Source organism: Thalassospira sp. CH_XMU1458 (assembly GCF_037027205.1).
GTDB lineage: Bacteria > Pseudomonadota > Alphaproteobacteria > Rhodospirillales > Thalassospiraceae > Thalassospira > Thalassospira tepidiphila.
In genome coordinates, this window is the sequence record NZ_JAYMDW010000001.1 from 1494195 (window position 1) to 1551217 (window position 57023).

The 57023-nt window shown below is 55.2% G+C and carries 57 protein-coding genes and 1 tRNA gene (2 of these 58 cut by a window edge); 24 read left to right on the forward strand and 34 right to left on the reverse strand.

Annotated features, from left to right (window positions below; genetic code table 11):
• The 3 genes in view from hisD to WBY09_RS06675 are tightly spaced (at most 43 nt apart) and all read left to right on the forward strand, a layout consistent with a single transcriptional unit that may run on beyond the window.
• Positions 1-351: the 3' portion of a histidinol dehydrogenase gene (hisD, locus tag WBY09_RS06665; RefSeq protein ID WP_336232299.1), read on the forward strand. The gene continues 945 nt to the left of window position 1, outside the view; the window shows 351 of its 1296 coding nt (coding positions 946-1296); its start codon lies off the left edge, out of view; its stop codon occupies positions 349-351.
• A gap of 43 nt (positions 352-394) precedes the next feature.
• On the forward strand, positions 395-871 hold the full coding sequence (locus tag WBY09_RS06670; RefSeq protein WP_008891761.1) for a UPF0262 family protein: 477 nt from the start codon (positions 395-397) through the stop codon (positions 869-871).
• 6 nt (positions 872-877) lie between these two features.
• Positions 878-1324, forward strand: a complete 447-nt coding sequence (locus WBY09_RS06675; RefSeq protein WP_008891760.1) for an arsenate reductase ArsC — start codon at positions 878-880, stop codon at positions 1322-1324.
• Positions 1325-1333: 9 nt separating this feature from the next.
• Here WBY09_RS06675 and WBY09_RS06680 read toward each other — a convergent pair whose 3' ends face one another.
• Positions 1334-1828 carry a GNAT family N-acetyltransferase gene (locus WBY09_RS06680; RefSeq protein ID WP_197145543.1) on the reverse strand — a complete coding sequence of 165 codons (495 nt, stop codon included), beginning with the start codon at positions 1826-1828 and terminating at the stop codon, positions 1334-1336.
• A 254-nt stretch (positions 1829-2082) separates the two neighbouring features.
• On the opposite strand from WBY09_RS06680, the gene infA reads away from it, so the two are divergent.
• From infA to WBY09_RS06705, 5 genes are all read left to right on the forward strand, one after another.
• Positions 2083-2301, forward strand: a complete 219-nt coding sequence (gene infA, locus WBY09_RS06685; RefSeq protein WP_007092059.1) for a translation initiation factor IF-1 — start codon at positions 2083-2085, stop codon at positions 2299-2301.
• Positions 2302-2450: 149 nt separating this feature from the next.
• Positions 2451-3032, forward strand: a complete 582-nt coding sequence (locus WBY09_RS06690) for a Maf family protein (protein WP_197145542.1) — start codon at positions 2451-2453, stop codon at positions 3030-3032.
• A 2-nt stretch (positions 3033-3034) separates the two neighbouring features.
• Positions 3035-4444 carry a ribonuclease E/G gene (locus WBY09_RS06695; protein ID WP_197145541.1) on the forward strand — a complete coding sequence of 470 codons (1410 nt, stop codon included), beginning with the start codon at positions 3035-3037 and terminating at the stop codon, positions 4442-4444.
• Positions 4437-4637 carry a DNA gyrase inhibitor YacG gene (locus tag WBY09_RS06700; RefSeq protein WP_008891756.1) on the forward strand — a complete coding sequence of 67 codons (201 nt, stop codon included), beginning with the start codon at positions 4437-4439 and terminating at the stop codon, positions 4635-4637. Before WBY09_RS06695 ends, WBY09_RS06700 begins: the two co-directional genes overlap by 8 nt.
• 117 nt (positions 4638-4754) lie before the next feature.
• A tRNA-Phe gene (locus WBY09_RS06705) sits at positions 4755-4830 on the forward strand.
• Between the two features lie 70 nt (positions 4831-4900).
• On the opposite strand, the gene WBY09_RS06710 is transcribed toward WBY09_RS06705, so the two are convergent.
• Positions 4901-5356 (reverse strand): hypothetical protein, encoded by a 456-nt coding sequence (locus tag WBY09_RS06710; protein ID WP_197145540.1) that lies wholly within the window; start codon positions 5354-5356, stop codon positions 4901-4903.
• A 419-nt stretch (positions 5357-5775) separates the two neighbouring features.
• Here WBY09_RS06710 and WBY09_RS06715 point away from each other — a divergent pair, with 419 nt between their 5' ends.
• Positions 5776-7323 (forward strand): CYTH and CHAD domain-containing protein, encoded by a 1548-nt coding sequence (locus WBY09_RS06715; RefSeq protein WP_336232300.1) that lies wholly within the window; start codon positions 5776-5778, stop codon positions 7321-7323.
• Positions 7324-7360: 37 nt separating this feature from the next.
• On the opposite strand, the gene WBY09_RS06720 is transcribed toward WBY09_RS06715, so the two are convergent.
• Positions 7361-8839 carry a cryptochrome/photolyase family protein gene (locus tag WBY09_RS06720; protein WP_336232301.1) on the reverse strand — a complete coding sequence of 493 codons (1479 nt, stop codon included), beginning with the start codon at positions 8837-8839 and terminating at the stop codon, positions 7361-7363.
• Positions 8840-8957: 118 nt separating this feature from the next.
• Positions 8958-10508: a MocR-like pyridoxine biosynthesis transcription factor PdxR gene (gene pdxR, locus WBY09_RS06725; RefSeq protein ID WP_336232302.1), complete on the reverse strand. Its 1551-nt coding sequence runs from the start codon at positions 10506-10508 to the stop codon at positions 8958-8960.
• 89 nt (positions 10509-10597) lie between these two features.
• Between pdxR and WBY09_RS06730 the strand changes: the two genes are divergently transcribed.
• Positions 10598-11242: a pyridoxamine 5'-phosphate oxidase family protein gene (locus WBY09_RS06730; RefSeq protein WP_336232303.1), complete on the forward strand. Its 645-nt coding sequence runs from the start codon at positions 10598-10600 to the stop codon at positions 11240-11242.
• A gap of 65 nt (positions 11243-11307) precedes the next feature.
• Here the strand turns inward: WBY09_RS06730 and WBY09_RS06735 are convergent, their stop codons facing one another.
• A complete protein-coding gene (locus WBY09_RS06735) occupies positions 11308-12216 on the reverse strand; it encodes a pseudouridine-5'-phosphate glycosidase (RefSeq protein ID WP_336232304.1) in 909 nt (302 codons plus the stop codon).
• 222 nt (positions 12217-12438) lie between these two features.
• On the opposite strand from WBY09_RS06735, the gene WBY09_RS06740 reads away from it, so the two are divergent.
• Positions 12439-13632 carry an MFS transporter gene (locus tag WBY09_RS06740; protein ID WP_336232305.1) on the forward strand — a complete coding sequence of 398 codons (1194 nt, stop codon included), beginning with the start codon at positions 12439-12441 and terminating at the stop codon, positions 13630-13632.
• A gap of 78 nt (positions 13633-13710) precedes the next feature.
• On the opposite strand, the gene ilvC is transcribed toward WBY09_RS06740, so the two are convergent.
• The 4 genes from ilvC to miaA all read right to left on the reverse strand — a co-directional run bounded on the left by ilvC (position 13711) and on the right by miaA (position 18343).
• Positions 13711-14730 (reverse strand): ketol-acid reductoisomerase, encoded by a 1020-nt coding sequence (ilvC, locus tag WBY09_RS06745; protein WP_008891746.1) that lies wholly within the window; start codon positions 14728-14730, stop codon positions 13711-13713.
• Positions 14731-14846: 116 nt separating this feature from the next.
• On the reverse strand, positions 14847-15356 hold the full coding sequence (gene ilvN, locus WBY09_RS06750) for an acetolactate synthase small subunit (RefSeq protein WP_008891745.1): 510 nt from the start codon (positions 15354-15356) through the stop codon (positions 14847-14849).
• Between the two features lie 102 nt (positions 15357-15458).
• Positions 15459-17222, reverse strand: coding sequence for an acetolactate synthase 3 large subunit (locus tag WBY09_RS06755; RefSeq protein WP_008891744.1), 1764 nt, complete (start codon positions 17220-17222; stop codon positions 15459-15461).
• Positions 17223-17374: 152 nt separating this feature from the next.
• Positions 17375-18343, reverse strand: coding sequence for a tRNA (adenosine(37)-N6)-dimethylallyltransferase MiaA (gene miaA / locus WBY09_RS06760; RefSeq protein WP_336232306.1), 969 nt, complete (start codon positions 18341-18343; stop codon positions 17375-17377).
• 206 nt (positions 18344-18549) lie between these two features.
• On the opposite strand from miaA, the gene serB reads away from it, so the two are divergent.
• Positions 18550-19440 (forward strand): phosphoserine phosphatase SerB, encoded by an 891-nt coding sequence (serB, locus tag WBY09_RS06765; protein ID WP_336232308.1) that lies wholly within the window; start codon positions 18550-18552, stop codon positions 19438-19440.
• 77 nt (positions 19441-19517) lie between these two features.
• On the opposite strand, the gene WBY09_RS06770 is transcribed toward serB, so the two are convergent.
• From WBY09_RS06770 to hflK, 4 genes are all read right to left on the reverse strand, one after another.
• The gene (locus tag WBY09_RS06770; protein ID WP_336232309.1) at positions 19518-21011 is read right to left on the reverse strand and encodes a DegQ family serine endoprotease; all 1494 of its coding nucleotides are present in this window, start codon (positions 21009-21011) and stop codon (positions 19518-19520) included.
• A gap of 214 nt (positions 21012-21225) precedes the next feature.
• A complete protein-coding gene (locus WBY09_RS06775) occupies positions 21226-21417 on the reverse strand; it encodes a DUF2065 domain-containing protein (RefSeq protein WP_062956136.1) in 192 nt (63 codons plus the stop codon).
• 115 nt (positions 21418-21532) lie between these two features.
• A complete protein-coding gene (gene hflC, locus WBY09_RS06780; protein ID WP_008891736.1) occupies positions 21533-22405 on the reverse strand; it encodes a protease modulator HflC in 873 nt (290 codons plus the stop codon).
• Positions 22405-23532: an FtsH protease activity modulator HflK gene (hflK, locus tag WBY09_RS06785; RefSeq protein ID WP_008891735.1), complete on the reverse strand. Its 1128-nt coding sequence runs from the start codon at positions 23530-23532 to the stop codon at positions 22405-22407. The genes hflC and hflK overlap by 1 nt, the downstream gene beginning before the upstream one ends.
• 332 nt (positions 23533-23864) lie before the next feature.
• On the opposite strand from hflK, the gene WBY09_RS06790 reads away from it, so the two are divergent.
• The gene (locus tag WBY09_RS06790) at positions 23865-25049 is read left to right on the forward strand and encodes an Mrp/NBP35 family ATP-binding protein (protein WP_064779517.1); all 1185 of its coding nucleotides are present in this window, start codon (positions 23865-23867) and stop codon (positions 25047-25049) included.
• Between the two features lie 77 nt (positions 25050-25126).
• Here the strand turns inward: WBY09_RS06790 and purL are convergent, their stop codons facing one another.
• The 5 genes from purL to WBY09_RS06815 form a co-directional block, all read right to left on the reverse strand.
• Positions 25127-27337: a phosphoribosylformylglycinamidine synthase subunit PurL gene (gene purL, locus WBY09_RS06795; RefSeq protein ID WP_336232310.1), complete on the reverse strand. Its 2211-nt coding sequence runs from the start codon at positions 27335-27337 to the stop codon at positions 25127-25129.
• Complete coding sequence (purQ, locus tag WBY09_RS06800; RefSeq protein ID WP_336232311.1) at positions 27334-28023, reverse strand: phosphoribosylformylglycinamidine synthase subunit PurQ; 690 nt, start codon at positions 28021-28023, stop codon at positions 27334-27336. Before purQ ends, purL begins: the two co-directional genes overlap by 4 nt.
• A gap of 86 nt (positions 28024-28109) precedes the next feature.
• Positions 28110-28349 carry a phosphoribosylformylglycinamidine synthase subunit PurS gene (gene purS, locus WBY09_RS06805; RefSeq protein ID WP_008891731.1) on the reverse strand — a complete coding sequence of 80 codons (240 nt, stop codon included), beginning with the start codon at positions 28347-28349 and terminating at the stop codon, positions 28110-28112.
• Between the two features lie 124 nt (positions 28350-28473).
• The gene (gene purC / locus WBY09_RS06810) at positions 28474-29238 is read right to left on the reverse strand and encodes a phosphoribosylaminoimidazolesuccinocarboxamide synthase (RefSeq protein WP_008891730.1); all 765 of its coding nucleotides are present in this window, start codon (positions 29236-29238) and stop codon (positions 28474-28476) included.
• 222 nt (positions 29239-29460) lie between these two features.
• Complete coding sequence (locus tag WBY09_RS06815; protein WP_336232312.1) at positions 29461-30240, reverse strand: NRDE family protein; 780 nt, start codon at positions 30238-30240, stop codon at positions 29461-29463.
• Between the two features lie 164 nt (positions 30241-30404).
• Here WBY09_RS06815 and WBY09_RS06820 point away from each other — a divergent pair, with 164 nt between their 5' ends.
• From WBY09_RS06820 to WBY09_RS06830, 3 genes are all read left to right on the forward strand, one after another.
• On the forward strand, positions 30405-30722 hold the full coding sequence (locus tag WBY09_RS06820; protein ID WP_008891728.1) for a DUF1476 domain-containing protein: 318 nt from the start codon (positions 30405-30407) through the stop codon (positions 30720-30722).
• Between the two features lie 165 nt (positions 30723-30887).
• Positions 30888-31565, forward strand: a complete 678-nt coding sequence (locus WBY09_RS06825; protein WP_008891727.1) for a response regulator — start codon at positions 30888-30890, stop codon at positions 31563-31565.
• A gap of 122 nt (positions 31566-31687) precedes the next feature.
• Complete coding sequence (locus WBY09_RS06830) at positions 31688-32383, forward strand: CTP synthase C-terminal region-related (seleno)protein (RefSeq protein ID WP_336232313.1); 696 nt, start codon at positions 31688-31690, stop codon at positions 32381-32383.
• Positions 32384-32436: 53 nt separating this feature from the next.
• Here the strand turns inward: WBY09_RS06830 and WBY09_RS06835 are convergent, their stop codons facing one another.
• The gene (locus WBY09_RS06835; RefSeq protein ID WP_336232314.1) at positions 32437-33360 is read right to left on the reverse strand and encodes a DMT family transporter; all 924 of its coding nucleotides are present in this window, start codon (positions 33358-33360) and stop codon (positions 32437-32439) included.
• 99 nt (positions 33361-33459) lie between these two features.
• Here WBY09_RS06835 and WBY09_RS06840 point away from each other — a divergent pair, with 99 nt between their 5' ends.
• Positions 33460-34359, forward strand: coding sequence for a LysR substrate-binding domain-containing protein (locus tag WBY09_RS06840; protein WP_336232315.1), 900 nt, complete (start codon positions 33460-33462; stop codon positions 34357-34359).
• A 53-nt stretch (positions 34360-34412) separates the two neighbouring features.
• Here the strand turns inward: WBY09_RS06840 and WBY09_RS06845 are convergent, their stop codons facing one another.
• Both WBY09_RS06845 and purB read right to left on the reverse strand, forming a co-directional pair.
• Positions 34413-35033: a YbhB/YbcL family Raf kinase inhibitor-like protein gene (locus WBY09_RS06845; protein ID WP_336232316.1), complete on the reverse strand. Its 621-nt coding sequence runs from the start codon at positions 35031-35033 to the stop codon at positions 34413-34415.
• Positions 35034-35195: 162 nt separating this feature from the next.
• A complete protein-coding gene (gene purB, locus WBY09_RS06850; RefSeq protein ID WP_008891722.1) occupies positions 35196-36506 on the reverse strand; it encodes an adenylosuccinate lyase in 1311 nt (436 codons plus the stop codon).
• A 291-nt stretch (positions 36507-36797) separates the two neighbouring features.
• Here purB and WBY09_RS06855 point away from each other — a divergent pair, with 291 nt between their 5' ends.
• Complete coding sequence (locus WBY09_RS06855; RefSeq protein WP_336232317.1) at positions 36798-38558, forward strand: HD domain-containing phosphohydrolase; 1761 nt, start codon at positions 36798-36800, stop codon at positions 38556-38558.
• A gap of 88 nt (positions 38559-38646) precedes the next feature.
• Here WBY09_RS06855 and WBY09_RS06860 read toward each other — a convergent pair whose 3' ends face one another.
• From WBY09_RS06860 to WBY09_RS06880, 5 genes are all read right to left on the reverse strand, one after another.
• A complete protein-coding gene (locus tag WBY09_RS06860) occupies positions 38647-39660 on the reverse strand; it encodes an ABC transporter ATP-binding protein (protein ID WP_197145521.1) in 1014 nt (337 codons plus the stop codon).
• On the reverse strand, positions 39657-40631 hold the full coding sequence (locus tag WBY09_RS06865) for an ABC transporter ATP-binding protein (protein WP_197145520.1): 975 nt from the start codon (positions 40629-40631) through the stop codon (positions 39657-39659). The genes WBY09_RS06860 and WBY09_RS06865 overlap by 4 nt, the downstream gene beginning before the upstream one ends.
• 19 nt (positions 40632-40650) lie before the next feature.
• The gene (oppC, locus tag WBY09_RS06870; RefSeq protein WP_197145519.1) at positions 40651-41556 is read right to left on the reverse strand and encodes an oligopeptide ABC transporter permease OppC; all 906 of its coding nucleotides are present in this window, start codon (positions 41554-41556) and stop codon (positions 40651-40653) included.
• Positions 41557-41558: 2 nt separating this feature from the next.
• Entirely contained in the window at positions 41559-42482 is a 924-nt protein-coding gene (oppB, locus tag WBY09_RS06875) for an oligopeptide ABC transporter permease OppB (RefSeq protein ID WP_197145518.1), read from the reverse strand.
• 78 nt (positions 42483-42560) lie between these two features.
• A complete protein-coding gene (locus tag WBY09_RS06880; RefSeq protein WP_197145517.1) occupies positions 42561-44195 on the reverse strand; it encodes a peptide ABC transporter substrate-binding protein in 1635 nt (544 codons plus the stop codon).
• A gap of 690 nt (positions 44196-44885) precedes the next feature.
• Here WBY09_RS06880 and WBY09_RS06885 point away from each other — a divergent pair.
• Entirely contained in the window at positions 44886-46100 is a 1215-nt protein-coding gene (locus WBY09_RS06885) for an AraC family transcriptional regulator (RefSeq protein WP_197145516.1), read from the forward strand.
• 129 nt (positions 46101-46229) lie between these two features.
• Complete coding sequence (locus WBY09_RS06890) at positions 46230-47093, forward strand: MipA/OmpV family protein (protein WP_252723959.1); 864 nt, start codon at positions 46230-46232, stop codon at positions 47091-47093.
• A 170-nt stretch (positions 47094-47263) separates the two neighbouring features.
• Here WBY09_RS06890 and WBY09_RS06895 read toward each other — a convergent pair whose 3' ends face one another.
• The 4 genes from WBY09_RS06895 to sfsA form a co-directional block, all read right to left on the reverse strand.
• Entirely contained in the window at positions 47264-47659 is a 396-nt protein-coding gene (locus WBY09_RS06895; RefSeq protein WP_197145515.1) for a VOC family protein, read from the reverse strand.
• Positions 47660-47696: 37 nt separating this feature from the next.
• Positions 47697-48539 (reverse strand): RadC family protein, encoded by an 843-nt coding sequence (gene radC / locus WBY09_RS06900; protein WP_336232318.1) that lies wholly within the window; start codon positions 48537-48539, stop codon positions 47697-47699.
• A 26-nt stretch (positions 48540-48565) separates the two neighbouring features.
• Complete coding sequence (gene map, locus WBY09_RS06905; RefSeq protein WP_336232319.1) at positions 48566-49372, reverse strand: type I methionyl aminopeptidase; 807 nt, start codon at positions 49370-49372, stop codon at positions 48566-48568.
• A 122-nt stretch (positions 49373-49494) separates the two neighbouring features.
• Positions 49495-50208 (reverse strand): DNA/RNA nuclease SfsA, encoded by a 714-nt coding sequence (gene sfsA, locus WBY09_RS06910; RefSeq protein ID WP_336232320.1) that lies wholly within the window; start codon positions 50206-50208, stop codon positions 49495-49497.
• Positions 50209-50334: 126 nt separating this feature from the next.
• Between sfsA and WBY09_RS06915 the strand changes: the two genes are divergently transcribed.
• Positions 50335-50553: a DUF6500 family protein gene (locus WBY09_RS06915; protein ID WP_336232321.1), complete on the forward strand. Its 219-nt coding sequence runs from the start codon at positions 50335-50337 to the stop codon at positions 50551-50553.
• An 18-nt stretch (positions 50554-50571) separates the two neighbouring features.
• Here WBY09_RS06915 and WBY09_RS06920 read toward each other — a convergent pair whose 3' ends face one another.
• From WBY09_RS06920 to WBY09_RS06930, 3 genes are all read right to left on the reverse strand, one after another.
• On the reverse strand, positions 50572-51471 hold the full coding sequence (locus tag WBY09_RS06920) for a methyltransferase domain-containing protein (RefSeq protein WP_336232322.1): 900 nt from the start codon (positions 51469-51471) through the stop codon (positions 50572-50574).
• Between the two features lie 97 nt (positions 51472-51568).
• Positions 51569-53674, reverse strand: a complete 2106-nt coding sequence (locus WBY09_RS06925) for a pyridoxamine 5'-phosphate oxidase family protein (RefSeq protein ID WP_336232323.1) — start codon at positions 53672-53674, stop codon at positions 51569-51571.
• A 111-nt stretch (positions 53675-53785) separates the two neighbouring features.
• On the reverse strand, positions 53786-54403 hold the full coding sequence (locus WBY09_RS06930; protein WP_336232324.1) for a glutathione S-transferase family protein: 618 nt from the start codon (positions 54401-54403) through the stop codon (positions 53786-53788).
• Between the two features lie 131 nt (positions 54404-54534).
• On the opposite strand from WBY09_RS06930, the gene WBY09_RS06935 reads away from it, so the two are divergent.
• The 3 genes from WBY09_RS06935 (at position 54535) to grxC (ending at position 56657) form a co-directional block, all read left to right on the forward strand.
• Complete coding sequence (locus WBY09_RS06935) at positions 54535-55446, forward strand: LysR substrate-binding domain-containing protein (protein WP_336232326.1); 912 nt, start codon at positions 54535-54537, stop codon at positions 55444-55446.
• Positions 55447-55506: 60 nt separating this feature from the next.
• Positions 55507-56274, forward strand: a complete 768-nt coding sequence (locus tag WBY09_RS06940; RefSeq protein WP_336232327.1) for a ComF family protein — start codon at positions 55507-55509, stop codon at positions 56272-56274.
• A gap of 125 nt (positions 56275-56399) precedes the next feature.
• Positions 56400-56657 (forward strand): glutaredoxin 3, encoded by a 258-nt coding sequence (gene grxC / locus WBY09_RS06945; protein WP_008891709.1) that lies wholly within the window; start codon positions 56400-56402, stop codon positions 56655-56657.
• Positions 56658-56742: 85 nt separating this feature from the next.
• Here the strand turns inward: grxC and WBY09_RS06950 are convergent, their stop codons facing one another.
• Positions 56743-57023 carry the final stretch of an NAD(P)H-dependent oxidoreductase gene (locus WBY09_RS06950; protein WP_336232329.1) on the reverse strand. 1057 nt of this gene lie beyond the right edge of the window, so only the last 281 of its 1338 coding nucleotides appear in the window; its start codon lies off the right edge, out of view; it ends in the stop codon at positions 56743-56745.

Here is a 57023-nt window from a genome sequence, read left to right on the forward strand (position 1 = left end):
CAGGCTCCGGCCCTTGTGGATCGGATCGCACCGGAACATCTTGAATTGGCGGTGGACGACCCGGACGCACTGGCAGAAGACATTCACCATGCCGGTGCGATTTTCCTGGGCCGTTATACCCCTGAGGCCATCGGCGATTATGTTGCTGGCCCGAACCATGTCCTGCCGACGGCCCGCTCGGCGCGTTTCTCGTCCGGCCTTGGGGTTCTGGACTTCATCAAGCGTTCGTCGCTGATCAAGTGCACCCCCGAAAGTCTGGCAAAAATCGGCCCGGCGGCAATCGCCCTTGCAGAAAGCGAAGGTCTGCAGGCACATGGACTTTCGGTAGCGATCCGTTCAAACCAGATGTAAGCTGTTGCAATGCAGCGTGTGAAGGGACCGGAGCGAGAGAGCCATGGCAGAAAACCAGTGTATTGCCGGTATCTATCTTGACGAGAAATACAAGGTAAGACGCCGTCCTGAGGTCGAACATGAGCAGGCGGTGGCGATCTATGACCTTCTCGAAGAAAACCATTTCGAACCGGCTGGCGGTTTCGAAGGTCCGTATTCGGTGCATATGCGCATCGAAGAAAACCGCATCTATATGGATGTGCGCGGCGACGATGATACCGAGAACCTGACGACCATTCCCGTGCCGCTGTCGCCGTTCCGCCGGATCGTCAAAGACTATTTCATGATCTGCGAAAGCTATTACGACGCCATCAAAAAGGCCAGTGCCGCCCAGATTGAGACCATCGATATGGCGAGGCGCGGCCTTCACAACGAGGGCTCCGAGCAATTGCGAGAGCTTTTGGCCGACAAGGTGACGATTGATGAAAATACCGCGCGTCGCCTGTTTACGTTGATTTGTGTCCTTCACATCCGGGGTTAAGGCACGGTGGCAGAAGAACTCCCCGGCTCGGTTCTTTTTGCCTGCAGCTATAATGCCGTGCGTTCGGTGATGGCTGCTGCCTTGATGCGTCACTATCACGGAACCCGCATCTATGTTGAAAGTTGCGGGGTGCGTGCCGGTGAGCTTGATGGCTTCGCCGTCGCGGTGATGGAGGAAATCGGTCTTGATATTTCCTCATACAATTCCAAAACCTTTGATCAGCTTGAAGACGGCTTCTTTGATCTGATCATCACCATGTCCCCTGAGGCCCAGCACCGGGCGGTCGAGATGACCCGCACCATGGCGTGCGACGTGGAATTCTGGAATACGTTTGATGCCACGATTGTCGAAGGTTCACGTGAAATCCGCCTTGAGGCCTACCGACAGGTGCGCGACCAGATCAAGAAACGCATCCTTGATCGCTTCCCGGTCGGCCCTGCGCCCACCATGTGATCGCGTGGTTTAGTCCGCGTTGCTGAGGGCTTCGAACGCAGCGCCATCAAGCACATAGATCTTCTCATCCTCGGCATGGCGCATGCCAAGCTTTTCGTAAAACCGCTGGCCGATCATGTTTTCCGCATCGACCGACAACCGGATATAGGATTTGCCGTTTACACGGGCATGTTTGGCGACCGCAGCCACCAGACGTTTGGCAAAGCCGCCACCACGATGGCCTGGCGCGACATAAAGATCCTGAATATAAAGCCCGGGCCGTCCTCGAAATGTTGAATAGCTTGGGAAAAACAGGCACATGGCCACCGGCGTGTCATCGGCAATCGCAATCAGCGCGTCAAACGCACGGTCCTTGCCAAAGCCATCCCGCGCCAGATCTTCGGGCGTGCTTGCAATTTTATCCGCACATCCCGTTGCCTGGCCGATTTCGCAAATCATGGCATGGAGTGCCGGTGCGTCATCACGTTCTGCAAGGCGTATTTCAATGGTATGAGGATTGGTCATGCGGGGACTTTCATGAAAGGCCGGAAAGATAGCGGCATCTTAGGGCGCATACCGGCATTCGAAAAGGGCTCACCCGGTTCTTTTCGCGCAATCCTTATTCCGCACGATTTGGCAGTACAGAGACTTCGCCATTCGTTTAACGCAGTGCTGTAACGCCACGCCTGACACGTGAAAGGACTTGACCTTTTGCCCGGTTCAGAGCAGTTTGCCGCCCACCGGTATTTTGATATTGCAATACGAAAGCTAGGAGTCACATGGCTAAAGAAGACGTTATCGAGTTTCAGGGCACTGTCGTTGAACTTCTGCCCAATGCGATGTTTCGCGTGAAGCTGGACAATGACCACGAAATCCTTGCTCACACCTCGGGCAAAATGCGCAAGAACCGTATCCGCGTTCTCGCAGGTGACCGTGTCAGCGTCGAAATGACCCCTTATGACCTGACCAAAGGTCGTATTACCTTCCGTTTCAAGTAATCTGAAACCACGACCAAGCGCAAATTGACCTTGTCTGGCGGGGCGTTTACCCTTGCCGTCAGGGCGCATTTTGTTGCCTGCATCGAAATGTGAGTATTTATCACATTTTTGGTCGGAATGGTCTGGGACGGATATCCGGGAGCCACATCTTGTCGAAACTGATATTGGCATCTGCATCGCCGCGCCGTCTTGAGCTGCTTGCGCAGATCGGAATTGTGCCAGATCAGGTCGTTCCCGCAGATATCGATGAAACACCCATGCGCGATGAAAGTCCGCGTCGGCTGGCGCTGCGTCTTGCCGAGGAAAAGGCACGTTTTGTTGCCAAATCCAACGGCGGGGCCTTTGTGCTTGCCGCGGATACTGTTGTTGCGTGTGGCCGGCGTGCGCTGGGCAAGGCCGAAGACGCGGCAGAGGCACGCAAGTTCCTTGAACTCCTGTCCGGGCGTCGCCACCGTGTTTACGGGGGGATGTGCGTGATCGCCCCGGACGGAACTGAACGATCGCGCGTGATCGAGACACAGGTAAAATTCCGAACCCTTGGTTCTGATGACCTGAAACGTTATCTTTCCCATGACGAGTGGCAGGGCAAGGCGGGAGCATACGCCATTCAGGGCTTTGCCGCGACCTTTGTGAAGGCGATCTCGGGATCGTACTCCAACGTTGTCGGGCTGTCGCTGTGCGAGGTGGACGGTCTTTTGCGCGGCCTTGGCTATCACCCCAAAGAGGTTTGATCATGGCAGTTGGCGGCATCCATAACTCCCGCCTGCTGATTGATGCCGTTGCGCTTGAGCGCAGGGTGGCTCTGATCGAAAATGACCGCCTGACGCGTCTGTGGATTGATCGTGGCGGTCCCGCAAGATTTGATATCCATCTTGGCCGTATTTCCAAAATGATGCCTGAAATGGCCGCCGCCATGGTTGCGCTTGACGGGCTGCCTGACGGGCTTTTGCCGTTTGATCGCTATAACGGCCCGCTGCATGAAGGGCAGTGGGTTCTGGTGCAGATCTCCCGCCTTGGTTTTGACGACAAGGGGGTCAAGCTTACCGGGCGGATCGCGATTGAAGGAGTCGGCATGATCCTTCGACCGGGGGCCAACCATATCGAGTTGCCGCGCAAGCTTAAGGATGGCGATCGGCGCACCGAACTTCATGAATTGCTAAGCTCTCTTCAGGCCGGACAGGACGGGATCATGCTGCGTTCCGTGGCACTCGACTGGACGCGTGATGCCATCACTGCCGAATACAAACTTCTGAAATCGCAATTGCAAAAGGCCGAAAAGGCCCTGTCCGAGGCATCGAAGCCGCAACTGGTCAGCGAGGCACAATCAGAAACCGATCAGGTGATCGAACGGCATCTGATGGCGGGTGGGCAATGCGTTGTCGATGGCACAAACGAATTCGTGCGGTTGCGTGGATTGCTGACGATGCTTGGCAAGTCGGATGACAATCTTGCGCGCCATGCGGGCAGCCGACTGTTATTCAATGATCAGGATATCGAAGACGAAATTGCTGCTGCCTTGGCGCCGCGTGTCGAGTTGCAGGGTGGGGGCTGGATTGCGATTGACCCGGCAACCGCGCTTTGTGCCATTGACGTCAATGCCGCCGGGGCAGATGCCGGGCGTGATAGCGAAACCCGTGCGGTCGAGGTCAACCTTCGGGCCGCAGCCGAAATCGTGCATCAAATCCGACTGCGCAACATCGGTGGTCTTGTGGTGATTGATCCGCTTCGCATGAAATCACGGGCAGGGCGCGACAAGTTTGATGCCGCAATCCGTGATGCCTTTGGCAGCGAGCTTGACGGTGCGGTTCAGATCGGTGGCTTCACGCGATTGGGGCTTTATGAATTCAGTCGACAACGTGCGGGCGAATCGCTTCGTGCCACCTTGTTTGCCAAACAGGAACACACCCCTCTTTTGCGAGATGCTGCGCTGAATGCCGTTGTGCGCGCCGTTGTTGCCGAAAGCCGAAACGGGGTGACCGGGATGGTAAATCTGTCTGTAAACCCCGGTGTGGCGAAGGCACTTGCGGATCAGGCCGATGCGATCCAGATCCTGACAAATGCATTTGGGGGTGCGCCGCAAATTGTCGCGGACCCGACACTTGAAGACGATGCCTATCGGTTGGAGAAAAACCACCATGAATGAAAAAAAGATAACGAAAACAGCCAGCTCCGACTGCGTGGTTTGCGGCAAACCGGCTGATGAAAAATACACGCCGTTTTGCTCCAAACGCTGTGCGGATCTCGACCTTGGCAAATGGATGAATGAAAGCTATGCCATCCCCGCCGCCGAGCCACCCGAGTATCTCGAAGACCTTGAAGATGAAGAAGAATTTTAATCCGACGCGTGATCGCAAAAAAAATGCGATTTGAGGCTGGACAAGCCCCAAAGGAGTTTGTATAACCCCGCTCGTTCCGCAGGGAACACTCCGGAAACGGAGACGAAAGTCGGATTTGCCCAGGTAGCTCAGTTGGTAGAGCAGTGGACTGAAAATCCGCGTGTCGGTGGTTCGAGTCCGCCCCTGGGCACCATCTTTCGGTAGCCAAAAAAGCCCGGCCTTCTGGCCGGGTTTTTTGTTTTTCAGCTCATCTACCGGTCGATTTAATTCGGGATCGGCAGGTCAAACCCGACCTTTTCCCCATTGATCGCATTGCCGATGCCCAGAATGTTTCCCTGTTGGCTCAGCTGGAATTTCCCAGCAGCGTAGCTGTCATCCTGGCAGATCAGTTCCCACCAGCCATGGGCGGGGGCCAGTCGATCATCGCGGACAAATTTGCCAAGGCAGGTCTGCGCGCCATAAACATCAAACATTCCGCCAAAGGCATTGGCCCGAACCCAGGTGTCATAGCGCGAAAACGGCCCGATGCGCGACCAGTTCAGATTGATTTTGACCATGGTGTTGGTGCTGTAGGGCACGGTCGATGCAGATTGTTTGGCCTGCCAAGCGTCATAGCTGATTTCAGGGGCGGTTGTGGTGGTTGTTGTTTTGCAGCCGCTGATCAGCATGGCAATCCCCATGATCAGGGCGGTCTTGAAAGTGTGGTTACGGCTAAGCATCTTCGCCCTCTGGCAGATTGAATTTGAACAGACTGTAACTGACAAAACGCAATTCGCAAACGGTGCGAAACTGTTATCAATATATGACGGTGCAACCATTCAGAATCGCCCTTGCATCAACGACTTGATGGGGCCTGTGTCAGGGGTGAATGCGCAAGGTATGTGCAAGCAATCTGTATCAAATGAACCTGATTGCCCCTATTTGTTTTCAAATGAAAACAGAGGGTTGTGCAAAATGCTGATCGGTCTTTTAAGGCTTGATTTTGGGGGCGTTTCTGCCTTTTGTTGCGAAAATCTTACATTCCGCTACCATCATTCCCGCTTCTTGTTTCAACCCGCTGAAACATAAAATTGGTTACTACTTGGTGGCGGAACAGCGCGACGTCGCGCTGTGACAATAACTCGCTTAGGGGAACCAGATGGCCGAGAAGCAGATCGAGATCGAACTTAAACTTCGCATCGATCCGAAACATGTCGCGCGTCTTAAAAACGCGCCGGTCCTGCGCGAGGTCAAGGAAGGTCGTCGTCTGGTGACCACGCACCTTGTCTCCATCTATCACGACACGCCGAAACTCTCGCTGGCTGAAAAGGGCCTGGCGGTCCGTCTGCGCAAAAAGGGCGCGAATGGTTGGGAGCAGACCATCAAGGCGACCAACGGCCTGCGTGAAGCCTTGCCCGAGCGTAATGAATGGACGGTCGAGCTTGAAGAAGGTGTTCTTGATCTTGACCGGTTTACAGACAAGGACGTCAAAAAGCTTCTTAAGAAGTTTGTGAAGAAAAAGAAGATCGACCGCATTTTCGAAAGCGACCTTAAGCGCGGGGCGGTGGATCTGACCTATCGCGATGCGGTGATTGAACTCGCCATTGATCAGGGTGTTGTCCGATCTGGCGAGAAGGAAGTGCCGATCTCCGAGGTCGAGTTCGAGCTCAAGGAAGGCCATCCGGCAGCCCTGTTTGACCTTGCACTTGAGCTGCAACGTACCGTGCCGCTGTTGCTGAGCATGCGGTCCAAGGCATCGCGCGGACGTGACCTGTATCTTGGCAATGGGCCGGGTGCATATCGGGCGGCGGCGGTACAACTGACCCCGGATATGTCGGCGGAAACCGCGTTTCGTGCCGTGATCGCGCAAGGGCTTCGCATGATCCTCAGCAACGAGGTCTGCGTGCGTCAGGACCTTGATATCGAAGGGTGCCATCAGATGCGGGTTGGCATGCGCCGCCTGCGTGTTGCCCTGAACCTGTTTAAGAAAAACCTGCCTGCGGGCGAGGCCGTATTGCTCCGCCGGTTGCTGAAACTGTGCAGCAAGGGGCTTGATGGGCTGCGCGACTGGGATGTGTTCCTGACCGAGACGCTTCCAATGATCGAGGAACGCTTCCCGGATCACGCAGGTGTGGCGGAGCTGCGCAAGGCCGCCGAAAAGCAACGCGAAGCCGCCCTTGCCAACGCACGGCACATGCTCGATCAGCCGGAATACGGGCAGTTGCTTTTGCTGCTTGGCGCGTGGGCAAGCTATTCGCGCTGGGCATCAGGTGCAACTGCCGCGCAAATGAAGGCGATGGCCGCACCGGTGTCGGAAATGGCCGAACCGCTTTTGGAGCAGGCCTATAAACGGGTCACCAAACGCGGTGACCATGTTGCGGGTTTGACGACGCTGCAGCTTCATGCGCTTCGTCTTGATGTCAAGCAGATGCGCTATGGGACCGAGTTCTTCGGGGCCATTTACGGTTCGAAAAAGGTCAAGAAGTTCCGCAGTAAATTGACGACGATGCAGGAAATCCTGGGCCAGCTTCAGGACGCCGCCGTTGCCGAGGCCCGATTGATGGCACTCGCACCACAACTTTCAAAAGACGGGATGATTGCGGTCGGTCTGATATCGGGCTGGTTCGGCGCACGTGCCGATCATCGTCTTGAGGGCATCGAAGACGCCATGCATGATTTCATTGATCAGAAGGTTTTCTGGAAATAGGCACTGGGCGCACCGGTAACGTGAAAGGCTGTCGGGATCACCCGGCAGCCTTTTTCATGTCCTGGTAGGCTTCAAGAGCCCGCTCACGGCCTTCCTTGAGCCCTATCAGGGGCTCGGGATAGGTTTTCCCCAACGTCACGTCAGCGGCCTTGAGGATGAGCGGGGAGGCTTCCCACGGTTTGTGGATATATTGTTCGGGCATGTCACGCAGTTCCGGCACCCATTGGCGGACATACTCGCCCTTGGGATCAAACTTTTCGCCCTGAAGCACCGGATTGAAAATGCGGAAATAGGGGGCGGCATCGGCCCCGCAACCGCCGATCCATTGCCATGAAAACGGGTTGTTGGCCGGGCAGGCATCAACCAGCGTGTCGTCAAACCAGTCCAGACCGTCGCGCCAATGGATCAAAAGGTGCTTTACCAGGATCGACCCCACAATCATCCGAACCCGGTTATGCATATAGCCCGTATGCCAAAGTTCGCGCATGCCGGCATCGACAATCGGAAAGCCCGTCTGGCCCTTTTGCCAGGCGCGAAGGCCTTTTGCGTCATCTGACCACGGGAAATGCTTGAACTGGCCCTGAAGCGGGACAGAACGCAGATCGGTTGCGTGATACAGGATGTGATGGGAGAATTCCCGCCAGCCAAGCTCGGCGATGAATTTCGAGGCGGTCTTGCCCTTGCCCGGGTTGGCATCGGCGTAGTGGTTGGCGGCATGCCAGACCTGATAGGGGCTGATTTCGCCAAAGCGCAGATGTGGCGAGAGTTCTGACGTTACCCGACGGTCCGGGCGGTCGCGCAGATCGGCATAATCGGTAAGACGATCGTCAATAAAGTTAAACAGCTGGTCTTTCGCGCCCTGTTCGCCGGGGGTGAAACGCTCCTCAAGGCCGCCGGCCCAATTCACCGGCTTTGGCGACAGGTCAAAGTCGGTGATGTTGAATTGTCCATCAACTTCACCCTTGAATAACGCAAGGCTTTCGGGGGCGGACTTTGGTTCGCGCGGGGTGGGGAGCTTCTGACAGGCGCGCCAGAACGGGCTATAGACCTTGAAATCTGTGCCTGATCCGGTTTTGACGTCCCACGGTTCAAACAAAAGATTGGCCTTGTGGCTTTCGCAGGTCAGTCCGTGGTCCTGAAGGGCTGCCTTGATATCTGTATCGCGCTTGGTCGATGGTTTGTCATAAAGGCGGTTCCAAAACACCGCCTTGACCGGTTTGTCATTGGCAAGGATTTCCAGAACGGTTTTTGCATCCCCCTTAAACAGGCGAAGGGCGCGATCAGACTTTGTGTCGCCAAGACCGGCGATATTGCTGTTCAGCGCCGTCAGGCTTTTTTCCAGCCACCATTTCGTAGCACCACCCAATTGATCTGAAATCACGTCATCGAGGATGAAAACCGGAAGGACAGCGCCGTCATTTTCCTTGGCCCATTTGACGGCTGCCAGAAGGGCCGGATTGTCCGCCAGTCGCAGGTCGTTTCGAAACCACATCACGGCGATCGGGCGTTCGGTCATCTGTCTTCCTGTGTTTTACGGCGTATTTCGGGGGGATTGTAAGCCGGAGGGGAGAGAGCGTCACGACTGTGACAGCATCTAGAGGGAAGTCGTGCCGCTCTCTCTGGCTCGGGGTACATCAAGACTTACGTCTGATGGTTCTGACCAGTTCACTGAAACTTTCCGAAAGCACATCTTTTTTCCATCCGGCGAAACCAAGCACAAGACCGCGCACGGGTTCCGGCCCACTTTTTGACCGGGGATCGTGGAAATACGAAGACAGTGCACGACAATCAAGATCCGCCTTTACCAAGGCTTCCTGCATTTTAATGTCGTCCTGATCGCCGATCAAACGGGCACAAAGATGTAATCCCCCGTCCGAAGGCATCACCGACAGAATATCGGATGCATCCGCCGTGATCAGGTTTTTAAGGTGCGAACGCCGTTCGCCGTAGCGCAGGCGCATTTTCCGGACGTGGCTGCCAAAATGCCCCTCGGCGAAGAAGGCGCCAAGGGCGGCCTGTGTTGTCGGCGCCGGGACGCCATCAGCAAAGCCACGAATGCCGCGAAAGGCCGGAACCAGTGCCGGTGGCAAAACAAGGTAGCCAAGTCGGATACCGGGGAACAGAACGCGCGAAAACGTGCCGACATAGATCACCCGATTGTCGGTATCCAGTCCTTGCAACGATGACAGCGGCGGCCCGTCATAGCGATACTCGCTGTCATAGTCATCCTCGACAATCCAGGCATCATTATCCTGCGCCCATTGCAAGAGGGCGAGCCGCCGGGCAAGCGAGAGCGTTGTGCCCAACGGATAGTTCCGTGATGGCGTGGTGACCACAATTCGGGCCGGGGAGGGTGTTTGCGCAAGGCCTTCGATGTCGAGCCCATCCTCATCAACCGTAATCGGTTGAACCACAGCACCACTTGCCGCCAGAACGCCCCGAATGCCTTCATAGCCCGGGTCCTCTGTGGCGATAATGTCGCCGGGATCGACAAGGGCACGGGCGGCAAGGTCAAGCGCCTGCTGCGCGCCCGAAACGATCATCACCTGATCGGCATTGCAATTCACTCCGCGTGATTGCCGAAGCCATTTGGCAATTTCAGAACGCAGCAGCGGCAATCCAAGCGGATCATCAGGAATGGTCAGATCAATATCCGGCGCCCGCCACGACCGGCGCAACAACCGCGCCCAAAGATCAAACGGAAAACCGTCAAGATCGGGTGTCGCCGGGTTAAACGGGCGGGCAATGCGAAAGCGCGGAAAGCGTCGCTGATAGGTCAGCATGCGCGTGGCACTTTGACTAAGCCGTATGGGGCGGTCATTTGCCGTCTGGGATTTCTTGCATGAACTGTGGTCGCCTGTCTGCATATCCCGGTCAGGCAGGGTGCTGGCGACAAAGCTTCCGGCGCCGACACGGGTTTCAAGATAGCCTTCCGAGGTTAGCAGATCGAAACTGGTCACCACCGTGTTGCGTGAAATGCCAAGTGATTTGGCCAAATCCCGACTGGCCGGCAGGCGTTCGCCCGGATGCAACCGGCCGTCCAGAATGGCCGATCTGATCCCGTGATACAGGCGGCGATAGGCGGTGGTGCCGCCATCATCGGCGGTATTGTCCGACTGGCTTGGATAAATCCAGCTGTAATCACTGCGTACCATCGCGACCCCGGTGAAAATTGGTTCTGTCACTTTTATTATAATGGACCTTTTGAAAAGTCCAATTTGGTCCATGATCGGGCCAAATTCGACGCCTGATTTTTTGACAAAAAGGTCCCGCCATGTCTGATCAATACGAAATCCATCCCCACACCAAAGTCGTCCGGGGGCCCAACCGCGCCAGTTATGACCGCGATCAGGTGCATGGCATTATTGATGATGCCCTGATTTGCCATGTCGGAACCGTGGTCAATGGGCGCCCCGCCATGATCCCGACAGCCCATTGGCGGGTAGGGGAGCGGATCTATATCCATGGCGCGTCAAAGAACCGCATTCTGGCAGCAATCGCAGACGGGGCAGAAGCCTGTCTGTGCATCACGCATCTCGATGGTCTGGTGATGGCGCGTTCGGCGTTTCACCATTCGGCCAATTACCGTTCAGTCGTTATTTATGGCAAAGGAACGGTGGTGAGTGATGACGCCGAAAAGATGGAACATTCCCGGCTGTTTACCGAAAAACTGGAACCGGGCAGGTGGGAACACATCCGTCATCCCAACAAACAGGAACTCAAGGCGACCATGTTCCTGGGCTTCGATCTGGACCAGGTTTCGGCAAAGGTCCGTGCCGGCGATCCGGTCGATGACGATGAAGACTATGACTGGTCCGTCTGGGCCGGTGTCCTGCCCTGCACAACGACGTGGGGCGCACCGGTGGATGATGCGCGCATCAAGCCCGGGTTCGAGGGCAAAGGCTATCAGCGCAGGTAAACGCAAAACAGGCTGGCAAATCTGCCAGCCTGTTTCTTTTGGTCTTTAAGGATGGTCAGCGCCAATCAGTCGACCATGGCAGCGGCAATTTTCGCACCCAGGCGCGCATTGTTGCGCACAAGGGCTATGTTGGCTTCAAGGCTTTTGCCCTTGGTCAACTCGGTGACGCGGGCCAGAAGGAACGGGGTCACATCGCGCCCCTGAATGCCTTTTTCCTTGGCCTCGATCAGGGCATCTTCAATTGCCCCTTCGATTGCTTCGCGCGCCAGTGCCTTGTCGGCTTCTGGCGGGTTGCCAATAACGGCGCCACCTTCGAGGCCGAATTCCCATTTCGAACTCAGGAAAGCTGCAAGTTCTTCGGGGGTATCAAGGCGGAGCGGCGCCTTCTGACCGCTTTCGACCGAATAGAATGCCGGGAATTCATCGGTGCCATAGGCAATAACCGGCACGCCAAGCGTTTCTAGATGTTCAAGCGTTTTGGGGATATCAAGGATCGCCTTGGCCCCGGCGCAGACAACCGCAACACTGGTTTTGCCAAGTTCGGTCAAATCGGCCGACACATCGAAATTACCGGCAAGATCACGATGAACCCCGCCAATGCCACCGGTGGCAAAAACGCGAATGCCGGCTTTTTCCGCCAGGATCATGGTTGCCGATACGGTGGTAGCACCATCAAGCTTTTTGGCAAGGCAATAGGGGATATCACGGCGCGACAGTTTAAGAATGTCGGTTCCCTTGGCGAAATATTCTAGTTCCTCGGGGGAAAGCCCGATTTTGCAACGACCGCCAATCACGGCGATGGTGGCCGGGATCGCACCGTTATCGCGCACATCCTGTTCAACCGCACGCGCGGTTTCCAGGTTCTGCGGATAGGGCATGCCATGGGAAATGATGGTTGATTCAAGGGCAACAACAGGCTTGCCTGCGGCAAAGGCCTCTGCGACCTCGGGGGCGATATCAATATAGTCCGACATTCCGAAATGCTCATATCTGGTTTAAAGTTTTAAAGGCCAGAATTAAACAGATCGGCCTTTGAAATCCAGCGCAAAGCAGGGTGGTTTGCGAATGGCTGCTGTGCGTGCCGGTATCCGTCGATGCCGCCCCGGCATGGCACCTGTGTCAGGCACTGCATTGTAAGTCTCTGATTTGGCGGCTATCGTAAACCCACCACCAACCCGTTCAAGGCCCATCTGAGAATGCATTCCAAGCCCACCCTGACCACCGGCCTCCTGATCTTTATGGCGGTCGGAAGCGGCCTGTCCGTTGCCAGTCTTTATTATGTTCAGCCATTGTTGGAACTGCTTGCCCGTGAATATGGGCTGAGCGAAACCAGTGCCGGGTTTCTGGTGACCGTGGCACAGCTTGGTTATCTGACCGGGTTGATTGCCGTGGTGCCGCTGGGGGATCATCATGAACGGCGCAAATTACTGACCGTGACCTCGGCCCTGACCGCGGTCGGGTTGCTGGCGATGGGGCTGGCGCCGTCATTCTTGATGCTGGTGGTGTTCAGTATCTCGGTCGGGATCACCTGTGTGACTGCGCAAATCCTTGTGCCGCTGGCTGCCCACCTGGCGACCGATGATAAACGCGGGTCTGCGGTGGGGGCAGTGATGAGTGGCCTGTTGCTGGGCATTCTTCTGGCCCGGACTTTTTCGGGCATCATGGCGGAGCTTGCCGGATGGCGGTCGGTGTTTATCGCCGCCTCGGTCCTGATGGCGATTTATGCGGTGGCCTGTTACCGGATCATTCCGCATATCCCACCGACCTCGCATACCAGTTACCGCACGCTGTATCTGTCGATCCTGCATCTGTTTCGTGATGAACCGGTCCTGCGTCGCCGCAGCCTGATTGGCGGGCTGCAATATGCTGTGTTCGGGATTTTCTGGACGTCGATGGCGTTCATGCTGGTGCGTCAATATGGCATGTCCGAAGCGGTGATCGGGCTGTATGGCCTGATTGGTGCAATCGGCATTCTGGCCGCGCGCATTGCCGGAAAGCTTGCCGACAAGGGATGGGCACGGCTCAGCACCGGTGCTTTCCTAATGACCACCGTATCAAGCTGGGGACTGCTGTATTGGGGGCAGTGGTCACTGATTGCCTTTGCGCTTGGTGTGGTGTTGATCGATCTGGGCATTCAGGGGGCGCATATTTCCAATCAAAGCGAGGTTTATCGCCTTGATCCCGAGGCCCGCAGCCGTCTGACCACGGGCTATATGGCGAGTTATTTCCTTGGGGGTGCCTGTGGCTCCGCCAGTTCAGCCATTGCCTATGGCATGGGCGGCTGGCCTGCTGTTGTGGTTCTTGGGGCCGGGGTGTCGGTCTTGTGTGTTGTGATTTGGACCGGAACCGAGTTGCGCTTTCCGGTCAGCCAGATGAAACACGGCGGATAGGCCAAACCCGAAATGCCCAAAGCAAAACGGCCGCCCCATCGGGACGGCCGTTTGCGCAAAAAAGGATCTAAGCGGTGCTTAGTTCTTTTCTTTGTCGACGAGCTGGTTTGCAGCAATCCACGGCATCATCGCGCGCAGTTTGGTACCAACTTCTTCGATTTCGTGTTCAGCATGCAGACGACGGGTTGCCTTGAACATCGGCTGACCGCAATGCATTTCCTGAACGAAGTCACGAACGAACTTGCCTTCCTGAATGTCGGTAAGAACTTCTTTCATGCGTTCTTTGACAGAAGGATCGATCACGCGCGGGCCGGTGACATAGTCGCCGTATTCTGCGGTGTTGGAGATCGAGTAACGCATGTTGGCCATACCGCCTTCATACATCAGGTCAACGATCAGCTTAACTTCGTGCAGGCACTCGAAATATGCCATTTCCGGCGCATAGCCAGCTTCGGTCAGGGTTTCGAAGCCGTATTTGATCAGCTGGGTCAGACCGCCGCAAAGAACAGCCTGTTCGCCGAACAGGTCGGTTTCGCACTCTTCACGGAAGGTGGTTTCGATAACGCCCGAACGACCGCCACCGATTGCCGATGCGTAGGACAGAGCAACTTCAAGCGCGTTGCCAGATGCGTTCTGCTCAATAGCCACGAGGCACGGAACACCGCCGCCACGCTTGTATTCGGAGCGAACCGTGTGGCCAGGGCCCTTCGGTGCGATCATCATGACGTCAAGATCAGCGCGCGGCTCGATCAGGCCGAAATGAACGTTCAGGCCGTGTGCGAACAGAAGGGCAGCACCCTGTTTCAGGTTGTCGCGCAGCTCATCAGCATAGATCGCAGCCTGATGCTCATCGGGGGTCAGCATCATGACAACGTCTGCCCAAGCAGCAGCTTCGGCCGGGGTCATGGTTTTCAGACCGGCAGCTTCGGCTTTCTTGCGGGAGCTTGAGCCTTCACGAAGACCAACAACAACTTCCTTAACGCCGGAATCATGGAGGTTCAGCGCATGGGCGTGGCCCTGCGAACCGTAACCAATGATGGCAACTTTTTTGGATTTGATCAGATTAACATCTGCATCGCGGTCGTAATAAACACGCATCTTTCGATACCTCTGGACGTTGGACCACGCTGATTTTCATGCGTGGCGGATGGTAATAATTATTATGGGGCAGGCCCCAATGCCGTACCCGATGCGGATCACCGGGCAGGGCAAACTCACATCGTCAGTGTGCCGCGCGAAATCGCTGCCACACCGGTACGCGAAATTTCCGAAAGCCCAAGCGGCTCCATCAATTTGATGAAAGCGTCGATTTTTTCAGGGCTGCCGATGATTTCATACACGAAGGAATTGTTGGTCGCATCCACTGCGCGTGCCTTGAAAATGTCGGCAATGCGCAGGGATTCCACACGTTTTTCACCCGTTGCAATCACTTTGACCAATGCAAGCTCGCGCTCGACACTTGGCCCGGCAAGGGTCAGGTCACTGACCTTGTGTACCGGAACAAGACGCGAAAGCTGTGCCTTGATCTGTTCGATTACCATCGGGGTGCCCGAGGTAACCACGGTGATGCGCGACTGGTGGGCGTCGGCGTCGACTTCGGCAACGGTCAGGCTTTCAATGTTATAGCCACGACCGGAAAACAGCCCGATTACACGGGCCAGAACGCCGGACTCGTTATCCACCAGAACGGATATGGTGTGTTTCGAAATTTCGGTTTCTTTCACGGTTTCGCTCCGCTAGGGCTCGGTCGGGGCAGAACGTGCCGCCCGCGCCGGCCTTTTCATTTTGATGTGATGGGATCAATTCGCACAGATTGTTTGTGCGGATCAGACCAGAACCATCCCTTCGTCGGAATCAATGGCTTCGTCGCCGTTGGTTTCCTGCCCAAGCAGCATTTCATTATGCGGCTTGCCCGATGGAATCATCGGATAGCAGTTTTCCTTGTCATCGACAGCGACGTCCAAAATCACCGGACCATCAATTTCCAGCATCTTCTTGATGGCATCATCAAGATCAGCCGGGTTATTGCAGGTCATGCCGGTGAAGCCAAAGGCTTCGGACAGTTTGACGAAGTCGGGCAGGGTTTCGCTATAGCTTTCGGAATAGCGCGACCCGTGCAGAAGCTGCTGCCACTGACGGACCATGCCCATATAACGGTTGTTCAGGATCACGGTTTTGATCGGCAGACGATACTGCGTCATCGTCGCGCATTCCTGAATATTCATCATGATCGATGCATCACCGGTGAAGCAGACCACGGTCGCATCCGGGTGGGCGACCTGAACGCCAAGGGCAGCCGGCATGCCATAGCCCATGGTGCCCAGACCACCGGACGTCATCCATTCATAGGGATGTTCGAACCCGAAATGCTGGGCGGCCCACATCTGGTGCTGGCCAACGTCGGTGGTGATGTAGGTCTTGCGATCACGGGTAAGCGCATGAACACGGCGGATAACGTGCTGCGGCTTGATAACGTCGGTCGGTTGTTTGTAGGACAGGCAGTGTTTGCTGCGCCAGCCTTCAATTTCTTTCCACCAGCTATCAAGTGCGTTGGCTTCGATCTTGTACTGCTTGGCTTTCCAGATCTTGATCATGTCTTCAAGAACATGGCCAACATCGCCAACGATACCGATATCGACCGGAACGTTCTTGTTGATCGAGCTCTGATCAATGTCGACCTGGATTTTCTGCGAGTTCGGCGCAAAGAAATCGAGGTTGCCGGTGACACGGTCATCGAAACGCGCACCGATGGCGACCATGACATCGCAATCATGCATCGACATGTTTGCTTCGTAGGTGCCGTGCATGCCCAGCATGCCCAGATACTGCTTGTCGGACGCCGGATAAGCACCCAGACCCATCAGGGTCAGCGTGATCGGCGCACCGGTCATGCGGGTGAACTCGGTCAGAAGCTTGCAGGCCTGCATGCCGGAATTGATCACGCCGCCGCCGCAATACAGGATCGGCTTTTTCGCCGATGCCAGCATTTCCATGGCTTCTTCGATCTGGCTGCGTTCGCCCTTGACCACCGGGTTATAGGTGCGGTGCTGAACCTGTGCCGGTTCCAGATACGGTGCCTTGCCAACCAGAATGTCCTTGGGAAGGTCAATTACGACCGGGCCCGGACGGCCGCTTGAGGCGACGTGGAAGGCTTCGTGCATCGTGCGCGCCAGACGATCCGGATTTTTTACCAGATAGTTATGCTTGGTGCACGGGCGGGTAATGCCGGTGGTGTCGGCTTCCTGGAAGGCATCATTCCCGATCAGATGGGTCGGGACCTGACCTGTCAGGCAGACAACTGGAATGGAATCCATCAACGCGTCGGTAAGGCCCGTAACGGCGTTTGTCGCACCCGGTCCCGAGGTCACCAGCACAACGCCGACCTTGCCGGTCGAGCGGGCGTAACCTTCAGCAGCGTGGACAGCAGCCTGCTCATGGCGCACGAGAACGTGACGAATCCGGTTCTGTTTAAATATCTCGTCATATAGCGGTAGGACAGCGCCGCCAGGATAGCCGAACACGACTTCCACACCCTGATCAGCAAGGGCCTGCAACACTACTTCCGAACCGCTTAAAATACGTTCTGCCATGATTTTCGAGCCTCTTTACTTAGCGACAACAACGTGTCGCGTGATAACCGCGTGATTGAAACATGATCCAATTATCCTCGAATTGGAGTTGAAAAATCCGCCTAAACGGCGGTTTTCCGCCATTTCGGCGGGGGAAGGGCCAACCTATCGCCTCACTTTGGCGTGGTCAACAGAAATTGGTTAACATCATGACGCATTTTTGCTGCCAAACTTTCCGAATATTGCGCGTCGATGATTTCCTTGGCTAACATTTGGTGCCTGAACCAGGTTAATTGCCGCTTTGCATAGCGTCTGGTTTCGCGCTGGGATTTCTCTTTGGCGGTGGCCAGATCAATCTCCCCGGCAAGATAAGCTGCGATCTCGCGCACGCCGACAGCCTTCATAACCGGCGCTGTTTCAGGCAATTCCAAGGCAAGCAGGCCTTTGACCTCGTCAATCGCGCCCTGTTCGATCATCAGATCAAAACGCCGGTTGCAGCGGTCATAGAGAATGTCGCGCGGCGGCATGTAACAAAGTTTCTTGAATTTCATGTTTTCGGGCGGGGTAATCACCGGTTCCTTGTGCCAGCTTGCCAGTCCGCGCCCTGTATGGGCAAAAACCTCGGCGGCGCGAATCAGCCGCTGGGTATTGCTGCCATCAAGGTTGGCGGCGGTTTCAGGATCCTGCGCCTGAAGTTTGGCAAAAAACACCGCGTGACCAAGTTCTTCAAGCTCGTTTGTGACCTGATCGCGAATCCGTGCTGGGATATCGGGGATCGGTGCGATCCCCTCGGTCAGGGCATTCAGATACATGCCCGTGCCCCCGGTGATGATGGGAAGTTTGCCATTGGCGTGACAGTTGGCAATTTCCGCCATCGCCATGTCGCGCCACTTACCGGCCGAACATGCTTCGCGCCCGGACAGCACACCATACAGCCGATGCGGGGCGCGTGCGGTTTCGCTTTCATCGGGGCGGGCTGAGAGCACACGCAGTTCCTCATAGACCTGCATGCTGTCAGCATTAATCACCACCCCGTCAAAGGCCTCCGCCAGATCAAGGGCCAGCGCCGACTTCCCACTGGCGGTCGGGCCGGCAACGATCAGGACAGGGGCAAAAGAACTGGTGGCTTGGATCGCCGACATCAAACTGCTTTCAAGGTAGTGTGGTCAAAGGCCGGCCAGTCTATTGGGTTCAACACGTCAGGCATAGGAATTTACGCCGCAAAATTCGTGGCAAACGATCTGTGCTGTGCGATGGAATGCGAAAGTTCTCTTGCCACAGTCCGGTGCAATTCGGATAAAGGCGGCAACGATGTTTTATGCCTTTTCCGCCAAGGAGCCTAGCAACCATGAAATTGGTTCTCACCCTGATTGCCGCCCCGAATTCGACTGCGTTGACCAAGGCCGTGATTAATAACGCGGCAATCGCGCTGACCGGGGCGGGCGCACTGGTCGGGGATGTGACCTGGCTTGCCGAGGGGGAGGCGTGCGATCTGACTTTTGACGGGATCCCGCTTGATGTTGCCGACACGACACTTTCCGAGGCAGAGCTTCCGGTCGATGCCATCACCCAGAAGGTCGCCACACGTCGCAAGAAGCTTTTGATTGCCGATATGGACAGCACGATTGTCACTGGTGAAACCCTTGATGAACTGGCCGAGTTTGCCGGGGTCAAGGACCGGGTGGCGGCGATCACCGCACGTGCCATGAATGGTGAACTTGATTTCGAAGCAGCCCTTGATGAACGGGTCGGTCTTCTTGAAGGCATGTCGACCGAGATGCTGAAAGAAGCCTGGAAAACGGTCGAATATACCGGCGGGGCAAAGCAGCTGGTTGCGACCATGAAGGCCAATGGCGGCTTTGTTGCCCTGGTGTCAGGTGGATTTGATTTCTTTACCGGTGCGGTTCGTGCCGAGCTTGGCTTTGATTACGATCAGGCCAATGTCCTGATTGAAAAGGATGGCAAGCTGACCGGAAAGGTTCAGAAACCGGTTCTGGATCGTCAGGCCAAGGTCGATGCGCTTGAAACCCTGTCTGCTCAGCAAGGCATCACGGTTGATGATGCGATTGCGGTCGGCGATGGTGCGAATGATCTTCAGATGATCTCGCTTGCGGGAACTGGCGTTGCCTTCCACGCCAAGCCATCGGTTCAGGAACAGGCGCGCATTTGCATCAATCACGGTGATCTGACCGCTCTTTTGTATTTGCAAGGCTACGCGAAGTCGGACTTCGTTTCGTAAGGCACGAACGGTTCAAACGAAAAGGGCGACCTGATGATCAGGTCGCCCTTTTTTGATATCAACTTAATCCGGATGGCTTATTCCTCGGTCGAAAGCGTCAGGCCGAAGTAACGCGGGCCAGCCGATGTTTCGATCAGCATCAGGATGGTGCGTTTGTCATCGTCAACGGCCGCTTTGACCGCATCGACGACGTCGTCGACCGAATCAACCGAGCTGTGCGAAGCCTCGATGATAATGTCACCAGGGCGAACACCCTTTTCGGCGGCGTAGCTGTCGCCGGAAACTTCGGTGACGATCACACCTTCGGTGCCTTCGGCAAGGTTGTAACTCTGACGCAGGCTTTCATCGACATTGGCGATCTTGATGCCAAGTTCATCGATGCTGGCCTCGGCAACAGCGGGTGCTTGCTGTTCCTGGGAGCTGTCTGCGCTTGTCGCGACGACTTCTTCCTCAAGTTCGCCAAGCTCGACCTGGACGGTCTGCTTTTCGCCGTCGCGCCAGATCACAACATCGACATCCTTGCCGATCTTGGTTTCTGCGACAATGCGCGGCAGACGACGCATCGACTCAACCGTTTTGCCATCAAAGGTCAGGATGACGTCACCCTGTTTGATACCGGCTTCCTTCGCCGGGCCATCTTCGGAGACGCCGGCAACCATGGCACCGGTTGCTTCATCAAGACCAACCGAGTCCGCGATGTCTTCGGTCACGGTCTGGATGTGAACACCCAACCAGCCACGACGGGTACGGCCATATTCCTTGAGCTGTTCGACAACGCTTTGTGCGATACCTGCCGGAATGGCAAAGCCGATACCGACCGAACCACCCGAAGGCGAATAGATCGCACTGTTAATGCCGATCACGTCACCATCAAGGTTAAACAGCGGGCCGCCAGAGTTACCACGGTTGATCGAGGCATCCGTCTGAATGAAGTCATCATAAGGGCCCTGATTGATGTCGCGGTTACGCGCGGAAATAATCCCGGCGGTTACCGTGCCACCAAGGCCGAACGGGTTACCGATTGCCATGGCCCAGTCACCGATACGTGCACTGTCAGAATCGCCCCATTTGACGAAGGGCAGATCTTCTTTCGGTTCGACCTTAAGCAGGGCGACGTCGGTTTTCGGGTCACGACCGATCAGTTCGGCATCAAGCGTGTCGCCATCATGCAGGCGCACGGTGATTTCATCGGCACCGTCAATCACGTGGTTGTTGGTCACAATGTAACCATCAGCCGAGATGATAAAGCCCGAACCAAGTGCGGTCGCACGGCGGCGTTGCGGAGCCGGTCCGCCCTGGCCACCCTGACCGTTGCGGTCCATAAAATCACGGAAAAGGTCTTCAAATGGCGAGCCGGGAGGGAACTGGAAGTCCGGTCCCTGTCTTTCGGCAACCATCTGGCTTGTGGAAATGTTTACAACAGTCGGCAGAAGCTTTTCGGCCAAGTCTGCGAAACTCTCAGGAGCGGGGCGGGCATTCGCGATCTGCGAAACACTGGTCACGCCAAGGAGAACAATCACCAGTGCTGCGGTGACTTTCGTCCGCACCGGGTTGTATAATGCGTCTAGCATGTGTCTGATCCTGTTCGTTGCCGCGTTCACGGTATTTGTCATTCTCTTTGTGCAGCGCGCGGCGGGACTGTATTTCACCCGTCGCTTAAGTACTCAAATTAACCCCGACTTTGGCAGAAATTGGGCGGTACTTGGAAAAATCAAGGAATTGTGAGCACAAACTTGTGGCGCGTGGCCTTTGTCTGGCGGTTTCCCTGATCCTTGCGCCCGTTTGCTAAAGCCAGGTTCGTACTGCCCATATTCCGCCAATGGCAATGACAGCGGCGATCAATCCGCCAATGCGCAACTGCGATTCAGGAATTTCCTGAACAAGCTCCATCACCCTTTTCAGGCCGCCGGGAAACAGCGTGTAAAGCATACCTTCCAACGCGATGGCCAGAAGTATGGCTGTTGCAAGTTCCTTCATGATCAGGGACGTTCCGGCGTTTCTTTGTGATCTGTCAGACGGTCGCCCGACAAATCGAATTTATAAAAACAAAAAGGGCGACCAGCCCAATATGCAGGTCGCCCTTATGTTTTGTCTAGCGGCTTGTCGCTGGGCCAGACTTATTAAAGTACTGGAAAAACTCGCTGTCTGGTGAAAGCACCATGGTCGAGCCGTTATCAAGCGCAATTTTGTAGGCTTCGAGCGAACGATAGAATTCGAAGAATTCCGTGTCCTTGCCATACGCTTTACCCAGGATCACGTTCCGCTGCCCATCGCCTTCACCACGCAGGACTTCGGCCTGACGGTTGGCTTCGGCGATGATGCCGATACGTTCACGATCAGCTTCAGCCTGGATCTTCGCCTTGAGCTCTTCACCTTCTGCGCGAAGCTGTGCGGCTTCGGCAATACGCGAAGAACGCATACGGTTATACACCGCCTGCGAAGTTTCCTGCGGAAGGTCGGTACGACCGATACGAACGTCAATCAGTTCGACACCGAACTCTTCGGCCGGTTTGATCAGGGTCGACTGGATTTTCTCCATGATCTGCGCACGGTTGTCCGAAAGAAGTGTCACAAGCGGGGCCTGTGCCAACTCACCACGGATGACCGAGTTCAGACGCTGACCAAACAGCTGCACAAAGTTGGCAGAGTTGGTTGCACGCTGACGGAAGATCAACGGATCAATGATTTTCCAACGTGCAAAGCTGTCAACATTGACACGCTTCTGGTCAGACAGAAGAACCTGCTGAACCGGCGGATCAAGTTCCAGAATACGACGTTCGTAATATTCAACGTTCTGGATCGGCAGTTTGAAATGCAGACCCGGTTCGGAAACCGCATGGACCGGATTACCAAACTGAAGAACGAGTGCCTGTTGATCCTGACGCACGGTAAACACGCACATCGAACCAACGACAGCAGCAATAACCAGGACGACGCCAGCGGCAATAAGTTTAGGACTTGCCATTAGTTGTTGCCTCCTGCATTCGCACGTTTCTGAACTTCCGGAAGCGGAAGATACGGGACAACGCCGTTACCTGCACCGTTCTGTTCCATGATGATCTTGTCAGACTTGCTCAAGACCTCCTGCATGGTTTCCAGATACAGACGACGGGTCGTCACATCCTTGGCCGTCAGGAAGGAATCGTAGATGGAGATAAAGCGTTCTGCTTCACCCTCTGCTTCCTTGGTGACACGATCCTTGTATGCGCGGGCCTGCAGGACCTGACGTTCTGCTTCACCCTTTGCACGCGGGATGATGTCGTTACGATAGGCCAGTGCTTCGTTCTGGGAACGATCACGGTCCTGACGGGCACGCTGCACATCGTTAAAGGCATCAATAACGTCGCGCGGCGGGTCCACTTTCTGCATTTTCACTTCGGCAATGAAAATACCGGACTCATAACCGTCCATGATTTCCTGAAGCAGGGTACGGGTCTGTTCTTCAACCCGGACACGGCCAACAGTCAGTGCTTCTTCAAGGTCGGTTTTACCGATGACCTCACGGATCGCACTTTCAGATGCCAGCTTGATGGTGTTTTCAGGATCACGCACGTTAAACAGGTAGGAACCTGCATCGCTGATACGCCACTGAACAACATAATCAATGTCGATGATGTTCTGGTCACCGGTCAGCATCAGGCTTTCTTCGGGCACATCACGCGAACCGTTGGATGTCACCGTGCCTGCACCGCGATAGCCAACCTCGATCTGGTTGGTCCGTTCGACGTTCGGCTTGATGACCTCGCCAATCGGGGCCGGAAGGAAGTAGTTCAGACCCGGACCCGTGGTGCCAACCCATTTACCGAACAGAAGCGTTACACCCTGTTCGCCTGGCTGGACACGGTAGAAACCGGTCAAAAGCCACAACCCGATTACGGCGATACCGATCAGGACAAAGCCCTTGTATCCGCCACCACCGGGGAACAGCCGTTTGAGACGTTCCTGGCCTTTACGAATCATTTCATCAAAGTCGGGGGGCGTATTTCCGCCGCCGCCACCACCGGAAGGACGCTGTCCCCACGGGTTCTGGCCGCCACCTTTGTTTCCGCCGCCGCCCCAGGGGCCACCGCCCCCTTGATTATTCCAAGGCATCGAGTTTCTTCCTCTTCTTGCCGTTCGGTGTTTATCTTTGTTTACCGAGCTTGGGGTAAGCCCCCAATGCATGCTCCGTCCAACAAGATCAAATTCGCTGATAGAGCCCGGACATGCCGGGAAAATCAGACTTTTTTCTCACCAGTTTTGTACCCAACCTGTGATACGCCGGTTGGTACTGCAACAGATTGTAGCCAAATGCAAACTCACGAAATCTTGTTGGACGGAGCATGCCCTTAGGCCTTATATGACAGGTTGCCTTGCAAAACAATGATACGCGCCTGCAAGTTCTGTGTGACCACGGACTTAAGCCGAAATTTGGAGACCGCAATATGACTTCCCTCAACCGTGAACAGATTACTGCCGCGCTCGATAGCGTAATCGACCCAGTCGACGGCCAATCAATCACAGCCAAGGGCATGGTGCAAGGTATTGATATTCATGATGAAACGGTCAATGTCATGATCGCCGTTGATCCCGAACGCGGCCCCGCCCTCGAAGATCTGCGCCAAGCGGCAGAAAAAGCGGTGGCTGCTGTGAACGGGGTCACAACTGCCCGTGTGGCGCTTACCGCAGAGCGTCCCAAGGCCGCCGCCCAGCAAAGCACACAGCCGTCGCAGCCATCACAGCCAAGCCGCCCGGCTCAGCCGGGCCAGCGCCCGCAAGGTGGCGGTCAGATGCCGCTGGAATTGCCGACCGTGCGCAGCATCGTTACCGTCGCGTCCGGCAAGGGCGGGGTGGGTAAATCAACCACCTCGGTCAACCTTGCATTGTCGCTGGTGGCCAAGGGGCTCAAGGTCGGCCTGCTGGATGCCGATATCTATGGGCCGAGCCTGCCGCGCATGATGGGGCTTCGCGATGCCAAGCCGGTCCCGTCGAAAGAACATCAGGGCAAAATGATCCCGCCATCGGCCTTTGGCATGCGCATCATGTCGATCGGCTTCATGATCGAAGAAGAACAACCGGTGATCTGGCGTGGCCCGATGGCGATGGGTGCGCTTGAACAGCTTCTGCGCGATACCGACTGGGGTGATCTTGATGTGCTGGTGGTTGATATGCCACCGGGCACGGGCGACATTCAGCTTTCGATGGCGCAACGCGTGCCGGTGACCGGGGCCGTGATTGTCTCAACGCCGCAGGACATCGCCCTTCTGGATGCGCGCAAGGGACTTAACATGTTCCGCAAGGTCAATGTGCCGGTGTTCGGTCTGATCGAAAACATGTCCTATTACAAGTGTCCGGAATGCGGCCATGTCGATCACATCTTTGATCATGGCGGGGCGCACAAGGCGGCGGATGAACTGGGCGTGCCGTTCCTCGGTGAAATCCCGCTCGACCTTAAAATTCGCCTCGGCGCAGACGAGGGCAAACCGATTGTCCAGACAGAGCCCGAAGGCGAGCATAGCAAGGCCTATGGCCTGATTGCCGACAAGATCGCCGCAGCCATCGAAGAGCGCGTTGGCCCGGCCGAAGCGCCGAAGAAAAAGGGCCTGTTCCCCAAGATCAGCTTTAAGTAAGGGCCTCAGCACAGGCAAAGAAAAACCCCGCCAGATTGCTCCGGCGGGGTTTTTTGTTGGTTTTGCCTGAGGCCTGATTAAACGGCTTCGGCCATGAAGGATGGCATCCAGCCTTCATTGAGTTCGCGCAGTTCGGAGAGCGATACTTTGTCGCCGCCATCAATGACGACGGAATCACCGCCAGCCTGACCGATAATCACGGCTGCGACATTCGCACTGCCTGCCGCGTTCAGGACCTTGTCCGGATCGCGGGTTGCGATCACATAGCGGCCCTGATCTTCGCCAAACAGCCATGCGACTTCGCTGCCTGCTGCTGGCAGATGCAGGTCTGCACCGATATTGCCCGCAAGGCACATCTCGGCAACGGTGACCAAAAGGCCGCCATCGGCGATATCGTGGCAGGTGCGCACCAGACCCAGCTCGATCAGTTCACGCACCAGCGTACCGGCACGCTTTTCAGCCCCCAGATCGACCGGCGGCGGAGCACCTTCTTCGCGACCTTCGATGGTCTTGAGATACAGCGACTGACCCAGTTCACCGGTGGCCGCACCGATCATGATCAACGCGCTGTCATCGCGTTTGATGCCGATCGTTGCATGGTGACCGAGATCGGAAATCAGGCCAACGCCGCCAATGGCCGGGGTCGGCATGATGCCAACGCCATTGGTTTCGTTGTAAAGCGACACGTTGCCCGACACGACCGGGAAGTCCAGCGCGATGCAGGCTTCGCCAATGCCCTGGCAGGCCCCAACGAACTGACCCATGATGCGCGGGCGTTCCGGGTTGCCGAAGTTCATGTTATCCGTGATGGCAAGCGGCTTGGCGCCGGTTGCAACCAGGTTACGGTATGCTTCGGCAACAGCCTGTTTGCCGCCTTCGACCGGATCGGCCATGACATAGCGCGGGGTACAGTCGGTGGTCGCGGCAAGGCCCTTGTTCGTGCCTTCGACGCGGACGACGCCAGCATCACCGCCCGGACGGACAATCGTGTTGCCACGGACCAGATGGTCATACTGTTCCCAGATCCAGCGACGCGACGCGAGGTCGGGCGATGCGATCAGGGTTTTCAGCGCGTCGATGTGGCTGACCTTGGCCGAAATGCTGTTGGGATCGATGCGATCCTGTTTCGGGGTCGGTTCCCACGGACGATCATATTCCGGCGATGCTTCGGCCAGCGGATCAATCGGCAGATCCCCGGCAACTTCACCATGCCATTTCAGAACCATGCGCTTGGTATCAGTCAGCGTACCGATAACGGCAAAGTCGAGTTCCCATTTGTCAAAGATCGCCTTGGCGGCATCTTCGCAACCGGGTTTCAGAACCATCAGCATGCGTTCCTGCGACTCTGACAGCATCAGCTCGTAGGGCGTCATGCCTTCTTCGCGCATCGGAACTTTATCAAGCCAAAGCTCAACACCAACGCCGCCCTTGGATGCCATTTCGAACGAGGACGAGGTCAGACCAGCAGCCCCCATATCCTGAATGGCGACGATCATATCGGTTGCCATCAACTCGAGGCAGGCTTCCAGCAGAAGCTTTTCGGTGAACGGGTCACCTACCTGAACGGTAGGACGCTTTTCTTCGCTGTCATCATCAAACTCGGCCGATGCCATGGTCGCGCCATGGATGCCATCACGGCCGGTTTTCGAGCCGACATAAACCACCGGGTTCCCGATACCAGCCGCGGCTGAGTAGAAAATGTTATCGGTATCAGCCAGACCCACGGTCATCGCATTGACCAGGATGTTGCCGTTGTACGAGGCATGGAAGTTGGTTTCGCCGCCAATGGTCGGAACGCCCATGCAGTTGCCATAACCGCCGATGCCTTCGACCACACCGCTCAGAAGGTGGCGGGTTTTCGGATGATCGGGCTCGCCAAAACGAAGGGCATTGAGGTTCGCGACCGGACGTGCACCCATGGTGAACACGTCACGCATGATGCCACCAACACCGGTTGCAGCCCCCTGATAGGGTTCGATAAAGGACGGGTGGTTGTGGCTTTCCATCTTGAAGACGGCGGCCTGACCATCACCAATGTCAATCACACCGGCGTTTTCGCCCGGGCCCTGAATGACCCAGTCGGCCTTGGTCGGAAGGGTTTTCAGCCATTTTTTCGAAGACTTGTAGGAGCAGTGCTCAGACCACATGACCGAGAAAATGCCAAGCTCGTTGATGTTGGGTTCGCGACCCATGATTTCGAGAACGAGTTTGTATTCTTCTTCGTTCAGGCCGTGTTCCTTAACCAGTTCCGGCGTGATCGGGGTGCTGTTGAAATCGTTGGAGCTCACGATGCGGCCTCCACCATGCTTTTGAACAGATTGCGGCCATCGGTGCCACCATGCAGCGGATCGATTGCATTCTCGGGGTGGGGCATCATGCCAAGGACGTTGCCCGCCTCGTTGATGATGCCAGCAATGTTGCGCTGGGAACCATTGAGGTTGGTTGCCGGATCCACTTTACCATCCAGATCGCAGTACCGCAGAACAACGCGACCTTCGCCTTCAAGGCGGTCAAGCGTGTCGCTGTCGGCAAAATAGTTGCCGTCGTGATGGGCGACCGGATATTCGACAATCTCGCCTGCGCCATAAAGATTGGTAAAGCGCGTCTCGGCGTTTTCGACTTTCAGATGCGTGTTCTTGCAGATGAATTTCAGGCTGGCATTGCGCATCAGCGCACCGGGCAGAAGGCCTGCCTCGGTCAGGATCTGGAAGCCGTTGCAAACGCCAATGGTGGTTACACCCTGTTTGGCACGTTCGGCAACCGCACGCATGATCGGCGACTTGGCCGCCATGGCGCCACAACGCAAATAGTCGCCATAGGAAAAGCCACCCGGGACCATGATGATGTCGGTCTTTGGCAGCTCGGTGTCGCCATGCCAGACCAGGGTGGGCTCGGTGCCGGTGGCCTGTTTCAGTGCTGCGATGGCGTCATTCTCCCGGTTGATGCCGGGAAACAGGATGACAGCGGATTTCATGAAATACCGTCTCTTGATTAGTGTCGGTTACTTAATCCCGATAGACAAAGGCCCTGCCGTGACAAGACCCCGCCCGCCACGGGCGATCAGGCCAGCTCGATGCTGTAATCTTCGATCACGGTATTGGCGAGAAGCTTCTCGCACATTTCCTTGACCTCGGCTTCGGCCTTGGCAGCATCGGTGCCATCCAGTTCGAGTTCGATGAATTTGCCCTGGCGGACGTCATTGACGCCATCAAAACCCAGGCCCTGAAGGGCGTGGTGAACGGCTTTGCCCTGCGGGTCGAGAACGCCGTTCTTCAGGGTGACATGAACACGTGCTTTCACGAGAAGCTCCTTTAAGTTCGCATGCGCGGGTCTCGCGCGAGGTTCTGTTTGCAAACAAAACGCTGTTCGACCCACATGGCCGACCAGCCATAAGAAAAGGCCGCGCGAGCGCGGCCTTGGGGTGTTATTTGGTTTCGTCTTTTTTAAGCTGCTCTATTTCGGCGGACTCAGGGAGGACACCAAGACGGCGTGCGACTTCCTGATAGGCCTCTTCGACACCGCCAAGATCGCGGCGGAAGCGGTCCTTGTCCATCTTTTCGTTGGTGATCGCATCCCAAAGACGGCAGTTATCCGGGCTGAATTCATCGGCCAGGACCAACTGCGGGAAGTCACCTTCCCAGACGCGGCCGAACTCAAGCTTGAAGTCCACCAGTTTCAGACCAATGCCGCGCATCAGACCACACAAGTAGTCATTGACGCGAAGGGTCATGCCGACAATTTCCTCAAGCTCTTCAGCACCTGCCCAGCCCAGAGCGAGGATGTGTTCATCCGACACCAGCGGATCACCCAGCGCGTCGTCCTTGTAATAGAACTCGACGATCGGGCGCGGCAGGCGTTCGCCTTCTTCAAGGCCAAGACGTTTGGCCATCGAACCGGCAACGATGTTGCGGACCACGACTTCGATCGGAACAATTTCGCACTTCTTGCAAAGCTGTTCGCGCATGTTCAGGCGGCGAATGAAGTGAGTCGGAATGCCGATTTCTGCCAGACGGGTCATGACGAATTCGGTGATCATGTTGTTCAGGACACCCTTGCCGGCAATGGTGCCGCGCTTCTGGGCGTTGAACGCCGTGGCGTCGTCCTTGAAATACTGAATGATCGTTCCGGGCTCCGTACCTTCGTAAAGAACCTTGGCTTTACCCTCGTAGATGGGCTGCTTTCTGGACATTGGCGGGATCTTTCACATCTAGGCCCGCCGTCCGACGCAGCAGGCACCCTGAAATTCGCGCCCTCCGTATAGCAGTGCTTGGCGAGAAACTCAATTGTCGCTTAAGCTCTATTTATGCAAACTTGATAATCGAAATTTGCAACCGTCAGCATCTGTATCGCAAAGGGCCGGAATTGCGGCGGTAACCTGTTGAACTGAAAAGGCGTTGATCGCCATCTGGTGTTAGACGTCGACCGGATGGAACTGTGTTTTGTCGGGCTGGCCTTCGGCAAACAGCCAGACCGGTCGCCGCGGCAGTTCATGTTCGCTTGTGGGAATCGCCGGAAGCCCGATCAGCGACGAACAGATGGTCTCAAATCCGATATTGCTGCGCACCAGCATGGCATCGGCCCGGATGTCATGATGATCCGGGTCCGGAGCCTCTGTCCCGGTATCAGCCAGAAGCGCCTGCCAGGCAAACCAGTCGTCGGCTTCGGGGTGCGGGGCCGGGGCACTGATAAAGCGTGGCAGATTGCGTTTGGTCCGCGCACTGTTTTGCGTGTCATTCAGGTCATGGGCGGTCAGAATCGAAAGGCCTTCGGGGATTTCAGTGATTTCGATCTTGCCCGTACCGCGGTTTGCCAGCCAATAGGCATCGCGGTTATCGGCGATCACCATGTTAAACGGGCGATAGGCATTGCCATCCAGTTCGGCAAGGGCTTGTGCGGCGTCAATTGCATCGGCATGGTTAAGTGCCTCAAGCGGCAGCTCGCCGCGGGATCGTTTGCCATCGGCAGGGCCCAGCGTGCCATAACGGTTGAGCACGGCGGCAACCACCCCGTCCTCATTGACACCAAGCCAAGTTCCCCCGGCGGTTTCGTCCAGGCCAGCAATGACATCAGGGCGGTCTTCCCAGTGGCGCGCAGGCGCCTTCCAGGGACGGTTATTCATTTCATCGCGATTGGCGCCAATGATCACCGGCCAGTCATGGTCGGGGCGGCGTAAAATAATGACTGTACACATGAGCCAGATCAAAGCGTGCGGAACCGCACTTTGTCAAATTCAAAAGTATCAGGCAACGGGGTGAAATCGGTGTCGTTTATTGTCATATAAAATGCTATGACAGACAATGGCTTGACCGGTTTGGCTCCGATGACAATGTGACCAGCTTACAGAAGGAATCGATAATGAGCAGCTTTAATGATCGTGAACGCGGGTTTGAAGCAAAATACAGCTTTGATCTTGAACAGGATTTTCGCGTCGAAACCCATCTTTATAAAATGCTGATCCAGTGGGCCGGCGAACAGATGGGCATGTCCCCCGAAGAATGTCAGGATTACACGCGCAAGATCATTGGCGAGGTTGTTGCCAACCCGCGCGAAAACGGTGTTGTTGCCCTGTTGCTGGCCGATTTTGGACGCAAAAATATCGACGTCACAGCCTCTGCATTGAATGTAAAGCTCGAAGAACTACGTCCGGTTGCGCGTGCAGAAGTACTGTCGTGATTGCGCGCTAGTGCATCTGCTTGGAAAACTTCTCGTTTGCTAATATGTGCAGCCTTACGTATCCTGAGCTCCCCAGACCGAAAAATTGAGTAGGTGCAACCTTTTGGTGTGGTATCCTTCGCAGGTAGGTGAAGGAGCCGATTAGGTAGATGAAAGGCGACAGCATTGCGTATCCTTTTGGCGGACGATCACGATCTTGTTCGTGAGGCAATCTCGCTACTGTTCCAACAGTATTTCGATGACTGTGAAGTGGCCGAAGCAGGGGCATTGGACCCCGCACTCGAGCTGATAGCAGCCAATAACACATTCGATCTGGTGCTACTTGATCTGCGCATGCCGGGGATGAATGGACTTGAAGGTTTGAAGCGCACCTTGGAGAAGGTGGCAGATTCGACCTTTGTGGTTCTGCTTTCTGGCGCATATCGAAGTGAAGATGTCCGCAAGGCGCTTGAGGCCGGTGCGCATGGCTTTATTCCCAAGACACTGCGTGGGCAGGCCCTGGCAAATGCTGTGCAGCTGGTTCTGGCTGGTGACAAATACCTGCCGTCGTCGATTCTGAACGACATGAATGACAACATGTCAGGCGGGGGCGATGGCGAAGGTCGCCTTGCCGGTGGCTTTGGCAGTGAGGGCGATTTTGGCCGTCTGACACCGCGTGAACGTGAAGTTCTTGCACTGCTGTCAGAAGGACGTCCGAACAAGGACATCGCCCGTCACCTTGATCTGCGCGAAATCACCGTGAAGTACCATCTGAAAAACATCTATCGCAAACTGAACGTCTCGAACCGTGCGCAGGCCGTGAAAATGGCCCTCGAAGATATGGCGCGGTCCGGAACTTTGTAGTAGGTTCGACAAAGGCAGCTCAGTTTGGCGCTCAAATCCCGGCTCGTGATTTCACGGGCCGTTTTTTGTTGCCTGAACCGGCTTTTCTCCCTCGTCATTGAAAACGAAACGAGGAAATAGTTATGACCGTCACCATCGCACTTGTCGGCGATTATAACCCGAACGTTACCGCCCATCAGGCCATCCCGAAGGCCCTGGACTTGGCCGCCGAAAATCTTGGACTCACCGTCACATTTGACTGGGTCGCGACATCCGACATTGATTGCCCTGATGCCCAAGCCCTTGATGGCTATAACGGGATATGGTGTGTGCCTGCCAGCCCGTATCAAAGTTTTGACGGTGCGCTTGCCGCCATTCGGCGTGCGCGTGAAAACCGGATTGCTTTTCTGGGGACTTGTGGAGGGTATCAACACGCGATCCTGGAATATGCCCGCAATGTTCTTGGTCTTGCCGATGCGGCAAATGCGGAAATCGATCCGGATGCTTCATTGCCCCTGATCGCACCGCTTAGCTGTGCGTTGATTGATCAGGATGGTGGTATCGACCTTGCGGAAGACAGTGTAATCCGCGATGTCTGCACTACAGCGCATTTGACGGAAACCTATCGCTGCTCATTCGGGTTTAACCCGGAATATGCCCATGTGCTTGATGGTCGGGATCTTAGGATTGTGGCCTGGGATCAGGATCGCGATCCGCGTGCGGTTGAGCTTCGCGGTCATCCGTTCTTTATCGGAACCGCGTTTCAGCCTGAACGTGCCGCCCTGCGTGGCGAAGACCATCCATTGATCAACGCTTTCGTCCGTGCCGCGGCGGGCTAACAAGATTTTTGAAGGTTCCCTGCACACCGGATGTGTGCGGGGGAGCTGATTTATCAACTTTGCTGTGATGGCAGATTTGTCAGGCAGCGTTGCATCGGTGGGGTGCGTCCCGATTGCATTACGACAACCCCGGTCAGGATTGCCACCAGTGCAATCAGATCAAGCAGTTGAACGCTTTCCCCTAAAATCAGCGAGCCGGTCAGAACGGCGATAATCGGCGGGATATAGGTCACGCTTGCCGCTTTGACCGCACCAAGATTTTCGACAACGAAGTAATAGCACAAATACGCAAAACCGGTGCCAAACAGGCCAAGCCCAAAGAACAGGCCAAGGGCGATCCAGCCATTGTCAAAGATCGCGCTGGCGCCGTCAAAGTCGGTGGTAACCAGCAATGTCAGCGCGGCGATACCCAATTGATAGGTACAAAGTGCAAGGGGCGAAATGCCAAGCGGGCTCAGGAACCGGCGGGCATAGACAAAGGACAGGCCAACGCATAGGGACCCAAGTCCGATATACCCAACCCCGGCAAGATCGCTTGCCGAAACGCTTGCGTCCCAGGGCCGCGCAATCATCGCGATCCCGATAAAGCCAACACCCAATCCGACAAGCGAGCGACGATTGACAGGCTCATCGCGCAAAAAGGCCGCCGCGGTGATAAAGGAAATCATTGGAATGGCGCCGCTCAGCATTCCGGCCAGGCTGGATGGCAAAAGCTGAATGCCCTTGGCAAAGCTGAAATAATAAAGACTGCCCGCCAGAACAGACATCACGATAAAATGGTGCGCAAAGCGCAAATGCCGCCATTTAAGTTTTCGCCCGATCAGGGCTGCGGCAAAAACCGGCAGGAACCCCATAAACACGCGAACGGCGGCAATCTGTGTCGGGGTGATCAGGGTGCTAGCACTTTTGTTAAACAGAAACGTCATGCCCCAGGCAAGGGCCAGAAACCCGAACACGATATAGGCTTTGTTTTTCATGGTGGCGGACCAGTTTGGAAAAATCATGGCCCATTGTCTAAATTTCCGGTATTTTTCACAAATCATACTATCTGGATCATGAAATAGAAAAACTGCGCTATGAGTTCATATCCACCGCTTAAATCACTGCCAGCGTTCGAGGCATCCATGCGCCTGAAAAGCTTTGCGCTGGCGGCGGATGAATTGAATGTCACGCCCGGTGCGGTGGGGCAGCAAATCCGCAAGCTTGAAGACTGGCTTGGCGTTGAACTGTTTACGCGCACAGTCCGCCAGATCACGCCAACGGCGGATGGTCTGGCTTATGCTGCGCGCATTGCACCGGCCTTGCAGCAGATCCGCGATGCCAGTCATCAATTACGCGATCAGTCAAATCATGCGGTGCGGTTCGTTATGCCGCCAAGCTTCGCAGCAAAATGGTTTTCCAAACGGATGTCGCGGTTTCTTATCGCCCATCCCGAAACCTCGCTTCATGTCGGATCATCTTCGGTCCTTTTGGATTTTGACCATGATCCGGTCGATTTGGCGGTGCGCTATTTCGATGGCGCCGATGAAAACCTTGAAACCATATTGCTGTATCAGGGGCAGGCCGCAGCCTTTTGCGCGCCATCCTATCGCGACAGGTTGGGGCTGGATCGCCCCGATGACCTTGCGCAGGCGACGTTGTTGAATGATATCCTGCATCCCTGGTGGGAAGAATGGCTGGGCAGGTTTTCAACCCTGACGGCGCCTGATATTCGCGCCATAAAGCGCGTGGAAATCGATCAGACATCCATGGCGATTGAGGCGGCAATTCATGGGCAGGGCGTTGTTCTGGCCAACCCGCTTCTGGCCGAAGAAGACATTTCCGAAGGCAAGCTGATCCACCTGTTTCCGGATCAGGTCGTGAAAGTGCCGTCAGGCTATTATCTGGTCTGGCCCAAGAACCGTGATCTGCGCGCACCGGTCAAGGAGTTCCGCGACTGGCTGTTGGCGGAGGCCAGCGACCTTGGCATCAAATAACAAACCCCGGCCGAAAGGTTTCGACCGGGGTTGTAAAAGCGGTACGGCGCGGATTACAGATCGCGGTTCATGGTGTAGGTGCCCATGTAACTTGCCTTGTCCAGAACATGGCCCTCGATCGCGGCAAGGGCATCCGGGCCAGTAAAGGGTTCTGGCAGGTCGATCTTGTCGGTATCAAGCGCATAGACCGTGAAATGATAGTGGTGAATGATCGAATCATTCCATGGCGGGCAGGGGCCGTCATAGTCGCCATAATCACCGCCCATATCGGTATCGCCGGCAAACCAGTCGGTATAGTTGTTCAGACCCGCCGTGCCATATGGCTTGGCACCGGGCATCTTGCCCTTTGGCGTGACACCATTGGACGCGACACCTTCTTCAAGCTTTGTGATGCTGGCCGGGATGTTGACCAGAACCCAGTGATAGAAATCAACACGTGGCAAGCTTGCCGGGACTTCCTTGCCTTCGATATTGACGTCCTCACCCGATGACGGGACATCCGGGTCATGGCAGATCAGGGCGAAGGATTTGGTGCCTTCGGGAATGTCGCTCCAGGAAATGGCGGGACTGATATTGTCCGATGTTTCAAACCGGCCCTCTGCCGGGATTTTACCGAACGCGAACTTGGCCGGGATCGGCGCGCCGTCTTCCCATCCTGTGATGCTCAGTTTCATTGCTATGCCTTTCCTGCAATTGACATTTTTTGATGTGTTGGCTGTGTTCGATATAGCTCAGCATCAATGATGCGCAATGTCAAAGGCCGGTATTGCAGCACTAGGCAACGAAAAAGCCCCGGCCAGACGACCGGGGCTTTAAAGCAGGCTTTGGTGTTTTGCTTAGTCCGCAAAGACGCGGGCAAAGATCGTGTCGACATGCTTGGTGTGGTAGCCAAGGTCAAACAGCGCTTCGAGCTTATCCATCGGAATGCGGTTGGTGACGTCTTCGTCGGTTTTCAGAAGCGACAGAAGATCGCCTTCGCGGTTCCAGACCTTCATCGCGTTGCGCTGAACGATGCGATACGAATCTTCGCGCGAAACACCATACTGGGTCAGGGTCAGCAGAACGCGCTGCGAGAAGACCAGACCACCCATCTGGTTCAGGATCTCGTCCATGCGTTCCGGATAGACAACAAGGTTTTCAACAACGTTGGTCAAACGCATGAGGGCGAAATCAAGCGTAACGGTCGCATCCGGGCCGATGTTACGTTCGACCGAGCTGTGCGAAATGTCGCGTTCGTGCCAAAGGGCAACGTTTTCCATCGCCGGGATCGCCATCGAACGCACCAGACGGGCAAGCCCGGTCAGGTTTTCGGTCAGAACCGGGTTACGCTTGTGCGGCATCGCCGAGGAGCCTTTCTGCCCCTTGGAGAAGAATTCTTCAACTTCGCGAACTTCGGTGCGCTGCAGGTGACGGATTTCGGTCGCCAGATGTTCGATCGACGATGCGATGACACCAAGGGCTGCGAAATAGGCGGCATGACGGTCACGCGGGATCACCTGGGTCGAAACCGGTTCCGGTTTCAGGCCAAGCTTGGCAGCAACATGTTCTTCAACACTCGGATCGATGTTGGCGAATGTGCCAACCGCGCCGGAAATTGCGCAGGTCGCGATTTCATCACGTGCGGCAACAAGGCGATCACGGTTACGTTTGAATTCCGCGTAGAAGGTCGCAAGCTTCAGACCAAAGGTCACCGGCTCTGCGTGGATGCCGTGCGAACGACCCATGCAGGGGACATCTTTGGTTTCATAGGCGCGCTTTTTAAGCGCTGCCAGAAGCTTGTCCATATCTTCAAGCAGAATGTCGGTTGCCTGGGCAAGCTGCACGTTAAAGCAGGTATCAAGAACGTCGGAGCTGGTCATGCCCTGATGGACAAAGCGGGCTTCTTCGCCAACCTGTTCGGCCAGTTCGGTCAAAAACGCGATCACATCGTGTTTGACTTCGGCTTCGACGGCATCAATGCGGTCGATGCGGTCCTGGGTATAGGGCTTGTCGCCTTTTTCCCAGACAAGCTTGGCGGACTCAGCCGGGATAACACCCAGTTCAGCCAGTTTGTCAGCAGCGTGGGCTTCGATTTCGAACCAGATACGGAACTTGTTCGCCGGTTCCCAGATGGACGTCATCTGCGGACGGGAATAACGGGGGATCATGCGGTCGCCTCCGGGCAAGATGGTTGGGTGCCGGAAATAGATCTCGATGATCGGAATGCGTAGTTGATTGTACGATCACGGCGCCGGCACGCTTTCACGGGGTCGGATAGTCCATTCCGGGCAAATTGGCAACCCTGCAGACGGGTATGGCAGGATTGTGAGGTGATTTTACCGCTCGGAAACTTGTGCGCTGTTAGAAAAATAGCAACTTATTGAGAATATATCGTGTAAGCACGCAGGATGTATCTTCGACGACGCGGTTAATCCGAATGCGAAGTGGGCAGAATTTTTATGGCGCGTGAACGCGACGGGGCCAACAATCATCAGAAAGATGTGACACAGGTCCGCAATACAGACGCAAACTATCTGGCGGAACTGGTTGAACTGGGTATCGCCCTGTCGGCACAGCAGGGGCGCGAAGAGCTTAACCAGAAAATCCTGATGGCCGCGCGCAACTTCACCAACGCCGATGGTGGATCGCTTTATGTCGTCAATCAGGACGAAAGCGAGCTTCATTTCCGTATCATGGTCAATGATACGCTTGAGACGTTCTTTGTCTCGGGCCGGGAAACCGAGAAACCATTCCCACCCTTGCCACTTTATGACGACGAAGGCCGCCCGAACTACGCCAATATCGCGACCTATGTCGCGCTGACCGGCAAGGCAATCAATATTGATGACGCCTATAGTGCAGAGGGCTTTGATTTTACCGGCACCCGGGCATTTGATGCCAAAACAGGGTATCGGTCCAAATCCTTCCTTACCGTGCCGCTTAAAAATACCAGCGGCGTTGTGATCGGCGTTTTGCAGCTGATCAATGCACGTGACGATGCGGGCAATGTGATTTCCTTTGATCCGGCGATTGAGCCGATCATCAATGCGCTGGCCAGTCAGGCGGCGGTTGCCATTGAAAACAGCCGGTTGCTGGTGGCGCAGCGCGACCTGATGGAAAGTTTCGTCCGCGTGCTGGGTCAGGCGATTGATGCCAAATCACCGCACACCGCAGGCCATTGTTCGCGGGTTCCGATCATAGCGCGCATGCTGGCGCAGGCGGCTGTGGATGACCGGGATGGCACATTTTCCAATTTCTATCTTACAGATATGGAATGGTACGAGCTTGACCTGTCGGCCTGGCTTCATGATTGCGGCAAGATCGTTACCCCTGATCATGTGATGGAAAAAGCCACCAAGCTTGAAACCATCCATAACCGTATTCACGAAGTCCGCACACGCTTTGAAGTGCTGCGTCGTGACGCCGAGATCGATATGCTCAAACGCAAGCTTGATGGCGAGGACGCACTTCAGTGCGAGGCCGATTTTGCCCGCCGGGTGACCGAACTTGAAACCCAGTTTGCCATGGTCGCGGATGCCAACATTGGCGATACAGAACTTGATACCGACACCATCTTTGCCCTGCATGACATCGCAGAGCAGGAATGGACGCGGTATTTTGATCGCACCATCGGCTTGTCCTGGTCGGAACAACAGCGCCTTGATGATGCGAAACTGGCCGAACTGCGCGCAACTGGCACTGAAAAGCTTCTGATGGATCGTGAAACCGACATCTATAACGGTTTTAACCGGGGCGAGCTATATAACCTCTCGATCCCGCACGGCACCCTGACATCGGAAGAACGTCAGGTGATCAACGATCATGTCGTCATTACCCAGGATATGCTGGCCCAATTGCCATATCCCAAGGAACTGCAACGCATTCCCGATATTGCCGGAAATCATCATGAAAAAATGGATGGGTCAGGGTATCCGCGTGGTCTGACGGGCGACGATATGGGCATCCTCGAAAAGGTCATGGTGATCGCCGATGTGTTCGAGGCGCTGACAGCGGTGGATCGTCCCTATAAACGGCCGAAAACATTGTCTGAATGTATCTCGATCCTGGCTGATATGCGCGACAAGGGGCAAATCGACAGCGACCTGTTCGAGCTTTTCCTGACAAGCGGCACTTATCAGGAATACGGGCGCAAGTATTTGCGCGAAGATCAGCGCGACGAAGTCGATATCGCACAGTTCATCATCTCCAATCCTGACTAGACAGCTTTCGGCGCACGGATCAAAAAAAGACCGCCACAAGGGCGGTCTTAAAAGTTCGGGTGCAGTTTCTTGGGAGGCTGTTGTTGAACTAGATGCTGTCATGGAAGTGACATGCGACTTCCTGACTGTCTGAAACGCGTTCCAGTACCGGTGGCTCCTGTGCGCATTTATTCTTGGCAAATGGGCAGCGGGTCCGGAACACGCATCCTGATGGTGGTGACAGCGGGCTTGGCAAATCACCGGTCAGAACAATGCGTTCCTTATTGCGTTCGATCTCGGGATCGGGGATTGGAACGGCAGAAATCAGGGCCTTGGTATAGGGGTGTCGTGGTGCGGCATAGATGCTGTCACGGTCTGCAAGTTCGGCGACATTACCCAGATACAGCACCATGATGCGGTGACAGATGTGGCGGACAATCGACAGGTCATGGCTGATGAAAATCAGTGACAAGTCAAATTCACGCTGCAATTCCTGCAACAGATTGACGATCTGGGCCTGAATGGAAACATCAAGCGCTGAGACCGGCTCGTCACAGACAATCAGTTTGGGTTCCAGGATCATTGCACGCGCAATGCCGATGCGCTGGCACTGGCCACCGGAAAACTCATGCGGATACCGGTTGATCATTTGCGGCAGCAGGCCAACGCGCGCCATCATGCGTTTGACCCGTGCCTTGATTTCTTCCTTGCCGAGTTCCGGCTTATGGGTGACCAGCGGTTCGGCAATGATTTCGCCAATCGTCATGCGCGGGTTCAGGCTGGCCAACGGATCCTGAAAAATGATCTGCAGGTCCCGACGCAATGGCTGCATGTCACGATGTGGGGCACCGACAATGTTCTTGCCGAGCCAGGCAACCTGGCCATCGGTTGGTGGGATCAATTGCAGGATCGCACGGCCAAGCGTGGATTTGCCACAGCCGGACTCCCCGACAATACCAAGTGTCTCGCCGGGATAAAGATCGAAATTGACGCCATCCACGGCCTTGAGCTGCCGGTCAGGCGCAAACAGGCCCTTGGATGGGATCGGGAAATGAACCTTGAGATCGCGGACCGACAGGATCGGTGAAGCGTCTTTTTTTGCGGAATTGTTCATCACGCTCATTTGTCATCCTCCCGGAAACAGGCGCTGGCCCGGCCATTGCCAAATTCCCTCAAAAGCGGGCGTTCCGCACAGCAGCGATCAAACACATATTCGCAACGTTCCTGATAGGCGCAGCCTTTTGGAAGGTTCTGCAAGTTGGGCGGCTGGCCGGGAATGGCAAACAGGCTTTCTTCATCGGCGCGATCAATCCGTGGCATCGATTTCAAAAGGCCTTCGGTATAGGGATGATGACTGTCGTAATAGATGTCGCGGACCGATCCGGTTTCGACAACACGCCCGCCATACATCACCATCACCCGGTCACAAAGACCCGCCACCACGCCCAGATCATGGGTGATCATCACGGTGGCTGTGTTGAAGTCTGTTTGCAGATCGCGCAACAGATCAAGGATCTGTGCCTGTACCGTTACATCAAGGGCGGTGGTTGGTTCATCGGCAATCAGAACTTCCGGGTCACATAACAGCGCCATGGCGATCATGACGCGTTGGCGCATGCCGCCGGAAAACTCATGCGGATACATGTGAACGCGCTGGGCCGCGCCGGGAATTCCGACACGATCAAGCATGGTGATTGCGCGCGCCAAGGCATCGCTTTCCGACATGCCACGATGTTCGACCAGAACTTCCGTCATCTGCCGGGAGATTTTCAGAAACGGGTTCAGTGATGTCATCGGATCCTGAAAGATCATCGACATCGACACACCGCGAATTTTGTTCAATTCGCGGGTCTGCAGATTGAGGATTTCCTTGTCCTTGTATCGGACCGAACCGGTGGATGCGCCGTTTTTGGCAAGCAATCCCATCAGCGACAGGAAAATCTGTGTCTTGCCGGATCCGGACTCCCCGACAACACCAAGCGTCTCGCCCGGATCAATGTGGAAATTGACGTTATTGACGGCCTCGACCTCGCCATCCGGGGTCTGAAAGCGCGTGGTCAGGTTTTCGACAGTCAGAATATGATTTGTGGTCATGGTTTTTCCTTGTCCTCCCTTACCTGTCTTTCGGATCAAGCGCATCGCGCAGACCGTCACCGATGAAGTTAAAACAGAACAGGGTGAGTGCCAGGAACACAGCCGGATAGATCAGCATCCATGTTGATGCCTCGATCACCTTGGCCCCTTCGGAAATCAGAACGCCCCAACTTGTCAGCGGCTCTTGTACGCCCAGTCCAAGGAAGGACAGGAAGCTCTCGGTCAGGATGACTTGCGGAATGGTCAGCGTCATATAGACAATGACCGGGCCCAGCACGTTGGGAATGATGTGGCGGAAAATGATCTTGAAGTTCGAAACACCGGTTGCGTGGGCCGCTTCGATAAATTCGCGCCGACGTAACGACAATGTCTGACCGCGGACAATACGGGCCATGGTCAACCATTCAACCGCGCCAAGGGCGACAAAGATCAGGAAGATGTTTCGGCCAAACACCACCATCAACATGATGACAAAGAACATGAAGGGCAGGGAATAAAGCACATCGACAAACCGCATCATGATGCTGTCGATCTTGCCGCCGAAATATCCGGCAACTGCGCCGTACGTAACGCCGATGATCAGCGAAACCGTGGTAGCCAGAAGCCCGACCGCAAGTGATACACGCGCGCCATAAAGCACCCGGATAAACAGATCGCGGCCATTGCCATCGGTGCCAAAGATATGGCCGTTTTCCCAGTTCGGACCTTCCTGGATATAGCCCCAGTCGATCTGGTCATAGGCATAGGGGCTCAGAAGCGGGGCAAAGATCGCGAGTAACGTAATAATGCCCAGAATGATCATTGAGGCGACAGCCGCCTTGTTGCGGAACAACCGGATACGGGCATCGCGCCACAGGCTGCGACCTTCGATTTCTTCGGCCGCGCCGGCTGATTGCAGCAGAGCTGTTTTTTCAGATTTATTCATTATCAGCGTGACTTCAGTTTGGGATCAAGAAGGCCGTAAATCATGTCGACCAGGAAATTCAGCAGAATGATCATCACCGCATAGACAATCACCACCCCCATCACGAGCGGGTAGTCGCGGTTCAGCGCTGCCTTGATGAAATAGGTGCCGATACCGGGCACGCCAAAGATGCTTTCGATCACGACCGAGCCGGTCATGACGGCCGCCGTTGCCGGACCAAGATAGGAAACAACCGGTAACAGCGCGCCCTTGATGGCGTGGCGATTGACGACAAGCGTCTCGCGAAGGCCCTTGGCACGTGCGGTTCGGATGTAATTCGAATGCAGAACCTCGACCATCGATCCGCGGGTCAGACGTGCGATATAGGCAATCTGGGGCAGGGCAAGTGCGATGATCGGAAGGATTTTGTATTCAAGTTCCCCATCCCCCCAGCCAGCGGTCGGCAGGATCGACAGATAAAGCCCAAATACCAGCGATAATAACGGCGCCATGACAAAGTTCGGAATGGCGATGCCGATCATCGCGACACCCATGACAACGAAATCAACCGCGCTGTTTTGTCGAATGGCGGCATAGGTGCCAAACGCGACGCCAAACACAAGCGCAATGGCAATCGCACTCAAGCCCAGCTGCATCGAGGCAGGGGCACCTGCCATGATCAGTTCGGCAACCGAAAAGTCGCGGATTTTAATTGATGGTCCGAAATCGCCTCGGAAAAGCTTGCCGATATAGATCGCGTATTGTTCGACCAGCGGCTTATCAAGGTCATAGGCAGCCTTGATGTTCTTTTCGATTTCCGGCGGCAATGCGCGTTCCTGATCGAACGGGCCGCCCGGTGCGATACGCATCATGAAGAAGGCGACTGTGATCACGATGAACAATGTCGGGATCGCGATCAGCAGGCGCCGAATGGCGTAAGATAACATTTTCTCTCATCCCCGTCGGGGTGGTCACAGGCTGCGGGCGGGAGGAACACCACACAGCCTGCGACACGAAGGCAGGATTTACTCGGCGATGTCGAGCCAGCGGGTCAGGTGACGATCCGGGGCATTATCGATCCAGCCCTTGATCTTTGGTGAGACCAGCTGTTTCGAGACATAGTAGTAAATCGGGATGTAGGGCTGTGCCTCCATCATGATGGCTTCTGCGCTATGCATCAGTTCTGCACGCTTTTTCAGGTCGCCTTCATTCTCGGCAGCCAGCATCAATTCGTTGTAGCGCGGGTTATCAAATGCTGCATAGTTCAGCGGGCCGGTGCGTTCCTCGCCGAGGAACAGGAAGTTCTGCGCGTCGTTGTAATCGGCAATCCAGCCAGCACGGGCGACTTCAAAGTCACCGACTTTCAGGTCGGCATAGTGGATTTTACCTTCGGTGTTAAACAGCTCTGCATCGACGCCGATCTGTTTCCACATGTTCTGTACCGCAATCGCGATGCGTTTGTGGTTTTCAGATGTGTTGTAACGCAGCGTGAATTTAAGCGGGTTTTCAGCGGTATAACCGACTGCTTCCATCAGTTTCTTGGCTTCGGCGACCTTGTCACCATACGAAAGGTCTTTCCAGGAAACATATGCAGGCTCGGTATAGTTACCGGTTCCCGGCGGAACAAAGGAATAAGCCGGAAGTTCGCCGGTTTTCAGAACCGCGTCGGTGATTGCTTCGCGGTTGATCGCAAGCGACAGTGCCTTGCGGACGTTCGGATCCTGGAATTTCTCTTTGTCGGTGCGGATCGCGTAATAATAAATGCCAGCATAGGGCGCGATGCGCAGGCTGTCGGCCAAATTGTCACGCAGCCAGGAAATCTGTTCGGATGCGATGTCGCGCGCAACGTCCAGCTCTTCGGCACGGAAACGGTTCTGCATCGCCGTGCGGTCTTCGTAGGTGTAATAGATCACCTCGTCGATCGGAACGTTTGCGGCGTCATAGAATTCTTCGTTCTTGACCAGTTTGGTGTGAACGTTTGGCACCCATTCGACAAGTTTGTAAGCGCCGTTCACAACGATATTTTCCGGCTTTACCCAATCCTTGCCGTATTTTTCAACGACATGACGCGGAATGGCGAAAGCGGTCTGGTGGGTCAGCTGTGCCAGGAAATAGGGGGCAGGTGCGGTCAGTTTGACTTCGAGGGTATGGTCATCAATGGCCTTGGCTGCGAGTTTCGCGCCATCCTTGCCAGTGTTAACTTCCTCAGCACCTTCGATGATGTAAAGCAGGGATGCGTATTCCGCACCCAGTGCCGGATCAAGAAGACGTTCCCAGCCGGCGATAAAGTCCTGTGCCGTCACCGGGGTGCCATCCGACCAGTTATGGTCGCGGATTTTGAAGGTGTAAGTCATTCCGTCTTCAGAGACGGTCCAGCTTTCGGCTGCACCGGGAACCGGTTGGCCATCCGGGCCATATGTCAGAAGGCCCAGCGACATATCATCGGAGATACGGCTGGTCTGAACGGTAGAGATGAAATGCGGATCCATTGACTGCGGTTCGCCGTCGTTACCAATTCGCAGGATCTTTTCGGCCTGCGCCTGGCTGGTCGACAACATCGTCATCGATCCGGCAATCAAGGCGGTACCCAAGACAAAAGCACGTGAGGATTTTAGCAACCCGTTCACGAGACCTTTTGCAGTCATCGCGTTGTCTGACATCTAAAATGTCTCCCTTGTCATTTTGATTTTTCGTTACGTACCTCCCAGAAAGTACGTACGTGAAAATACTGATCCGGGTATGCGCTTACTGCAAGGTAGATTCTACACAACGGGGCAGATAGATTAATGCTTGCGCGGGAAAACGTTTTCAATCGTTAATTGTTGTGCATATGGGGATTTATGTCGAATTTATTACGGCGTTTGGCGTTCTTAACACCGATCGTCCGAAAACCGCCAGGATGATATGGTTTCAGTGGATGATCGCGCAAAAGTGGTGGTCTGTGCTGACACCGTTCCCATTCGACCGTCTCGCACATCACAAGATGCGACCGAATCGCAAGAAACCCGGCCCATATGGCGGTCACAGGACGGATTTTAAAACAGCAGATATTTGAAAGGGAACTCTTTTGCAGACCCGGTGGCGATCTGATTGCAATTTTACGAACGCGTGGAACCTATCAAGAATATGGGTGAAAATAAGTGCGTGAAGAACAGTGCGATCAAGGCGATATTGCATAAATCGGGTTGTTTTGATCGCAGTGCCTGCATCCATCTTGCTGAGGCCCTTCAAGTAAGTCTTGGTTGCAGCGTGCCTGATAGTCGCGTATTTCCGTAGAGTTCGTTGCGGCCCTTGCGTTCTGCTCGGCCAAGCATATCCCACCAACAGAAACCGCCACTGAAGGCGCAGGAATGATTGAAACATTCGACATTCTTTTTCTGATCGTTTCGGTTCTTGGCGTATCGCAGGCGATTTTCCTGATTGTCCTGTTGATGGACGAAGGCAAGCGTTCTTTTCGCGCCAATCGCTGGCTCATGGTGTTCGGATTTTCGGTCGGTATGAGTTTTATCGACGATACGTTCGACCCGTTCATCAGTCCGATAGTGAACCTGTATCTTGTGCCGGTTTTTGCGCCATTCTTTTTTGCCTTTATACCGTCGATATATTTGTATTTTCGGGAAGTTTCCGGCAATCCGGTTTCCCGGCCCTACCGGCATTTTCTGGTATTAATCCCGGTGACTGCAGCGATCGGGCTTATGGTTTACCTAAAAAGTACGCGGATGGTCGCCAATCAGGATCATGTGCGTGATGTCGGGTTGCAGATTGCGTTTTCATCGCAAGGGCTTGCCAATTTGGTTCTCCTGGCGATTGTCATCCTGTTTTGCGTGTCGTTTGTCGGTTACATGGCTGGGATATGGCGGCTCGCGCGGCGTTATTTGCGACAAGCCAATTGGCAACTCCAAGCCGACAGTGAACGAATGCGTCGCTGGATTATCGAACTTCTTGTCGGGATGACGGTGTTGTTTACCGTCTTCACCTTGACCAATTTGCTGGATCTGTTTGTCTTTCACGCGGAATGGCTGTCGCTTGGTGTCAAGGTGGGGTTTGTGGTTGTGTTCTTCCGCATGTGTCAGGTTATTGCGCAGAACCCGGCGATCTTTGTGCAAGCGGAAACCGAAGACGGTGCCCAGGACAATCTGCCTGAACGTCAGGAAACCGGCCAAGGGCCGGACACCCAGCAGCCCCCGTTGTTGCGTGCAATTGTTGATGACCCCGGCATCGACCGTATTCGCACCCGCCTTGCAAGGATCGTTGCAGACCGCAATGTGATGCTTGATCCATTGCTCACCATGCCGAAACTGGCTTCTGCTGTCGGGGCGACGCCCAACCAGCTTTCCTTTGTCTTGAACCAGCATCTGGGCAAAAGCTTCTTTGATTTCGTTAATGAAGTCCGGGTTGACGAGGCTTCTCGCCTGCTGATCGAGGAACCAAATCGCACGATCCTAGATATCGCAACCGAGGTCGGCTTCAATTCGAAATCGACCTTCAATCAGGCGTTCAAGAAAATCACCGGTCATACACCAAGTAACTATCGTCAGAACAATTTCGCAAAATCAAATAGTTAAGGCGTATGAATGCGCATTCGTACCTGTTTGGCACGGATTGTAAGTACAAGGCTATAAAACCGGACGCCTTCTTTGGCACGCTCGGGCAATGTCGCGACATCAACAACACAATTGGGATGTTTAGACATTATGGTATCGCATTTTTGTTCTCGTCGTTTGGGGGATGCAATGGTGCTGGGCGGACTTGGCATCTGTACGGCAGCCATCATCATCATGCTTGCCAGCAGCGCACACGCCCAGACTGCAACGCCTGGACAAAGGGAAATCATCCGCGAACAGGTAAATCCGCAGACCGAAGACCCACTTAAACCCTGGCTTGGCGGCGATTGGCAGATCGGTGCCTTCGGCCAGATCAGCAGCAATCCCTATCGCGGGGCCGATAGTACAGATTTAGACGCGCTTCCGGTATTGGCCTACGATGCCGAACGTCTTCGTATCGGTATTGACGGCATTGATGCCAAAGTCTGGATGAATGACTTTGCCAGCGTTTCGATCATTGGTGGCCTTCGGATGGAGCCATTTGATCCGGGTGACTCAAGCTATCTGAACGGGCTTGAAAAACGCGATATGGCATACGAAGCCGGTATCGGCGGATCGCTGCGTGTTTGGCACGGCGAGCTTCAGGCAAGCTATCAGACTGATCTCAACAATGCTCATGGCGGGCATGAGGTGGATGTTGCTTATTACCTGCCAACCGAATACGAAAAGTTCAGCTTCAATGTCGGCGGTGGTGTGACCTGGCAAAGCGAAGACCTGGTTGATTACAACGTCGGCGTACGTCGCAATGAAGTGCGCAGTGATCGTGGCTTCTATTCCCCCGACGCCACCTTTATCCCGCATCTTGATTTCAGTGTGACCTATCCGGTGACCGAAAGTTTTGCCGTCGTCGGGACCACTGACGTTAAATTCCTGCTCGACGAATATACTGACAGTCCGATCATTGATGAGGACTATGTGCTCAGTGCTGGTCTGGTGCTGGTCTACACCTTCTGACCCTGAACCGTCTCCCTGTCATCATCTTACCTCGAACTTGTCGGCAAGCAATCAGGCTTTGCCGACGAGACGGACCGGCATCCCCCACTATTGCAACCAACTGCCGGTCCGTTACCTCTTTGCGCGACTTTGTTCCTGATCGATGACGGGTATCGGGATAGCAGCCAGTTTCACCCTGATACCTTCAGTTGCAGCAAATCCCATTTGTTGCCATAGAGGTCCTCAAACACGGCGACCATGCCATAGGGCTCATCGCGGGGAGCTTCAAGAAAACGAACCCCTGCATCAACCATGCATTTGTGATCGCGCTCAAAGTCATCTGTGTTCAGGAAAAAGCCAACCCGACCGCCGGTTTGATTGCCAATCGCGCTGACTTGGTCGTCATTGCCTGCTTTCGCCAGCAAAACACGTGTTTCACTAGCTCCCTTCGGGGAGACCACCACCCACCGTTTCCCGCAGCCCATGTCGGTATCTTCAATCAACTCAAAGCCGACTTTTTCGGTGTAAAATGCGATGGCTTCGTCATAGTCGCGCACGACAAGGGCGAACAAACCGATATGGGGCATGGCTATTTCGTGGTGGGAAATGGATCAGGGATGGCAGCTATATCAGGCCAAGCGTCTTAAAGGAATTATATCCGGCACGGCTGATGATGATGTGATCATGCACGGTGATGTCCATTGCTTTGGCGGCATCAACAATCTTGCGGGTCATGTCGATGTCACCCTTTGACGGGGTGGCATCGCCGCTTGGATGGTTGTGCACCAGAATAAGGGCGGAGGCATGCAGTTCAAGCGCGCGCTTGATGACTTCGCGCGGATAAACCGGCGTGTGATCGACCGTGCCGTGTTGATGGCATTCATCGGCGATCAGCCGGTTCTTGCGATCAAGAAACAGCAGATGCAGTTCCTCGTTCTTAAGATGCCCGATCCGGGCCCGGCAATAATCAATAAGCTGTTCCCAACTGGCGATCACCGGCAATTCCATCGCCCGTTCGCGTGATAGGTGGAGCGCGCAGGCTTCGGCAATCTTGATGGCGGCAATCCCCGCATCCCCAAGGCCTTTGGCGGTTTTGAGGTCTTCGGGACGGGCGGCCAGAACATTGGCAAAGCTGCCAAATTGCGCGATCAGCGATTTTGCCAGTGGTTTGACGTCGCCCCGCGGCATTGCCATGCACAGCATCAGTTCAAGCAACTCGTAATCGGCAAGGGCGGTCGCACCACCCTTGATAAACCGATCCCGCAGCCGTTGGCGATGCCCGTGATAATGGGGTTTTGCGGATTTGGATTTTTCGGCGTCCAGTGCGTCGGTGCCGAATGCGCCAAGCGTGCCTGATGCATGCGCTGTGCGGGCCTGATCGAAAAAGACCCGCGTGCCATCATCGATTTCTGATGAGGTCTGTTGGGCAGGAGTGGAAGCAGCTTTGCGATCCTGTTTTTCGCTCAAATCTGCTTCCCCTTGTTAGGTGCCCGTTACTCGGCGGTCTTGTCGAGGTTGTAGGGCGGCTTTTCCAGACCGGCCGGGGATCGGGTAAAGATTTCAAACCCGTCATCCGTCACGCCGAGCGAATGTTCAAACTGTGCAGACAGTTTGCGGTCTCGCGTCACGGCTGTCCAGCCATCGGGCAAAATTTTACACGCATAGGTGCCCTGATTGATCATCGGCTCAATCGTAAAGATCATGCCGGGCTCAAGCACCAGACCTTCGCCCGGCTTGCCGTAATGCAGGATATTTGGCGCATCATGGAATACTTGACCAAGCCCGTGACCGCAGAAATCGCGCACCACCGAAAAACGCTCGCTTTCGGCATAGGACTGAATGGCATGGCCGATATCGCCAAGGGTCGCCCCCGGTTTGACGGCATTAATACCGCGCCAAAGCGCTTCATAGGTCACATCGACAAGACGCTGCGCCATGACTTTGGGCGTGCCGGCAATATACATGCGCGATGTATCGCCATACCAGCCATCAAGGATGACCGTGACATCAATGTTCATGATGTCGCCATTGGCGAGTTTCTTGTCGCCTGGAATACCATGGCAGACCACATGGTTGATTGAGGTACAGGTCGATTTCGGAAAACCGCGATAGCCAAGGCAGGCCGAGATCGCATTGTGATCGCGGATATATTCATCGCACAGGCGATCCAGTTCGCCCGTCGTGACACCCGGAACCACATGCGGGGTAATCATATCAAGCACTTCTGCTGCCAGCTTGCCAGCGGCGCGCATGCCTTCAAATGCTTCGGGGCCGTGAATTTTAACTGTTCCGTTCGCCACCCGAAAATCTCCTTAAGCTCGGCTAGGTATGTATCTGTTTTATAGCCCAATGACATAAAGCCAGACGCCATAATTGGCAAGGATTGGCTGATATGCGCGGGCTTGGATGCTTGGCTGTGCGCTTATAATCCGGTAATCGGAAGCGCGTTTCGCACAGTGACTGCACTGGTATCAATTGCGCAATCATAGGAAATCGCCTCAACCCCGTTGGCACGCGCAGCCTTGAACCGTTCACCGTAATGCGGGTCGATGTCGGTCGCCAGAGTGAAACGGTCACAATCGGTGCGCTGGATCAGATAAAACATCACCGCCCGATGGCCTTCGGCAACCATATCGGCCATTTCATCCAGATGCTTTGCCCCGCGTGCGGTGACGGCATCGGGGAATTCTGCAAGGCCCGGAACATCCTGGTCACGTTTAAGATGGACGTTCTTGACCTCGACATAACAAAGACCGCGCTTTGGATCAGACAGCAATATGTCGATCCGCGAATTTTTGCCGTATTTGACCTCGCGCTTGAGGCTTTCATAGCCCGCCAGTTCGGGAATTTTCCCGGCAAGGATCGCTTCCTCGACAATGGCATTCGGGTGCGCGGTATTGATGCCGACCCACGCATCGCCGATCTGGCAAAGCTCCCAACTGTATTTCAATTTGCGCTTCGGATTGTCTGATTGCGACAGCCAGACATCAATTCCCGGCTCCTTCAGCCCGATCATCCCGCCCGGATTGGCGCAATGGGCGGTAATGACTTCACCACTGTCGAGCTCAACATCGGCGAGAAACCGTTTGTAACGTTTGATCAGCTTGCCGTGGATCAGGGGGCTTGGGAGCTGCATGTCAAATCTTTCGCAAATCTGTCCTGACAGAAACTGTCATGTGACGGGCGGTATCAGGCTGCCAATTTCGCGGCAAACAGGTCATACATCAACCCCTTGCAGCCACAATCCTTTCACGGAGCCATCATGCGTCAAAGCCTGCGCGATAAAATCATTGCTGTTTGCGACAAGAAAATCGCGCAAAAGGGGCCGGATGTCGGCCTTTCATTCTATGCGTTCTTTGCCAATCGCAATAACGACCCGGAAACACTGATGGAGGCCGCCACCTGGTGGATCAAAACCCACGAGCTTGATCACTTTGAAAAGGCGACCAACATCCGCGAGATGGTCTCAGCCGGGAGGTGATCCCGGCTTGATCCGGCTTTATTGCTTTTTCGCGTCATCACCCAAAAAATCAACCAGGCTGACCTGACCCGTTCCACGGCGCAGCGGTTTGGGCTGGCTTTCATCGGGTGCCCAGGCGGTTAGATAGATCACCTGAAACTTGGCATGGATGCGGCCATCAGGTCGCGCATGGCGTTCGTGATAAAGTGCTGCTGCCCGGGCAAGGGTGCTGCGTTTGGTGAATTTCTTGGACCGTTTGGCAATCAGGTTGCTTTCACCCATCCCCGAAAGATCGCGCATCAGTTTCAGCGCATCGGGATAGTCGATATAGATATCATCGGCATCGACCACCGGCAGGGCAAAGCCACTGCGCTGCAAAAGTGCGCCGGCATCCTTGACGTCGACAAAGGGCGATACACGCGGTGATACACCACCTTCTTCCTCGGCCTCCGCCGTCATCAGGGCTTCGCGCAAGTCCTTAAGCGTCTCGCCACCCAGCAAGCAAGCCAGAAGTAACCCGTCGGGTTTTAGGGCGCGGCGTGCTTGAAGCAACATACCGGGCAGGTCATTGACCCAATGAAGCGACAGGTTGGACAGGATCAGATCAAGCGATCCTTCGGCAAAGGGCAGGAATTCCTCGTCCGCGACCAGCGTGCCTTTGCCGTTATTGGCCTGTGCGGCCGTGGCATAGCCCCGCGAAATGTCGCTTTGATACAGCGTTTCGATGCCACCGCGTGTGCCAATGATTTGGCCTAATTCGCCGCTGTGACAGCCAAGATCTACCGCCAGCGGAAATGTGCGCGTGGTGTCATCAAGGCGATCGGCAAGGCGTTCGGCCGTTTCAGCAAACAGGAAGTTATAGTCCTGAGCCTTGGTAGCCGCACGGTCGCGGCGCAGTTTCAGGATGTCTCGATCAAAGACGGTGATCGGATCGGCCATGGGGCGGGAAGCTCCGGCTAAAATCGTTGTGAAAGTTACGATCTAGATAGAGCTTTGATCCCGCCCTTGCAATCGAAGAACCAGAAATCCATTCAGCCTATATCGACAGAACCAGTGGCGTTGGTTCGCCATCTTCCGGTTCAGCAGGGACAGCACAACAGATCAACGCTTCGTCTGCGCCGACTTTTGCGCTGGGCCGGTTTTTATAGGTCACGCTGCCCTGGGTGATTTTGGTGCGACATGTGCCGCAATTCCCACCCCGACAACTTGCCTCCGGCGTGAGACCGGCATCCTCGGCCAGTTCGAGCAACGTCTTGTTTGCATCCGGTTGCCAGACGGCCGACTGGTTTGATTGGGCAAATACGACCTTGGTGGCCTTGCTGCTTGCGCTGGGCAATTCGGGAACGTCGTCATCGCTGTCCCGGCTGCGGGTTAATGATGCGGGGCCAAATGCCTCTGCGTGAATGCGCTTGTCGGCGATGTTCAGCCCGCGCAGCCCGTCATAAAGACCTTGCATGAAGGGGGGCGGGCCGCACAGGTAGAAGTCAAAATCATCAAACGGCAAAACGGCCCGCAACAAGTTCATGTCGATATAACCCGATGCCTCGTAATCCTTGCGCGGTGTTGCGCCATCGGGATCACCAAGAACCCGGATGATACGGATGTTGCCCTGGGCGGCTTTGACCAGTTCGACAATTTCCGCATCAAAGGCACGGTCAGCAAGGCTCCGTGCTACATAAAACAGCCAGATCTGGCGGAAATTGCGTGTGCGTAATCCCTCGTAAACCGCATGGCGCATCATCGACATCATCGGCGTGATGCCAATCCCACCTGCCATTAAAACCATCGGCCGTTTGATATCCGGCAGCAGGGAAAAATCACCAGCAGGGGCGCGTGCCTCAAGCGTATCGCCAACATTCAAGTTGTCATGAAGATGGCCGGATACCATGCCTTCGCGTTTGACACTGATCCGATAGTGCGCATCCGACGGTGCGCTGGAAAGTGTATAGGTTCGGATCAACGGTTTGTCATGGCCCGCCACGTTCACCCGGATTGGCAAATGCTGACCGGGGTTAAACGATACCAAGCCACCCTGATCAGCCGGTTCGAGGTGGAAGGATTTGATCAGATGGTTCTCTTCTGTCATCCGCACCACTTTGAACGAGCGCCATTTTTGCGCGGCGCTCATCGCGGCAAGCTTCTTCTCGGCACTTTCCCAATCCCCGGTCAGAAGGCTGTTGGGGGACATGCCCTCTTCCTGCGGGCGCCAGCGGATTGGCAATGCCGATGCCCGCCAGACTGATTTGCGCGGGAAAACACGCCACAGCCGTTCGGCACCCTTGAAAGCACTGATTTCCGGGCCTTCGGTGATGACTTCTGCATCACCGGTAATTTGCAAGACATCACCGGTCGCAAAATCGGTAAAGACAAGACCTGCCTTGGGATTGCACAGGATATTGCCCAGCGTATTGAAAAACTGGTTTCCGGCGAAATCAGGAATAGTCAGGGTGCCATCGGTATCCACATGAACAAAGCCCGGTTTGCCACCACGATGGGATGCATCAACTTCGCGATGCCCGCCGTCACGATCAACATAGGTCGCAACGAAAAAGGTATCGGCCTGTGCAATCAGGTTTCGCGCCCGTTCATCAAGTTCGCCGGATATTTCGGGTTTGGATGTCGGTGCAGACATCGGGTCGCGGACAAATTCGAAATCGCGCAGACGGATATATTGCGGGCAGTTGCCAAAGCTGTGCCCGACCCGAATGTCAAATTTCGTACCAGTCTGTGCGGTAATGCGTCCATTCAACCGGTTGCGGCGACGCGTATGCAATTCGATGCCGATCATGCCAATCGGTTTGCCGTCGCCCATCCCGGCATCGGCAGGGTCATCGGCATCGAGTGGCAAATTGACGGACAGGTGATAGGGATCAGATGCCGACAGGAACCCGGGATGATTGGCGCGCAATGTTGCCCAGACATCATCGTTCTCGTCGACAGTTCCGAACACGGCAAAGGGCAGTTGCGGATAAAACTGGCGATGTTGATCGATCAGGTGATCACGCAGAACCCGTTTGCCGACATCCGCCATTTGTTGGCGCACACCGACGCGTTCCTGCATCTCGATTTCACCTTGGTGCCAGGCCTCACTGTCTTTTGGCAGCATAACTGGTGTGGATGTTGCGGTGTTGGCCGTGTTCATCTCGTGCTCCTGTCCATTGGAAAGACGGTATCGAGGCGGGGCAAATCCGGTGGGGCCGGTGCGTTTGAAGTTCTTGCGCGTTACGCAGGGATCAACGACCGGCCCACATCATCACGAAGCCGCCCGAAGACCGACCGACGACGTTTCAAACGGGACAAACCCCGGCAGTGCTTCAATACGTTTGAGCCATGCAAGGACATGCGTGTAGGGATCAAGCGCGACATTGCCTTCGGGGGCGTTGGCGATGTAGCTGTAAAGTGCGATATCGGCGGCGGTCGGATGATGAAGCGCAATCCAGTCGCGGTTTGACAGGCGATCATCGATCAGTTTCAGCACGCCATGCGCACGGGCAATGACATCGTTTGCATCAAACTTGGCACCAAACAACGTCAACAGACGTGCTGCACACGGGCCGTAGGCAATTTCACCCGCAGCAACCGAAAGCCAACGCTGAACCTGTGCCAGATCTGCCGCATCTTCGGGGAGCCAGTTGGTCGCGCCGACCTTTTTGGCAGCATAGACCATGATTGCGATGGAATCCGCGATAACAAGGTCGCCATCTTCAAGCACGGGAACCTGCCCGAACGGGTTCAGTTTAAGGAATTCCGGGGATTTATGTTCGCCATTGACCATGTCGACATGAACCAGTTCGTGATCAATGCCAAGCAGGCTAAGGAAAAGGTGGGCGCGATGGGCGTGTCCCGACAGCGCGAAATAATGCAATTTCATAAAACATCCTCCGAGTTACTGGTTCGCATGGGGCGAAAACGGAGGATATTGTGATTATTTCTATTTAATGATGGAATTCCGTTATTTGGAAATTTAGTATTCCGTTAAGTGGAATAATCACGGGGCGCAAGATGGACCGTTTCGAAGCAATGAATGTGTTTGTGCATGTGGTCGAGGCGCGCAGCTTCGCCGCCGCTGCCCGCGCATTGCGTCAAAGTCCACCTGCGGTCACCCGCGCGGTCGCGTATCTGGAGGATGTGACAGGCGCACGCCTTCTGACGCGGACGACCCGGTCGGTCACGGTGACAGAGCCCGGTGCACGGTATTATGCAGATTGCAAAAGATTACTGGCCGACCTGAAAGAAGTCGAAGCCGCCGCCGGCGGGGCCTATGCCAAACCAAGCGGGATGCTGACCATCACCGCCCCGGTTCAGTTCGGCCAGATGCATGTGGCACCGATTGTTGGCGCGTATCTGGATGAATATCCCGACATGCACGCACGTCTTTTGCTGTTTGATCGCATCGTCAATATTGTCGAGGAAGGCATCGACCTTGCCGTGCGCATCGGCGATCTGGCCGACTCATCATTAACGGCCGTGCGGGTCGGAGAGGTCAGCCAGATCCTTTGCGCATCTCCGGATTACATTGCGAGATTTGGAACGCCGCAAACACCCGCTGATCTTGGTGCCCATCGCCTCATTGCCACCACCGGATCGTCCGCGCGGCTTGATTGGCAATTCAGATCCCCGGATGGTGGGCGCAAGATCGGCTTTTCCCCGGATGCCAGATGGCAAACCAATTCGATTGAGGCCGCACGAAATGCCGCCCTCGATGGTTGGGGAATTGTGCGCATGCTGTCCTATCAGGCGGCCCCCTATCTTGCGGATGGGCGATTGGTGGCCGTGCTTGGCGATTATGATCCCGATCCGGTGCCAATCCATCTGGTCCATCCCGAGGGCCGCCATGCCCCGGCAAAGGTCAGGGCGTTTATTGATCTGGCGGCGGACACCTTACGGAAAAATCCGTTATTTGATTTTGGCTAATTCAATCCTTGCGTGTGTTATGCTGCCGGTTCTTCAAGGTGATCGTGGGTAGCATCGCAGATGATCGAATGGGTCCGCACCGTCTCAACCATGGGCGTTAACGCCATTTTACCACCGCGGTGCGGGGGCTGTGGCGATGTGACCGATACCACCCATGCGGTCTGTGCGGAGTGTTGGGCGGGTTTAAGGTTTATCACGGCCCCGCAATGTACCTGTTGTGGCTATCCGTTCGAACTTGATGATAGCGCTAACATCAGCAGTGATCCGGATGAAGCCGGACAGATTTTGTGTGGCAATTGTCTCCAAAAGAAACCGGCCTTTGATCAGGCACGGGCGGCGCTGGTGTATGATGATCACAGCCGCGAATACCTGTTGCGGTTCAAGCATGCGGATCGCGGTGACCTGACGCCGCTTCTTGCGCGCTGGATCTATCAGGCGGGCAGGGGGATCTGGGATCAGGCCGATCTGATCGTGCCAGTGCCGTTGCATCGAAGACGGCTTTTGAAACGGCGCTATAACCAGTCGGGCCTTTTGGCGGCAAAGCTTTCGCGCATGACAGGCGTGCCCTGGGATGGGCTGGTTTTGGCCCGTCAGCGCAATACAAGAAGCCTTGGCGGGCTTGGGCCATCTTCGCGCAAACGCGAAGTTGGCGGGGCATTTGTTGTCGAAGAAGCCCGCGCTGAGAAACGTAATCTTGCCGGGGCGCGGGTGGTGTTGGTTGACGATGTTCTGACCACCGGGGCGACGGCCAATGCCTGTGTTCGGGCGTTAAAGCAATCAGGCGTTATGCACGTATCTGTGATCACGGTTGCACGTGTCGTGCGATGACGCGCTGCAAGATTTCTGTTATATAGCCGTCATCTGACTGAAATTCCGCACCGTATCAGACGCAGTGGACCCGATAATCCGGGGCATTCGCGATGATCGGTTGCCAAAGAAAGGATGACTGCCTCATGGCAAAAGTTGAAGTCTATGCCACCGAATGGTGCCCGTATTGCAAGCGTGCGCGTAAGCTGCTTGAGGAAAAGGGTGCCAAATACCAGCTGATCGATGTGATGATGGAACCGCGTCGCAAAAAGGAAATGATGGACCGTGCCAATGGCCGTCACACCGTGCCGCAGATCTTCATCAATGACGAACATATTGGCGGCTGTGACGAGCTGATGGCGCTGGAAGCTGCTGATAAGCTCGAAGCCAAGCTGTCTGCCTGATCGCCAATCGGCTGATTAACGGCAATAGTCATAAAAAACCCCGGCCAGTTTGGTCGGGGTTTTTATTTGTCTGATGATTTTGATGTTAGCCGAAGGTGGTTTCCATTTCCTTGCGGAAGGCAATTGCCGGGTCCTTGGCGTCAAATTCGACATCGTCCCAGGTCAGGGTTTGATCCATGGCGACAGGTCGTTTGATTTTCAAATGATGCGCAAGCCCGATCGGAAGGGCATTGCGCGACTTTGACGTCAGGGCAGGCATCAGTTTGCCATAAACCGTATATCCGCCCTCGCCATCCAGCATTTCACCGGGTTTAAGATCACGTTTGGCGGTGGCAACCGCGTCGCCCGACCATGCGCGTGATGTGC

Bases quoted from the DNA above. Each gene is read 5' to 3' on its own strand.
- WBY09_RS06670 (WP_008891761.1), top strand. From the start codon at position 395: ATGGCAGAAAACCAGTGTATTGCCGGTATCTATCTTGACGAGAAATAC.
- WBY09_RS06680 (WP_197145543.1), bottom strand. From the start codon at position 1,828: ATGACCAATCCTCATACCATTGAAATACGCCTTGCAGAACGTGATGAC.
- infA (WP_007092059.1), top strand. From the start codon at position 2,083: ATGGCTAAAGAAGACGTTATCGAGTTTCAGGGCACTGTCGTTGAACTT.
- WBY09_RS06695 (WP_197145541.1), top strand. From the start codon at position 3,035: ATGGCAGTTGGCGGCATCCATAACTCCCGCCTGCTGATTGATGCCGTT.
- WBY09_RS06700 (WP_008891756.1), top strand. From the start codon at position 4,437: ATGAATGAAAAAAAGATAACGAAAACAGCCAGCTCCGACTGCGTGGTT.
- WBY09_RS06710 (WP_197145540.1), bottom strand. From the start codon at position 5,356: ATGCTTAGCCGTAACCACACTTTCAAGACCGCCCTGATCATGGGGATT.
- WBY09_RS06715 (WP_336232300.1), top strand. From the start codon at position 5,776: ATGGCCGAGAAGCAGATCGAGATCGAACTTAAACTTCGCATCGATCCG.
- WBY09_RS06720 (WP_336232301.1), bottom strand. From the start codon at position 8,839: ATGACCGAACGCCCGATCGCCGTGATGTGGTTTCGAAACGACCTGCGA.
- WBY09_RS06730 (WP_336232303.1), top strand. From the start codon at position 10,598: ATGTCTGATCAATACGAAATCCATCCCCACACCAAAGTCGTCCGGGGG.
- WBY09_RS06735 (WP_336232304.1), bottom strand. From the start codon at position 12,216: ATGTCGGACTATATTGATATCGCCCCCGAGGTCGCAGAGGCCTTTGCC.
- WBY09_RS06740 (WP_336232305.1), top strand. From the start codon at position 12,439: ATGCATTCCAAGCCCACCCTGACCACCGGCCTCCTGATCTTTATGGCG.
- ilvC (WP_008891746.1), bottom strand. From the start codon at position 14,730: ATGCGTGTTTATTACGACCGCGATGCAGATGTTAATCTGATCAAATCC.
- WBY09_RS06755 (WP_008891744.1), bottom strand. From the start codon at position 17,222: ATGGCAGAACGTATTTTAAGCGGTTCGGAAGTAGTGTTGCAGGCCCTT.
- miaA (WP_336232306.1), bottom strand. From the start codon at position 18,343: ATGTCGGCGATCCAAGCCACCAGTTCTTTTGCCCCTGTCCTGATCGTT.
- serB (WP_336232308.1), top strand. From the start codon at position 18,550: ATGAAATTGGTTCTCACCCTGATTGCCGCCCCGAATTCGACTGCGTTG.
- WBY09_RS06770 (WP_336232309.1), bottom strand. From the start codon at position 21,011: ATGCTAGACGCATTATACAACCCGGTGCGGACGAAAGTCACCGCAGCA.
- WBY09_RS06775 (WP_062956136.1), bottom strand. From the start codon at position 21,417: ATGAAGGAACTTGCAACAGCCATACTTCTGGCCATCGCGTTGGAAGGT.
- hflC (WP_008891736.1), bottom strand. From the start codon at position 22,405: ATGGCAAGTCCTAAACTTATTGCCGCTGGCGTCGTCCTGGTTATTGCT.
- hflK (WP_008891735.1), bottom strand. From the start codon at position 23,532: ATGCCTTGGAATAATCAAGGGGGCGGTGGCCCCTGGGGCGGCGGCGGA.
- WBY09_RS06790 (WP_064779517.1), top strand. From the start codon at position 23,865: ATGACTTCCCTCAACCGTGAACAGATTACTGCCGCGCTCGATAGCGTA.
- purQ (WP_336232311.1), bottom strand. From the start codon at position 28,023: ATGAAATCCGCTGTCATCCTGTTTCCCGGCATCAACCGGGAGAATGAC.
- purC (WP_008891730.1), bottom strand. From the start codon at position 29,238: ATGTCCAGAAAGCAGCCCATCTACGAGGGTAAAGCCAAGGTTCTTTAC.
- WBY09_RS06815 (WP_336232312.1), bottom strand. From the start codon at position 30,240: ATGTGTACAGTCATTATTTTACGCCGCCCCGACCATGACTGGCCGGTG.
- WBY09_RS06820 (WP_008891728.1), top strand. From the start codon at position 30,405: ATGAGCAGCTTTAATGATCGTGAACGCGGGTTTGAAGCAAAATACAGC.
- WBY09_RS06830 (WP_336232313.1), top strand. From the start codon at position 31,688: ATGACCGTCACCATCGCACTTGTCGGCGATTATAACCCGAACGTTACC.
- WBY09_RS06835 (WP_336232314.1), bottom strand. From the start codon at position 33,360: ATGAAAAACAAAGCCTATATCGTGTTCGGGTTTCTGGCCCTTGCCTGG.
- WBY09_RS06840 (WP_336232315.1), top strand. From the start codon at position 33,460: ATGAGTTCATATCCACCGCTTAAATCACTGCCAGCGTTCGAGGCATCC.
- WBY09_RS06845 (WP_336232316.1), bottom strand. From the start codon at position 35,033: ATGAAACTGAGCATCACAGGATGGGAAGACGGCGCGCCGATCCCGGCC.
- purB (WP_008891722.1), bottom strand. From the start codon at position 36,506: ATGATCCCCCGTTATTCCCGTCCGCAGATGACGTCCATCTGGGAACCG.
- WBY09_RS06855 (WP_336232317.1), top strand. From the start codon at position 36,798: ATGGCGCGTGAACGCGACGGGGCCAACAATCATCAGAAAGATGTGACA.
- WBY09_RS06860 (WP_197145521.1), bottom strand. From the start codon at position 39,660: ATGAGCGTGATGAACAATTCCGCAAAAAAAGACGCTTCACCGATCCTG.
- WBY09_RS06865 (WP_197145520.1), bottom strand. From the start codon at position 40,631: ATGACCACAAATCATATTCTGACTGTCGAAAACCTGACCACGCGCTTT.
- oppC (WP_197145519.1), bottom strand. From the start codon at position 41,556: ATGAATAAATCTGAAAAAACAGCTCTGCTGCAATCAGCCGGCGCGGCC.
- oppB (WP_197145518.1), bottom strand. From the start codon at position 42,482: ATGTTATCTTACGCCATTCGGCGCCTGCTGATCGCGATCCCGACATTG.
- WBY09_RS06880 (WP_197145517.1), bottom strand. From the start codon at position 44,195: ATGTCAGACAACGCGATGACTGCAAAAGGTCTCGTGAACGGGTTGCTA.
- WBY09_RS06885 (WP_197145516.1), top strand. From the start codon at position 44,886: ATGATTGAAACATTCGACATTCTTTTTCTGATCGTTTCGGTTCTTGGC.
- WBY09_RS06890 (WP_252723959.1), top strand. From the start codon at position 46,230: ATGGTATCGCATTTTTGTTCTCGTCGTTTGGGGGATGCAATGGTGCTG.
- WBY09_RS06895 (WP_197145515.1), bottom strand. From the start codon at position 47,659: ATGCCCCATATCGGTTTGTTCGCCCTTGTCGTGCGCGACTATGACGAA.
- sfsA (WP_336232320.1), bottom strand. From the start codon at position 50,208: ATGCAGCTCCCAAGCCCCCTGATCCACGGCAAGCTGATCAAACGTTAC.
- WBY09_RS06915 (WP_336232321.1), top strand. From the start codon at position 50,335: ATGCGTCAAAGCCTGCGCGATAAAATCATTGCTGTTTGCGACAAGAAA.
- WBY09_RS06920 (WP_336232322.1), bottom strand. From the start codon at position 51,471: ATGGCCGATCCGATCACCGTCTTTGATCGAGACATCCTGAAACTGCGC.
- WBY09_RS06925 (WP_336232323.1), bottom strand. From the start codon at position 53,674: ATGAACACGGCCAACACCGCAACATCCACACCAGTTATGCTGCCAAAA.
- WBY09_RS06930 (WP_336232324.1), bottom strand. From the start codon at position 54,403: ATGAAATTGCATTATTTCGCGCTGTCGGGACACGCCCATCGCGCCCAC.
- WBY09_RS06935 (WP_336232326.1), top strand. From the start codon at position 54,535: ATGGACCGTTTCGAAGCAATGAATGTGTTTGTGCATGTGGTCGAGGCG.
- WBY09_RS06940 (WP_336232327.1), top strand. From the start codon at position 55,507: ATGATCGAATGGGTCCGCACCGTCTCAACCATGGGCGTTAACGCCATT.
- grxC (WP_008891709.1), top strand. From the start codon at position 56,400: ATGGCAAAAGTTGAAGTCTATGCCACCGAATGGTGCCCGTATTGCAAG.